We start from the raw sequence: 43047 nt of genomic DNA, 5'->3' as shown, positions 1-43047 counted from the left end.
GCGCGCGGGCGCTGGGTGATGGCCGGGCTGTGGCTCGGCGGCGTGGTGCTCGCCTGGAGCTGGGGCGCGCTGGTGCGGGCGCGCGGCGCGCGCCGGCTCGCCGAGCGGCGACAGGCCGTGCTCGAGGAGCGGGCCCGGATCGCGCGCGAGCTGCACGACGTGCTCTCCCACACCGTGTCGGTCATGGTCGTGCAGGCGGCCGCCGCCGATGACGTGTTCGACGCCGACCCGGCGCGGGCCCGCGAGGCGCTGCGACGCACCGAGCAGGCCGGGCGGCAGGCCCTCGCCGAGCTGCGCTGGTTTCTGCGCACCGTGCGGGCCGACGACGAGGGCGACACCGGGTCGCAGGCGCCACCGCAGCCGGGCCTCGGCGACGTCGAGCGGCTCGCCGAGACGGTGAGCGCCGCCGGGCTGCCCGTGACGGTGCGCCGGGAAGACGACGACGCCGCGGACGTGCCGCTGGCCGTGCAGCTGTCGGCGTACCGGATCGTCCAGGAGGCCCTCACCAACACGCTGCGGCACGCCGGCGCGGGCAAGGCCGAAGTGGTGATCCGCAGCGGGCCTTCCGAGATGTACGTCCAGGTGCGCGACGACGGCCGCGGCGGCTCCGCCGCCGGCTCCGGGCAGGGCATCCCCGGCATGCGGGAGCGCGCCGCGCTGCTCGGCGGCATGCTGCGTGCCGGGCCGGCGCCCGGCGGCGGGTTCGAGGTGGCGGCGTGGCTGCCGACGAGGGAGCGAGCCCAATGAGAAGCGAAGGTGACGGCATGACGATCAGGGTGCTGATCGCCGACGACCAGGCGCTGGTGCGCTCCGGCTTCCGAATGATCCTCGAGGCACGCGACGACCTCGAGGTGGTCGGCGAAGCCTCCGACGGCGCGCACACGATCCGGCTGGTCGAGCAGGCCCGGCCCGACGTGGTCCTCATGGACGTGCGGATGCCCGGCCTCGACGGCGTCGAAGCCACCGCGCGGCTGACCGGGCGGCCCGGCGCCCCGCGGGTCATCATTCTAACGACGTACGACCTCGACGAGGCGCTCTACGCGGCGCTGCGGGCCGGCGCCAGCGGGTTCCTGCTCAAGGACGTCCGCCCGGCCGACCTCGTCGAGGCGATCCGGGTCGTGGCCCGCGGCGACGCCCTGCTCGCGCCGAGCGCGACCCGGCGGCTGCTGGACCGGTTCGCGGCCACCGACGTGACGCCGCCAGCCATGCCCGGCGCCCTGGAACAGCTCACCGAGCGGGAGCGGGAGGTGCTGATGCTGCTGGCCCGCGGCGCCGCCAACGCCGAGATCGCCGAGCGGCTGGTCGTGACCGAGGCGACGGTCAAGACCCACGTGTCGTCGATCCTGCGTAAGCTCGGCGTCCGTGACCGGGTCCAGGCCGTCGTGCTCGCCTACGACCTCGGCCTGGTCCGGCCCCGGCCCCCCTCCTGAAGTCGTAGGCGCAGGACCCGTCGCCGGTTGGAAGTGCGCGCGCCGCCGCGTTCCTAGCGTCGGTGTCATGATGACACCGCAGCAACGCCGCGCCGTTCGCGTCGTCGTCGGCCTGCTCGTCGCCGGTCTCGCGCTCGGCATGGCCTTCGCGGCGCTGACCCTGATCTTCCGCGGCAACGTCCTGGCGTACCAACAAAACCGCCACCCGCACGCCGACCCGGCCGCGCTCGCCCGCACCCTGTGGACGCGGCCGATCCCGATCCTCATCGTCGCCGGGCTGTACGTGTGGGTGGCCCGCCAGCTGCTGGCCGGCGCGCACCGGGCCTACCGCCGGGTCCGCATCGTGTCGATCCTGGGTTTCGTCGCCGTTGGCTGGCTGTTCGTGTCGGCCGAGTACCCGGCGTGGCTGCGCGTCGTACAGGGCGTCCAGCTCGCCGTCCTCGCCGCGCTCATCGCTGCCGTCAACCGGCCTGTGGTCCGCGCCGCGTTCCCGCCGGTGCCTGGCCCGCGCCTCCGCAACCGCCGCGCCGCGCTGCTGCTGGCCGTCCTCGCACCGGTCGTCGCCGAGGTCACGCTGGGCACGGTACCGCTGCGGCTGGCCTGGGCCTGGCTGCTCTTCGCCCCCGTCTACAGCGCCGGCGCTCTGTTCGTACGCGAGGTGGTCCGCCGCACGGACGGCGGCTACCCGAACCTGCTGCTCATGGGTGTCGCCTACGGCCTGCTCGAGGAGGGCCTGGCCCTGCAGAGCCTGACCAGCCCGCACCTGTACCACGCCGCCGACTGGGCGCCGCGGCTGTTCGGCGTCAACACGGCCTACGCCGAGCTCAACCTCGTCTACCACGCGGTCTTCAGCATCGCGGTCCCGATCGCGCTCACCGAGCTGTGCTTCGCCCGCCACGGCACGACGCCGTACCTGCGCCGCGGTGGCGTCATAGCGGCCGGGATCGTCGCCCTGCTCGGCTCCGCGCTGCTGCGGGGCGCCGTGCCGCCGAGCGAGGATCCGGGGTACAACATGCCACTGCCCGCCGTCCTAGGCGTCGCCGCCGCGATCGCCGTCCTGGCGGCGCTCGCCCTGCGGGTGCGCGTCCGCCCGGCCCGCCCCGCCGTGCCGCCCCGGCCCGCCGTCCTGGGCGCCCTCACGGCGGTGACGGCGCTGGTCTTCCTCGGCGCGATCTGGCCGTTCGCCGGAGCGCGGCAGCCGCTGTTCACCCACGGCGCCTGGGCGCTGCTGCCGATGGGCGGCGCCGCCGCCGTGGCCGCCGCGACGCTCGTCGCACTGCGACGCTGGACCGCGGCCGACGGCTGGACCTCCCCCCACACCCTGGCGGCGTGCACCGGGGCACTCGCGGGGCACACCGTCTTCGGCCTGATCGGCAACGCCGACAGCCTGCTGGACCGCGCGTACCTCACCGCGGTCACGGTCCTCACCGTCGTCGCCGGGGTCGTGGCGGCGAAGAGGATCCACGCTCCCGTCGCGCCGAGCGCCTCCGCGAACCGTTCGGGCATAGCCGCACGCTAACTGGACGGGCATCCGCTACGGCCTGTTTCATGACTCAGTGGAGTTGTGAGACAGCGCCCTTCTCGGGCGTCCGCGCCTCGCCCCGGGTGGGGTGGGTACGGTTCCTGCGTCATCGGGGCCGGTTTCGCCCGCGCGTGTGCGCGGGCCAGAGCCTTCCCCTCGGCCGGCGTTGGTGACCGGGCCCCCTGCGGGGAGGTCCCGGACCTGGGCGTGGTGCTGCTCGGCCCAGACAGCGAGGTTGACTGCGGCATTGTGGTCCCGATCAGCCTGATACCCGCACACCTGGCAGGTGAACGTGCGCTGGTGCAGAGGTATCGCGGGGGCCACGGCCCGGCATGCGGAACAGGTCTTGGTCGACGGGTACCAGCGGTCGACCAGGGCCAGTTGGCCGCCGCGCCACTGCTGCTTGTAGGCCAGTTGGCGGGCCAGTTCGCCCCATGCCGCGTCGGCGACCGCCGACGCCAGGCGCCCGTTGCTGAGCATGCCGGTGATGGCGAGGGTCTCGATGGCGAGCCGGTCGTGGGTATTGACCAGCTGGTTGGAGACCTGGTGCAGGAAACGGCGCCGGATCGCGGCCACCCGGGCGTGGTGGCGGCCCAGCCGGGCCGCGGCCTTGGCACGGTTGTTGGAGCCGCGCTGTTTGCGGGTGACCTTCCGGGACAGGCGGCGCTGGCGCGCCACCGTGGCCCGGGCGGGCCGTGGCCAGCCGTCGACTCGCAGGACCTGCGTGCCGTCGGCGAGCGCTGCGGCGACGAACGTCGACAGGCCCCGGTCGACACCCACCCACCCTGCGGCGCCGGTGTTCGGCGGGTGGCGGCGGGCATCGTGCAGGTCGGCGGCTTCGCAGGTCAGTGACACCGCCCACCGGCCGGCCCGGTGGCTGACCGTCGCGGACACGAGCTTCGCCCGCCCCTGGGCCAGCATGCGCCGCAGCCGGCGGGTGTCCTGCCGTACCGCCAGGGCGCCGATGCCGGGCAGGGTCACGGTACGCGGCGCGTGCTCACCGACCCGGATACCCGCCCGGCCTGCGGCAGAGGTCCTGCTGCGGATGCGAAACGACAGCGGTGCGCGTTTCTTGGACTTGAACCTCGGAAAACCGACCCGCCGACCCCGCCGATGGCCGGTGCGCGATGCCGTGTACGCGGACAGGCCGCGGCCGAGATCGACCGCGGCTTCTTCAAAGACCTGCTGACATACCTCGCCCCGCCATGCCAGACCGGTTACCTGCACCCTGACGGTCCCGTCACCGGCGGCGACCATCACCCGGCCCGCGTCACCCGACCGTTTCCACCCGTTGAACACGTTGATCAGGTCGAAGCCCGACCACGGCACCTTGCCGACCGTCCCACCTCGCTTGCCGTCCAAAGCGTCCTTGACCAGCCGCAGGCACTGGTTGTAGCCGAACCGGGCCGCACCCGCATGCCGACGCAGCACAATGTCCTGCTCGGCGGTCGGGTTCAGACAGAACCGGAACGTGGTGAAACGGGCCACGGCAGCACACCATGCCACACACCACCGACAAACAGCTCACTACTCACACAGACCCAGAAACCCCACGGGCCGACCGACAACAATGGCTCACAACGCCCAGCACCAGCCGCTCACTTATGAAACACGCCGTAGGCCACTCGCGACCGACTCGCGTCCGTGTCGCGCGGCAAACGGCTTGGCGATGCTGGCGAGTGCGCCGGGCGGGAGCACGTGGCGTAGCAGCGCGTTTGGGCTTGCCTCGGTCTTTCGCGATCAGTCGATCATGGTGGTTGAGGCGGGCTGTTGATCTTTGGTGGGGGCCGGTCGGGTGGGTATGTTGACGGACCGACGCGCTGGTCGGGGTCCTCCGTGCGGTGCGTTGGATGGTGGCGCAACGGCGGGCCTCCAACAGCGGCTCATCATGGTCGCCGGCCAGAAGGTCGCCCTCGGACGGCTGCACCGGCACCAGACCGTCACCGTGACCGTGTCCGAGACGACCCTGGCCATCGAACTCACTGACGGCGACACCAAGGTCATCCGACGCACGAACACCCAGCCAGTCCGTAGCATCAAAGGCCAGCGACCGCGGATCGCTACCTCAGTTTCCTAGACCATCCGTCGCACATCACCTGACGGAGCTACGTCGCACATCAGCTGTCGGATCACAGTGGCCCACAGTCGCCACCACACCGAGCGCCACCGACCGCATCGATCCACCGGCGACCCGCTGCCGTATGGTCTGCGAGTGCGTGGACGCATCGAGCAGCGGGCGTGCCGGACTCCGGTGGTTGTCGCGGCCGAGCTGACGCTGGCATGGCACGTCGTGCTGTTCGCCTTGGCGGAGCTTGTCGGTGGCCTTTCCGCCTCCTGGTTTCCGGACCTGGGCTCCGCACTGGTCAACGTTGGCGCCGCAGCTGCGACGCTCGCGTTCGCCGCATCGATGGGCTGGTGGCGCGATGCCGCCTTGGGCTGGCCGCGTCCCAATCGTTCGTGGTGGTACTGCCTGCCGGTCATAGCCGTCACCGTGTCCTACGCCACTCCAGGCCTCACCGGGCCGACGAACGCATTCATCAGTACCGCCGTGACCATGCTGGCCGTCGGCGTCGCCGAAGAGTCGCTCAGCCGGGGTATCAACCAGCATGTGCTGGCCTCGCTCGGCGCAATGCGCGCGGCTGTCTGGGTGGGCGTGCTGTTCGGACTCGGGCACGCCCTGAGCGGCCTGTGGTTCGAACGTCCTTGGGACGACACGGTCGCACAGGTGATCAGCACCACCGCGTACGGGTTCGGGCTGGCAGCCTTGCGCTGGCACCTCGGCACGATATGGCCGCTGGTCGTGCTGCACGCCTCCGACAATCTCGTCCAGCTCCGCAGCCCGGGCGCAGCCCCACTGTGGTGGCAGACAGCCGTTGCGCTGTTCTTCGTCGGATACGGCTGGTGGCTGATCCGGCGCCTGCCCCGACGGCCTGCCGATCCAGTGCCGAGCGGCGACGACTCACGGTAGAAAGCATCGTGCACCGCTGACGGCTCCCCACCCGTCTCCACGGGCGGAGCCGGCGTTGCCGCCACGCAGCCGGGTCGCCGCGATCACCGGCGCTGCCGTGGTGGCCCAGGCGTAGTTCTCAGCCCGGAATCAACGATAACGCTGGTCAACTGGTCGTCGGCACGAGCGGCTCCGCCATCCTGCGGGACCAGCTCTGACCAGCGTTGCCGTTGGGCACGTGCACGTTGGCGTGGGTGTCCACGCCGACGCTGACTCGCACCTCGGCCAGCTCGATCGTCGTTGCCATACCCACCAGGACCTCCGTCGCGTCGCCTCATTCGGTGCGGCACCGCCGCCCAGCGGAAACGCGGGCAGAACTCCAGTGAGACGCTTCGGGCTCCTATCAGGCCACATCGCCCCAGGCGGGCGGCAGCACGGCGACGCCCTCCCGCCGGCCGACGTATCGCTAACAAGGCACCGCGGCCCGTTGTTTTTCGGGTCAGACCGCCGAGAGGACGTCGGCGATCATGATGCCTGGAGTTGTTCTTGGTCTGGAAACTACAACCGCCGCGTATTCGATCTGATGCGAATACAAGACAGTTCGCGTGCGAACTGCGGCTGAGGTTTGCGCTGCTGGTCGCGTGAGTAGCGGTTTCGCCGGCTGTAGACCTCGTGGATGCGGTTCCTTGCTGCAAGGGGTGCGAATCCGCCCCTCCTGACCTGCACGTTTGACAAGCGTGTCGCATTGGATGCGAAGATCTCGCATCCAATGCGAGTGGCGGGAGGTCACTGTCGGTGGACGTGGAACGCGCCGCGCCGGGATCGGCGGCCCTGCAACTGGCCGACGGTGTGCGACTGCTACGACCGGACGAGCAGGTCTTCACCGCGATGCTCGACGGGTGGCGTAACCAGCAACTCGCGCGGAACCTGTCGTTCGGCACCGTGGAGAGCCGGCAGCGGGCGGTGCGGGCGTTCGCCGCGCACGCGCAGGCGTTGCCGTGGCGGTGGACTCCGCAGCTGGTCGACGAGTGGTGCACCGATCTGCGGGCTGTGCGCCGGGTGCGCCGCTCGACACTGCGTGGCTATCAGGAGGCGGTCCGGCTGTTCTGCGCGTACCTGACTGATCCGGCCTACGGCTGGGTCGGTGAGTGCGAGAAGCGCTTCGGTACGCACCCGGTGCAGGTGGTCCACGAGTGGAACGCCGCCGTTCACGTCGCCGCGGCCGAGGGCGACCCGGCCAAGCGCGCGTTCACGCTCGACGAGATGCAGGCCCTGCTGGACTACGCCGACGAGCAGGTCACCCGGATCCGGGCGGCCGGGCGCAAGGGCTGGCTGCCGGCCTACCGCGATGCCGCCCTGTTCAAGGTCGCCTACGGGTACGGGCTGCGGCGCAACGAGACCCGGATGCTCGACGTCGCCGACTTCGGCCGCAACCCGCACGCCGACGAGTTCGGCGAGTACGGCGTGCTCTACGTGCGCCATGGCAAGGCGATGAAAGGCTCGCCGCCGAAACGACGCAGCGTGCTGACTGTCTGGGCATGGGTGCCGGAGGTCCTCGCCGAGTGGGTCGAGGAGATCCGGCCGCTGCTGGCGGTCGAGGGCAACCCGGCGCTGTGGCCCTCGGAACGGGCGCCGCGGGTCGGACTGGCTCAGCTCAACGCGCGGCTGTCGGCCTACCGCGACGCCCTCGGCCTGGACGCCGCGCTGGACTCCCACTCCCTGCGCCGCTCGTATGTCACTCACCTGATCGAGGCCGGTTGGGATCCGTTGTTCCTGCAGCAGCAGGTCGGTCACGAACACGCCTCCACCACGGCGATCTACACCTGCGTGTCGTCGGACTTCCGCACCCGCACGCTGCGGCAGGCTCTCGACGCGACCATGGACGCGGCACTACGACCGGCACGGAGGGCCCGATGAGTATGAAACGCCAGGTCAGCTACCGGTGGCGACTGCGAGAGATGATGGCCGCCCGCGGCGTGTTCACCGCCACCGAACTGGTGCCGCTGCTGCGCGAACGCGGCATCGACCTGTCCTCCTCCCAGGTTCACCGTCTCGTCACCGGCACCCCGGAGCGGCTGTCGCTGCCGGTGCTGGCCGCGCTGTGCGACATCTTGGAGGTCACCCCCGCCGACCTGGTCGTCACGACGGCGGCCAACGTCGCGCCGCGCAAGGCGGTCGCTGGCGCCGCCCCGGCGCCGGTGGACCTGGCCACGGTCCGGCCCCGCCGGGCCCGCGTGCGACCCGACTGATGGACCGCCCTACGCCACCGCCGAGCAGTACGAACGCTGGTTCGTCCGCGACTGCGCCCGCTGCGGACGCCGAAGCAGTTCCACCGCCCGGTGGCCCGACGGGCAGGTCTGCCGCACCTGCCAAGACCGGGCGTTCCGCGCCCACGGTCGCTGCCCCGGCTGCGGCGACGACCGGGTCCTGGCCGGACGGCGCACCGAGGACCAGGCTCCGATCTGCACCAGCTGCGCCGGATTCTCCATCTCGTATGCCTGCGCCGAGTGCGGGCAGGAGGGAAAGCTGCACGCCGGCCGCCGGTGCACCCGCTGCACGTTCACCCGGCGCGTCGCCGAACTCCTCGACGACGGCACCGGCCGCATCCGCCTTGAGCTGGCACCGCTGGCCGAGCTGCTGACCAGCATGAACAACCCGCTCACCGGCCTGGCCTGGATCTCTTCCCGGCACGGCCGCTCCGCCCCGGCCGCTGATCTGCTACGAGGTCTGGGCTGCGGTGACATCGAACTGAGCCACGACGCGTTCCACCGTCTGCAACCATGGCGGGCCGCCGCTCACCTGCGGGAACTGCTCATGCAGTGCGGTGTCCTGCCCCTGATCGACAAGCAGATCCTGCTGTTCGAGAGATGGTTGCTCGAGCACCTGGACACCATCACCGACGCCGAACAGCGCCGGCTGCTGCGCCAGTACACCACCTGGCATCTACTGCCCTGGCTGCGCCGCCGCGCCGAACGCGGGCCCGTGAGCCGCCACACCCGCAGCGAACTCGGGCAGCAAGTCTTGCGGGTTGGTGACTTCCTCGCCGGGATCCAGGAGCAGGGACTCACCCTTGCCCGGCTCCGGCAGGACGACCTGGACCACTGGATCGTCACCCACCAGCCGCGTCAGCGGCAGCTCCTCAAACCGTTCCTCACGTGGGCCGCCAACGCTGGACACATGCCGCGGCTACACGTTGCTCCGCACCGGTCCGGCCAGCGATCCCCGATCACGCAGCACCGACGCATCGGACGACTGCGCAAGCTGATCACCGACGACACCGGCGAGCTCCGCGCCCGCGTCGCCGCGATCCTTCTCCTGCTCTACGCCCAACCGCTCGGCCGCATCCTGCGCCTGACCATCGACGACATCGACACCACCGGCTCCGACGTCCTGCTCCGGTTGGGCGACCCGCCGACGCCGGTCCCGGAACCTGTCGCCGAACTATTGCTGGCGCTACGTGACCAGCGCACCAACATGCGCACCGCCACGAACCGCGACGCCCGCTGGTTGTTCCCCGGCCGCCGCGCCGGCCAACCGTTGACCACCCGCACGATCGCCCCACTCATCCGCGACCTCGGCGTCCCGACCGTTCCCGGCCGCCTGGCCGCACTGCACCAACTCGTCCTCCAATCCCCGGCACCGGTCGTCGCCCAGGCCCTCGGCTTCCACCACACCACCACCCAACGCCACCACGCCGCTGCCGGTGGAACCTGGAACCGCTACAGCCCTAGCCGCAACACACTGTGATCAGCGGACAGGGAATACAGGACAGTCGGGCTACCGCACCCTGCCAGTCGGGCGGGCGCCTCGGGCAGCTGGTCCGCATCATCGACCGCCGCTTTTGCCCCGCTTTGCCGGCGGCGGTTCCACAAGGCCAGCCGGCCCAAGCGCCTTGGTGGAAGTACATCCGTCAGCCCGTCTCAGTCAGGCGCCTCAGTGAACAGCGAAAAGGCCATTTTATTGCCCTTTGACTGGCATCTCGGTCGCACTCTTGATTCGCCGAGCCTGTTTGACCAGCTGTGACGGGCCAGAGCGCGCCGCCAGCTCGTTGATCTCCGGGATCGTCCCACGGGCTCCGCACCGTTCCGCGCATTCGGCCGCGATCGTGAGTACGGCGGGGAGCCCGTGTGGCGCTTCGCCCGCCAGCAGAAGGGGAAGTGCGGCCGAGAGCACCGCCCACACCGTGGCGTACGCGCTGGTGCGCGCCACTCCCTGCAGCGCCACCACGATGCGCTGGAGCTTGAGCCGGCGCAGGCCGGCCAGCTCGGCGATGTCCCGGCCGAGCCGAGCCGCGTCGAGCTGACCGCGAGCGGCCAGGATGAGCATCGCGTCCACGGCGAACAGCTGTTCCTCCACGCGCCGTGCCCCGAGGCCGTACGCCAGGAGGAGGTGGGTCGCGGGGCCGGCCGGTCCGCCCGACTCGGCCAACGCGAGCAGTACGGGAGCGACCTCGCCGACGTTGTCGAACTCGGCCAGGTTCGCGAAGGACACCAGCATCCGCCCCGCGATGATCTCCCGGTGCTGGGGCAGGAGCGCCAACGCCTGCGGGGAGCACTCCCCACCGCTTCCGCACTTGCACGGGCTCCCGATGGGGTCATGCACACCGAGCAGAGAGCGGAACGGCTCGGGATAGTCCTCGTGCCCGGGAACGGCCTCGGTGCGAACCAGCACCCCGGGGCGGGGGGCCCTCCGGCTCAGCGGCTCGGTGTCGCGGGAGACGGCGGGATCGGGCAGCCCGCCCGAGGCGAGCCGGGCGGCGAGCCGCCGCCCCGCCGGAGACGTGAGCTTCGCAGCGGCCGCCACCGCCTCGGGCGGTACCTCCCGGTCGAGGCGCAGCAGGGCCTGGTCGAGGTCGGCGTGGCCGGGTTCGGTGCCAGAGCGCTCGTATGCGGCGAGCCGCGCCACCAGCTCCGACGCTTCGATGGTCCCCGTCGACCAGGTGGGCGTGGCCAGCAGGAACGGCAAAGGGCTATCGCTCAGCCGCGCCCCGATTTCGGCCGCGCGGATGAGGGGAACGGAACGGATCGCCGAGTGCGGACACTGGTGATCGAGGGCCCGGTAGCGGATGAAGGTCAGATCCTTCTCCGAGGCCGTACCCATGACGGACATGACGACGCAATAGAGCCAATTCCAGCCGCCGACGACGGCGGCACCGTACCCACCGTCCCCGCTCGCCGGTTGCCGCAGCTGTGCCACGACCGGTTCCAGAGCAGCCCGGAGGCCCGCCAGGTCAGCGTGGGCGTGCACCACGAGACCGTTCAGCGCTCGCTCCCACTGCGCTGGTGTGCCGCCGCCGCGCAGCAGGACGCCGACCTCCTCCGCAAGTTCTGCAGAGGTGAGCGGTGCCGGGTCAAGGCGCTCGGCGCTCGGCACGGGCGGCAGCGCGTCACCCTCGACGGCCAGGGCACCGGCACCCTCATCGGCGAAGGCGTGGCCGAATACCTCAGCCGCGCGTTTGCGCAGGTCAGGGCTGAGCTGCTCGGCGCTAGCCGCGAGCCCGGCCAGGACGGCGCCGGTCGCGTGCTCACGGTGGCGGACGACCAGAGCGAGAGCCTGCTCCTGGAGGCTGTGCTCCGCATGGCTGAAGGCTACGGCGGCTGCGGGAAGCAACTCGTCCGTGCGTGCCCCGCCACGCTTCATCGCCTTGTCGAGCATGGTCAGCTGGGCCCGCACGATCTTCTTCTCCGGCCGGAACAGGGCGGCCCGCGATGCCTCGACCAGGTGCTCGCTCTCCAGGCAGCCCGCCTCATCGAGCCCGGCGAGCACCTCCTGGGCACGTGCCACCGCCAGCGCGTGGGCGTCGGGCACCATCCGCACCCAGGTGAGCGTGTGCGCCGCCCGCTCGTCCTCGGTCAGGTCCAGGGCGGTCAGCAGGGCGAGGAAGCCCTTCACAAGGCCGAGTCGGCCACCGCGCAGCAGCCGCGAAAGGCAGCCGTCGATCAGCATCTCGCGGCTGAGCCGTCCCTCCTCGGCAAGCCCGGCGAGCGCCTCCGGCCATCCGGGGTCGTCCGCCCGGCTGTACTGGAAGTCCGAGCCGGCCTCCGGTACCTCGAAGAGCCGGGGGACCATCACCGCCAGGAACGGGTCGTCCCGGAGTCTGTCCTTGACCGTCATGCCACGGACCGGAATGCTGCGCTCCCAGCCGAGGACGAAGCCGTCCGTCGTGGGAGGCTCACAGCCCGCGGCGTGCACCAACTGCGCGATCAGCGGGTACTCCTCCTCTGCGACGGTGCGGCGCTCCGCCAGCCGGTGCGCCAGCTGGCCCAGCCATTCGGGGTCGCGGTCACCCAGCGCTTCGAGGACCGGTGAGGGATCTCTGCTGGCCCACCGCAGATCGCCGCTGGCGAGCCACTGGGCCGCCGCCGCCGTACCGGTACAGCACCCCGCCCCGGCCAACAGCAGCGCCGCGCGTATGGCCCAGTGCCCGTCGTCCCGATTGTTCCGCGTGGTCGCGCGCCACGACTTGAGCACCGGCAGGCACGTGCGCCGCTCGGCGGCGGTGAGCGTGCCGACTAGCTCGGGGACCGCCTCGGCACGGCCCTCGCGCACGACGTGCAGCAGCTCGCGCATGCCCTCGGTAGCCCCATGGGGGATGTCGTAGGTGAGGGGTCCGCTCATCAGGTGGCTCCGGTGGAAGTGGCAGTCGTGTTCTGGGCAGCGTCGGTCGTACGGTGTGACGCCGCCCGGCGGACGATGCGGACGGCGAGGGCGTGCTTGCACGGTCCGCGGCCGCCGCGGTATTCGGCCCACCAGCGGCAGGTACAGGTCAGGTGCCCATCGGCGGCCCTGACCCGGTGGACGTGGTCGTCGAGGGTGACCGTGGCGAGCTCACCGTCGAGGCGTACCGCGCCCGCCTCGACCAGGGCGTGGGCGGCGCGAAGCCGGGGGTTGTGGCGCTCGGCACGCCCGGTGTCGTACGGCAGCTCCCGGTGGAAGTACGCCGCCTCCGCCACGTCGTAGCCGATGCGCCCGGACGTGCCGAGGCGGGTGAGCGCCGACCGTACCCGCCGCGGGGTGAGCCCGCACTGCGCGGCCAGGTCGGCGATGTCGACGACGGGATCCCAGGCGAGCAGCACCGACACCAGCTCGGCGTCCTCGGCCGACTCCTCCGCCGCTAGGGCGTCCAGGACGCTGCCCTCGCCGGAGAAGCCCCGTGACGCGTCCGGGGACAGGGTGAGGGTGAGGCGCATCCCGGGGAGCCCCACCTCCCACGCGCTCGCCACGGGGCTGCTGCCCGCTGTGACGGTCGGACCGTGGAGCCGCAGGCCCGTCGCATGGCGCAGCACCCGGGTCAGCACGGCGAGCCGTTCCGGACCCGGCAGGCAGACCGCGCCGGGGACCGGCCGGGCGGTGGCGCGCAGCGATCGGCCCGCGGGGACGACCCAGCGCGCTGCCCGCGACGCGCCGCGGGAGGCTCCGGCACGTGGCAGCGATCGGAGGAAGCTTGCGGCCTCGGCCGCGGAGAGCTCGGCGCGCAGGTCGAAGCCGGAGGCGATCACCTGTGTCTCGGCGAGGCCGCGCAGCCAGCGGTCGGGCAGCGGCACCTTCTTCTCGACCACCGGCCCGTCGAAGGTGGTGACGGCCAGTTCGTCGGGCCCGACTTCCAGAAGGAGCGGATCGGTCGGGCCCACGCGGGTCAGGGCTTGCCGGAGCGGGATGTTCACATCGACGTTGGTCGTGCCGTGTCCAATGTCGTCGCCGTCGAGGGCGTCGCCCAGCAGGTCGAGCCGCGCGTACACGCCGCAGCAGCCGGAGAACGACTCGAACCGTAGCCGGTCCCCGTTCCCGGTGACCACCGGGTCAAGCCATGCGGGGCGCAGCGGCTGGTGGTAGCGGGCGGCGGCGACGTCCGCGACGCACAGCAGGCCGGCCGCGGCGACCTGTGGAGAGGTTAGGAAGCCGTGAAAGAAAGTCGGATGGGCTTCCTGCCCCGCCGGTGTGGCGCCGCCGGAGGTCTGGAGACTGAGTGTGCCCCCCTCCGCGGTGCGGTGCACCGCGGAGGGGCGTAGATAGGCATACGTCTGCGCGGCCTGCGTCATGCCCCAAAGGCTAGACGCCACCGCTGACAACGCTTGAGCTGCGCATCTCATCGCCAGGCCCTGCACCCTGCTACCCCCACCCGGCCGTACCTGGCCGAGTAGGAATGACCCAGGAACCGCCGCTGCCGGTGGAACCTGGAACCGCTACAGCCCTAGCCGCAACACACTCTCAGCGGACAGGGAATACAGGACAGTCGGATTACCGCACACTGCCAGTCGGCTGGGCCTACGGGCAGGGCGGCGTTCGGAACTGCACGCCGTCCAGGAAGTTGCCGAGCGCAGGGTTGTTACCCGCCGCCGACACGGATTGGAAGGCGAATCGCGTGGTGGTCTGTCCCGGTGGGACGACGTATACGCCGGTGTAGTAGCCCCAGGCGGTGTTGTCGTCGGAGATGTCCGGGGAGGTGGCCCCGATCGGGGTTTGCGGCGCGGTCGCGCCTGGTGCGCCGATGAGCACGTGCATCACGTCGGTGCCCAGGCGGCCTCGGTGGTATAGCGACCAGGTCATCACTGTGCCCGGAACGGTGGGCAGGTCCTGGTAGAGCGTGGAGGGCTGGGTGGCGTTGAGTTCGGCGAACTGTTGCCCGTGGGCCGATGGAATACCAGAAGCACCGCCGCGCCAGAACTCCAGCAGCCCGTCGCTGGCGGTGGTGTGCCAGCCGACGCTCGGGTTGGTGGAGGCGTCGGGGATGTTCCAGTCGACCGTGGCTACGGGTGGCGTTTCGAAGCTGCCGTTGACCAGGTTGACGGGTGTGGGGTCACAGGCGACGGTGACGGTGACCGTGGCGGTGCTGGTTCCGCAGGCGGTGGTGATGGTGTAGGCGAAGGTGTCGGTGCCAGCGAAGCCTGGGGCGGGCGTGTAGACGATGTTGCCGCCGGAGACCGTCGCGGTGCCGTTGCTGGGCGTGGTGACGTTGCTGAGCGTCGGTGAGGTCGCGACGTCGTTGGCCAGGACGGGCACGCTGACGGCCTTGTTCTGGATGGTGGTGGCAGTGTCGTTGACAGCTCTGGTGGGTGAGATGGACTGCCCGTCGACGATCCGGATCGGGGGGGCGGTTGTGTTGTTTCCGAGCTCGCCAGGAGCGGAGATGACGCTGCTGATCCCGGTTGGCCGGATGGTCATGCTGCCCCCGATGGTGCCTTGCCTGACTCGGAAGGTGATGACCTTCGTGGACGGGTCGGTCTTGACGCCAGGTGAGGTGATCGACAGGGTGTTGCCGCTGATGGTGCCGGCTCCCGACTGGCTGACGACATCAGCGTAGGCCAGCAGTGAGGACACGTCCCAGGTCGTGGTGTACGTGCTGACCAGCAACGGCCACTGGGTCGTACGGTGGGTCAGCGTGACGGTGAAGGTGCTGCCCGGCGCGATCTGCCCGCCCCACAAGGGTGGGACGGTATCGACTGAGACCGACCCGCTGCCCAGCCGCATCCCCAGTATGTTCTTCCAGTAGTAGCTGACGGGGTAGGTTGCCTGCCCCTGCTGGACACAGAGCGGTTCGGCAGCTTTCGGGGCAGCGGCGTGCGCACCGGTATTGACCAGCACCTGCATCCCCAGTGCGGCCAGCACGGTCAACACGGCGCAAGCGAGCCGCCGCGTAGCCAGCCGGGTTTTGGATCGATGTGACATCAACGATGACCTCCATAGAAAGGTGTGAGTGGATCGATTGTCAGGTTGCCACTGACAACGAAGTCATCTGTTAACGCTGTGTGTCGGTGCATGTCCGGAAAGTGACGGACGGGGTGGGTGTGCCCGTCGTCGAGGTGCACGCCCCGGCCGCCGACGCCTCGCCAAGTGGGGCAGAGCGGCGCAGCGACTGGATCGCCTACGCGGTGTGCGATTGGGCCGTCCGCCGGCGCCGTTGCCGCCCTCGGCCGCCCGGGCGGCGCAGCTGCGGGGTGAGGGACTGTCGCTGGCCGCGATCGCCACGGCGTTGAACGCTGAGCAGGTCCCGACCCCGTCGGGGGAGGGGCAGTGGCCAAGAGCAGCGCCAAGCACGTACTCGACCGGTACGACGCGGCGCAGGGATCGACGTAGGCCTTTGGGCTGGGGTTGCGGGCTTGCCCGCGCGCGGTGCCGGGGGTGGGGTGGGATCTCCTCGTGTCGGCCGATCTCCGATCGACCGGGCCGGCTCTGGGGCGGCCAGGCTCGGCGTAGCCGACCGCGAAGCGGCTTGGCCTGGCCGTCCCGGAGACGGTCTGGTAGCCCTCTGGGCGGCCGGCGCGGGGAGGTCCCACCCCTGGGTGACCACTCACCCACCTGGCACCTGTGGTTCCCGCCGGATCTCCGAGAGAGGCCCCGCCGGAGGCGTGGATATTGGAGACCGCGACCACGACGGCCGGGCACCGGTCGGCGCCTCCTGCCCCGGTTCGCTGCCCCCGGTTGTGATTCCGCGGCATCAACCCCTCGGGCGCGCGTCGGCGGTAGCGGCCCCGGATCTACCTCGACGTAGCGTGCCGGGGCTGACTACCGTAGGCGGGGAGTCGATCACTACGGGGGCACGATGACCGACGAAGCTGCGCAGCCTGCACCGTCGCGAACTGTGGACAGCACGATCGCGGGTTTGCAGGACCAGATCGACCAGCTCACGTCCACGCTGGAGCACCCATCAACGGCTGTTCGAGCGGTTGCGCGCGCAGGGGTTGCTGGCTGCGGGTGAGCCCGACGACGAGCGGGCTTCATGACGATGCCTGACCGCAGCGACGACCAGGTCGCGGCTGAGGTCGCCGAGCGGGTCGACGCGGCCCGCGACCGGGCCGCGGCCTTGGCGCTGCGCGCGCGCACGTAACCAGACCGCCTTCAGCGCGACGTTCGCCGCCGCGATCACCACCGCCATCGCGCAGCTCGACGACCCCGCTGACGTGGTCCGCCTCGCCGACCTCCACGGCGATCAGGCGTTCCGCGAAGGCCTGACCAACCTGGTCTGGGACAAGCTCACCCCCCGGCCAGCAGATCCGCAGAGTGGCACCGGCACGCGGCCCGTCCACGCGGCTGCGGTCGCAGCCACGGCATTCGTACCTGGGGCCCGCGCCGGGGCGGCAGCGCCAGTCTCACCCGCTCCCGCCACGACCCAGCGGGTCGCCCACCACGACCACGCCCACGTACCCGAGCGGTGACCCCGCACCGACGCCGGCTAGCGATGTCACGCTGTCCCAGCCCGCCAATCTTTGATCTTTGAGGTCAGGGGGACGTGGAACGGCCTGCCGAGCCGACCAGGCCGTTTCCTCGACCGCCTACCGACTGACGCCCCCTGCGCCCTGTTCAAGAACAGCCGCGATACTGCAACGACGCATCTTTCATGTACGCCCACAGTGGCAGGCCGTTCCACCAGTCATAAGTCAGAGTCCATCCGTTGGCGGTGTTCCCTGTCGGGCCCGTCACAACCTGCCCATAACGACGGGTGCCGTACAGGGTTGACTCCTTGGGCTCGGTATACATCCCCGCGTAGTCCCAAACCACGGTGAAACTGCTGGTCGTGCATGCAGCCTGCGCGGGAGCAGAGGACCCGACCACCGCCAACACCGCCGCCAGCATCGTCGCCGCGACGCATCCAGCCGTGACCCGCAGACTTCGCCGCCGAATCGCCATCCCATCCTCCACGAAATCGTCGATTTCGATGCCTTGGGTAGACTACCGCCCGGCTGGATCGAACCCAGCCGGGCGGTAGCGTGTGAAGCGAGGGGGTCGTCAAGGCCGCGCGTCGGGCTCCATGGGCACGCGGCGGGTGCGGGTGGCGTTGGCGCAGGCAGACAGACTCGGCGGCTACCGGCGCACGCCCCGGCCGCCGTCATCCGTGACTGAACCTCGGCCAGGGCGTCCGGTCACCGGGCCCGCCCTGGCAGGCCGGCGCCGGGCTGCGCGGTCTCGGGCCAGTCCTTGGCCTCCGCGGCGATGGCACGGGCGGCGGCGTGGTCGCGTCGTCCCACCCAGCCCGAGTCGCGGCCAGCTCGGCGGCCGTCGTGGCGGCCCGGTCGACGACGTCGCGCCGGCGGGCGGCCGCCAGTTGGCCTGTCCGACTGGCAGGGTGCGGTAATCGGAGCGTCGCGTATTCGGCCGAGTTCGGTCTTAATCGTCACGCACAGTCATCACCGAGGTGGGCGCAGCATCAGGCGGGAGGGGCATCCTGCGTCAGGAGGATCTGGACGGCGTCGGTCACGGTGGCTGTGGTGAAGTCGGGCGAGGGGCCCACGAACTCCTGAGGTGCTTGGGTCGGGTGCAACCAGATTGTGTGTAGGCCGGCGCCGTGGCCGCCGGTGATATCGAGTGTCAGGTCGTCGCCGACCATCCATCCACCGTGCTGCGTGGAGGCTCCGCATCGTTGAGCGATGATCTGAAGATTTTTGGGTCAGGCTTGCGGATGCCTACCTCGTCGGAGATGCACCAGGCATCGATGAGAGCGTCCAACCCCGTGCGGCGGATCTTTCCCTGTTGGTTGTCGGTCATGCCGTTGGTCACGATCCCGATGCGCCAGCCTGCCGAGCGCAGCTGCTGGAGCGCGTCGAGGTCCTCGGCTCGGCAGGAGACCAGCTCGGGCATGCGCCGGCGGTACTGCTGCCAGAGATCCTCGGCGGCTTGCGTGAGTGTGAATGCGTCGCGGACTGCGGCGAAGAAGGGGCCTCTGGGGCCTGACGTGTGTGCGTCGGTGACGATCAGCCAGGTCAGGGCTTTGTCGTCAAGCCCGCGATCGGTCACGAACTCTTCGGCCCATGCGTGGAACGCCGCCTGGCGATCGATGAGTGTGTTATCCAGGTCGAACAACGCCAGTCGCTGCATGATGGCACGGTAATTGATCGCTGTCCGCCTGCTTCGACCGCGCTTATCAGCCGCCGGCTTGATCAGCTGTCATCGGCTGCGTATCGGTTCCAGGTTCCGCCGACGGCGGCGTGGTGGCGTTGGGTGGTGGTGTGGTGGTGTGGTGGAAATTAAGGGCTTGGGCGACGACCGGTGCCGGGGATTGGAGGACGAGTTGGCGTAGTGCGCCCATGCGGCCGGGGACGGTGGGGACGCCGAGGTCACGGACAAGCGGGGCGATCAACTCGCGGATCCGCTGCTCGGCCTCCTCGGTACGGGCGTGAGGCAAGGGTTGAACCCGAAGGGGTTCGGTGCCGTAGAAGGAGTGTTGCTGCGGTGTTCCTCCTTCGCAGCGGCTGGTGGTGGCAGCGGCTGACCTCTCTCCGGGCACAGACCGTAGCCACCACCCTCATGCCGGTCGGGGTCGCGGTCGCGGGGCATAGCGGTGGTGTCGTCGTGGGTACCGCCGTTGCTTCGAGGGGACGCAGCGACCGCGATCCCGACCTCGGAGACCGTTCGCGCTTGCCAGGGCCGGTGGCCGCCACCGGACTCGTCGCCGCTCGGCTCGTCACCAAGCGTTCGTGGGGGCGCGGGCGTGGCGCAACTCTGGCTTCGGGCCGTCCGCGGCGAAGATGAGGTTCTTCATCTCCCCGGCGACGCCGGTGCCGCCGGCTCCGGCCAGCAGACCCGCCAGTTCGGCCGCGGCAGGCCCGTCGTCGCATTCGTCCAGGACCTGCAGCGCGATCTGGACCAGTTCCGGCTGCGTTTTGCCGCCCAGGCACCGGACCACGTAGGCACGTTTGCTGGTCGAGGCGACGTCGTCCGGCGGATCGGGTGGAGCGAGCCCGATGCCGGTGCAGAACTGCTCGACTTCCCTGGCGGTCATCGCCTCGCGCAACGCCTTACCGGGTCGCTTCACGCAGCTTGCGCGGGCGTCACCGTCCCCATCGCTCGACCTTACGACCGGGGCCCGACAGCTCTGTCGGCGCGGGCCGGCGGGCGCGCCTACGAGGGTCACCGGCTGGGCGTTGTCCTGGGGGGCTGATCAGCAGCTGGCGGCCATCTGCACGATGATTTACGTGCCGGGCAGGCATTGGTAGCGAGCCTTCACCGGCTCTTCGGTCCTGGCGGCGGCGCGCATCTCGTCGGCGTTGATCAGGGTGACCTGCGGCGCCCGGATCGCGACCTGGCCCAGCTCCATCCGGTGCTCGCCGCAGGTGACGGCATACCCAGCACCCAAGGCGGTGAGCTCGCCGGGCCGGCCTTCGTGCTGGTCTCGCAGGAAGGCCTCGATCGCTTCGGGTTTGACGGTGATGGTGAGCACGTCGTCGGTGAGCGTGATTTCCTTGCCGTCAAGCAGCCGCGCGGCCAGCAGCAGGTCGGCACCCTCCGCAGCGGTGATCCTTTCGGGGACCGGGAACCGCTGCCCCGTGTGGGCCTGGATCCGGTCAAGGGCGGCGATCAGTTCGCCGTCGTAGCGGAACGCCAACAGGATCTGGCCCATCTGTTCGGCGTCGACGTCAACCGACGGGCCGAGCGGGCGGTCGTTGAGGCGCACCTCGAGCCGGTCGGTGGGTTCGGCGTGGCGGAACAGCTGGAGGGCGGCCAGCAGATGGTAAGGGTAGCGCCCGGCGAGGCTCTCGCTGGTGAGGTGAGTGGTAATCGAGCCACCGTGGTCCGGGTGTTCGGCCTGCAGGTAGGCGGTGAACAGGCCGGACCCGTCGCGCAGGATCATCCGGACGCCGCGCTGGCCGGACGCGACCGAGCGGCGTGCATCGGGAGGCGGGCGCGCACTGCGCCGCTGGCGGTAACCAGGGCGAGGTGGAAGGTGGTGGCCGGGTCGAGCTGCGTGCCCACGGCGGCGATCAGGACTTGGTCGTCAGGGCCAGTCAGCCCCAGCATCTCCGCGATCGAGGGAGTGCTGCTGTCGTCCGGGGGGATCAGGTACCGCCGTCGACGACCACCGCACCGCCGTAGTCGCGGACCTCGGTGAGGCCACGCTCGACCTGGGCTGTCGCAGCGTCTCCGGCGGACAGGTCGAACAGCAGCGGCAGTCCAGGCTCCTGGCCGGAGGTCTTGGGGGTGTAGAGCAGGCCGATGCCATCCGCTGTGGTGGTGATGTCCTGGCGCCAGGTGTCGGAGAACGCCTGGACCCGTTCGGTGAGCATCCGGACCCGGGCGAGGACCTCGGCCGGCGAGCGCAGCGCCTGGTCGGCCGCCACCGCCTGGGCCGCGCGCTGGTTGGCGGCGGCGAAGGCCAGCACCCGGCGGATCACCCGCTTCTGCTTCTTGGCGGCCTTGGCGAGTTTGCCGGTCACCAGGGTGCCGGGGAACCTGTTGTTACTCTTCTCGCGGTTACAGGGTCCGCAGATCGGCGCCAGATTGGCCGGTGCGTGTACGTCGAAGTCGGCGGGCAGACCGTGCTGACGGATCAGATCGGCCAGATGATCGTCGGTGGCCGTGTGCGGCAGGATGTGGTCGATCTCGACGGTGGCGAACAGCACCGGTGTCTCGCACCAGTAGCAGCGGGACTGCCATTCCTCGAACAGCACATGCCGCAAGATCCCGTTGTCGCCGCCCGGCCGGTATCGGACGTCGTCCATGGTGCTGTAGGTGGCCACCAATGCTCCCCCCGGCGCCTTGAGTTTCGGCGTCGCTGCTCAGGCCCGCGGTGAGCCACTGCTGCTGCTTGGTCAGTGGCAGGCTGAGGAAGCGCGCCTTCGCCTGCTGCTCGGCGGGGTCGCTTGGCACGAATAGTTTTTCGTTGCCGACGGTCCAGGCGACGAGGAGCTGCTGAGGATGTTCTTGCCGCGATGCGCGACGGCCACCACAGGCCGGCGCAGGCGCTGGCGATGAACGTGGCGGACCTGCCCTACGCGGCGTCCGCTTCGATGACGTCACCGGGTTCAAGTTCTGCGGACCGGTGATGAAGAGGGTAGAGAAGACCCGTGACTGCCATATGGAGGACTTCCGGCGCTCGGCGACACTGTGGCCGCTGCTCCGGTTGTTCAAGCACTTCAGCCCCGGTAAGGATGGAGTGCCTGACAGGCCGAACCGGCATGCGAGGGCGCACACGGTCGATGGTGTCCAGTACACGCCGGTGAACGCGTTGATCGCGACGATGTTCGCTGCATCGGTGCTTCGCGAGGTCCACGAGTCGCTTATCCTTGACAACGGCACACCCGGACCCGGCGAGCTGGAGGCCGGCACGGACGGCAACGTGCCCGACGTCGAGTAGACGCGTCGCGCGCGCCGTCCGGGCGCTGGCACGATAGATCCATGCCGAAGCCGATTCCCACGTACGCCGGCCCCGCTATGGACATGCGCGAGGCGGCGTTCGAGCTGGCGGCCTGCCTCCGGGGTGATGTGCAGGTCGACCAACCCGACGTGCTGCTCGCGCTGATCCGCGCCACGGCGGTTGCTCTCGGCAACAGCATCTCGGAGATGGCCGACGCCGCCGATTCGGCGGGGCAGGACGCCGCGGCGGCTCTGCTGCGGAAGGCGCTGGCCGATCAGCACGGGTCGGCGCAGGCCCTGGCTGAGGCGGTGCAGGCGCTGACCCGGCCGCGGATGCTCCGCGGCTGACTGCCGTGGTGGTCCGGCTTTATGCAGCCCTCGGTACCCCGTCGGCGGGCGCGCCATCCCGCGCGGGCGGCTGTGCTGTGTTGTGATGTCGCATGATCAATCCCACTCCTCTCATGCAACTCGTCGCCGGCGTCTGGGGATTCAAGACTCTCGCGGTCGGCGTTGATCTCGGGCTCTTCACGCGGCTGGCCGACGGGCGGGCCCTCACAGTCGAGGAGGTCGCCGCCGAGTTCGGGCTGGCCGAGCGCCCGGCGGACCTGCTGCTGGCGGCGTGCGCTTCCCTCGGCCTGTTGGAGCGGGCCGGCGCCGGCTACCGCAACTCCGAACTCGCTGAGCAGTTCCTGGTCGAGGGCCGCCCCTACTACTTCGGTGCGCAGGTGCGCTATTCCGACTTGCGAACCTACCTGCCCTGGCACCGCATCGGTGAGGCGCTGCGCACCGACCGGCCCCTCACCTGGGACCCCCAGTCCCAGCAGTCGATGTTCGACACGACGGACCCGGAGATGCTGGCGCAGTTCTGGGACGCCATGTACTCCACCTCCAGCTTCACCGCCCGGGCGTTGGCCGACGCGTACGACTTCGGCGCACACACCCGGCTGCTCGACGTCGGCGGCGGCGCCGGTGCGTTCCCGATTGAGTTCTGCGGCCGTCTGCCCGACCTGCGGGCGACCATCCTTGACCTGCCACACGTCTGCGTCCGGGCCGAGGAGCGGATCGCGGCGGCGGGCCTGACCGGGCGGATCTGCCCGGTCGCTGGCGACTTCCTCGCCGACTCAGCGCTGCCGGACGGGCATGACGTCATCCTGCTCAGCATGATCCTGCACGACTGGGACGAGCCGACGAACCGGGCGCTGCTGACTAAATGCCACGCGGCGCTGCCACCCGGCGGGGCGATTGTCATCTGCGAACTGCTGCTCAACGACGAGCGCACCGGCCCGCCGGAGGCGGCACTGATGGGTATGAACATGCTGGTCGAGACCGAGGGCGGGAGGAACTACTCCGGGGCCGAGTACAGTGCCTGGCTCGCCGACGCCGGCTTCGTCGACATCCGCACGGTGCCGTTCGACGCCCCGGGAGCGAACGGCGCGGTGGTGGCGCGACGGGCCTGACCGACGGGACCGGGGTGACCTCCCACATTCTGAGAGGTGGGTGTCTTTGAGGCACCCCACCTTGCCGCAGCCGTAACCCGGCGGTGACATCAGCCGATGTGGTGGGTAAGGGGTATCGCGCTGCCGAACGAGAGGGCTCTTCGGGGAGTGCGAGGAGAGCCGGCGCCTGGCAGCGGACGCCGGCTCTTCCCTGGATGCGGGGTCAGCTGCCGGAGGTGGCGGCGGCGACCAGCCATGCCGGGTCGCGGTCGAGGGTACGCGCCGCCGGCAGCCGGACCCTGCCGATCGAGGTCGACATGGCCGACCACGAGCAGGCATCGCTCGCTACTACGCCACGGTGGTGCAAGGGCTCTCCGTACAAGCCCGCGACGGCGCGACCCGCACCGAGATGGAAGCGGTCATCACCTGCGCGATGGCCGGATGGGATGCCCTCACCTCCGCGCAATCAAGCATCGACAGCTGAGCCACTGGTCGCTGGCAGGGCCACCAGATGCGGGCCCAGGCGGTGTGAGATCGATCGCCGGTGGGAAGGCCTGGGACAGCCGGAGGTGTTGTGCGGCACATGCCGAAGACGGATGTAGTGGTTGTCGGGGCCGGGCAGGCGGGGCTGTCCAGCGCGTACCACCTGCGCTCCTCCGGTCTCGACTTCGCCGTCCTGGACGCCGACCGGGCACCCGGAGGTGCCTGGCAGCACCGCTGGCCGACCCTGCGCATGGCGACCGTGCACGGGATCTTCGACCTGCCCGGAATGCACTTCACGCCACCACCGCCGGACGAACCAGCGGCCGACGCGGTGCCGGCCTATTTCGCCGACTTCGAAAGTGCTTTCAACATCAACGTGCAGCGGCCGGTCGCCGTCACGGCCGTCCGGGACGCCGGCGACGGACAACTCCTCGTCGAAACCGACAAAGGCACCTGGACCACCCGGGCCCTGATCAACGCAACGGGAACATGGACCAGACCGTTCGTGCCGTACTACCCCGGACAGGAGACGTTCCGCGGGCGGCAGCTGCACACCGCCCACTACCGTGGCCCCGCGGAATTCGCCGGGAAGCGGGTGATCGTCGTCGGGGGCGGAACGTCGGCCGTGCAGCTCCTGATCGAGATCGCCGACGTCGCGGCGACGACGACCTGGGTCACCCGACGCCCGCCGGTGTTCCGGACCGGGCCGTTCACGCCCGACTACGGACGCGAGGTGGTCGCCAAGGTCGACGCACGCGTACGCGCCGGCCTGCCCCCGGGAAGCATCGCCAGCGCGAGCGACCTGGCGTGGACACCGCAGCTGCTCGAAGCCCGGGAACGCGGTCTCCTCGTACGCCGGCCGATGTTCGACCGGATCGTCGCCGACGGCGTCCGGTGGCCCGACGGCGCGGCACAGGACGCGGACGTCATCCTCTGGTGCACCGGTTTCCGGCCGGCGCTCGACCACCTGGCCCCGCTGCGGCTGCGCGGGCCCCGCGGCGGCATCGTCGTGGACGGCACCCGGGTGGTCGCCGATCCCCGGATTCACCTGGTCGGCTACGGGCCGTCCGCGAGCACGGTCGGCGCGAACCGCGCCGGGCGGGCAGCCGTCCGGGAGCTGCGTGCGCTTCTGACGGCGCCGGTGAACCCGCACGGCATCGCCGCGTAGCTCGGGCAGAGCCCCAGACCGGACCGCCGTCTCCGGCACGCCGCTCGCCGCCCGCGGCACCGTCGTTCCCGCTCCGTCACGGACCCGCTCATCGCCGCACCGCCCCTTTCGTGCCGGTTCTCGGCGCCGTGCCGCGCTGTCGACAGCCCGGACTCGGGAGAGGTCGCGCAGGCCGAGCGCGGAGTGCGCGGCGAGCGTCACCCAGGGTGTCGGCGCGGGGAAACGCCCGGCTCGGCGTGTCGTGCCTCGCAGTGGGGCCCGGCGGCGGGGCGTGGCTACCGGAATGCGGGCCAGTGCTCCACCGTTAGGGCCCGCGCTGGAGGGCCGCCAAGGCTCGAGCAGTGTCTTTAGCGGGACGGTTCTGCTGCTCGATGTGCTGCTTGACGATGCTCAGCGGTGCCCGCCGGTGGAGACCCCTCGTCGCCGAAGGCGTCCCTGGGTGCGCCACGTCGTGCCAGGCCACCGTCACCATCGCCGCGCTGTTGCAATGGTCGCCATCCTTTGAGGGCACGGCCTGACGCAGGTGCTTGTCATGCATGCGGCAAAGGCCGTCTCCGCACGGGATGACGGCCTTTGCGGTGCACCTGCGGCTCAGCCGGGGATCTCCCGGGGGTCACGGCTGCGGGGGTAGGTGTTCTTCTCGCCGATGGTGCCGTCCTGCTTCTTGATCACGTGCTCGGCGTCGCGCTGCTTGGCCATTTCCCGGCCGGCGGCCTCCGCTTCCTCCTTCGTGCCGTGAACGCTGCTCGCCCGCTGGTTGCCCTCCGGGCGGTTCTTCCACTGGTCGTCCTGCGGATACGTCTCGATGTCGCCTTTAGCCATGGTCGTGGCCTCCCTGGTCTTCATGGTCGGTCACAAATATCTGCCCCGCCTGAGTGCACTTTGAAACGTGGGGGAGGGGGCTGCGCCGGAGCCCGCCTCTGCCCGGCCGGCGACGGTGAGGTAGCTGTCGGCTTGCCGCACACCGCCGAGATGAAGGCCCGGCGTCGGCCTGCGTATCGTGGCCGAGGGAAAGGGCGGTGGCACGGTGCGGACCAGTCGACTTGAGGCGTTCAGTGACGGAGTGCTCGCCATCATCATCACGATCATGGTGTTGGAGCTGAGAACGCCGGAGGGCCACCGGCTCTCCGACCTGCTGCACACGACCGGCGTAGGGCTACTGACATACCTGCTCAGCTTCGTCTACGTGGGCATCTACTGGAACAACCACCACCACATGTTCCACCTGGTAGGCAGGGTCAGCGGCCGGGTGCTGTGGGCCAACCTCGGGCTGCTGTTCTGCCTGTCGCTGTTCCCGTTCACGACGGGCTGGATGGACGAGTCGAGGTTTGCGCAGACCCCGGTCGTCATCTACGGACTGAACCTGCTCGGTGCCGCCATCGCCTACTTCGTGCTGCAAACGGTCATCATCCGACAAGAGGGACCGAACTCGCCGCTGCAGCAGGCGATCGGCAGGGACGTCAAGGGCAAGATCTCCCCGGCGTTCTACACCGCCGGAATCCTCAGCGCCCTGCTGGTCGACCGCGGCGGGCAGGTCGGCGTGTGGATCGCCCTGGCGTGCTTCGTCGCCGCCGCGATCCTGTGGATCGTGCCGGACCGGCGCATCGACCGGGCAGCCCGCCAGCACGAGACCCCGGCCTGAGCCTGCGAGGCCGGCCGCGGCGACGCCTGGTGCGCAAGATGGCGAGGCCATCGCCGCCGAGATCATCGCCCAGGCCCGGGGAGGCTCGGGCCGTACGCTGACCGGCCTTGTGGTCCCGATGCACCAGCCGCTGCACTCGGAGTGATCCGCTCGTGCCGCAGCCTGATCCGGTCCGGCGAGACCTGTGCGGTCACCCCACTAGCCTCGGCCGCGGATCATCGACATCAGCAGCCCCGTGGGTCTCGGCGTCGCCGGCCACTTCCGCACCGCGATCGACCGCGACAACGACGGCGTCGTGGTCAACGCCTTCTACCGCCACTCACGGATCAAGTACTACCTCAAAGATCGCCGAGCGCTACGCATCGAAACCGTCATCAACGACACCTACGACATCGGCGTGCTACGCCGCCTGGAACACCTCGACGAGGTCATTGCCAAAGCCCGTGACGCCAACCGCCGGCTGCTGGACACTATCCGTGCCGGTCAGAGCTGCGTCCTTGCGAGCCCAGTCATCGAACGGGTCGCACAGCCCACCCTCACCGAGGATGGCAGGAGGGCCCCAGCGCTACGCTTCGCCGACCCTCGGGTCATGGCCCTGACCGGCGCCCTATGCCTGAGCCTGTTCGCCGTCACCGGCGTCACCAACAACAGCCTTCGCGCCTTGACCGCCCGGATGCTCGGCACCGGCTACACCACCAGCCAAATGACCTACGACCTACGCCGTCTCCGGTTCAACGGCCTGATCCGACGCATCGAACACACCCACACCTACGTCCTGACCCCCGACGGCCAACGCCTCGCGATCTTCTACACCAAACTCAACGACCGCCTCCTACGCCCACTCCTCGCCGCCGATCAGCCCCAAGCACCACCAAACCTCCGCCAAGCCCTCACCACCATCGACCACCACGTCGACGACTACATCGCCCAAGCACGACTCAAAACCGCAGCCTGAAAACCTGACCCACGTGTTCAGATTCTCGAACCCAAGGATCTAGCGGCGGTCAGGGCGGCACCGCGCCGCCCCCGCCGCCGCGACGCACTAGACGTGCGTGATCACGTTCTTGCCGTACGCGGTGAGGGTCTTCTCCTTGTCGTCATGCATGAGGTAGAGGGCGAAGTTGTGAACCCCGATCTCCTTGAGCTCCTGCAGCCGGTCGACATGGGCCGACTCGGGGCCGAGCAGGCAGAATCGGTCGACGATGGCGTCGGGTACGAAGTCGGTGGACGGATTGCCGGCGCGGCCGTGGTGTGCGTAGTCGTAGCCCTCGCGGCCTGTGATGTAGTCGGTCAGCGCCTTCGGCACCACGCCGGAGTCGCCGTAGCGGGCGACCAGGTCGGCCACGTGGTTGCCGACCATGCCGCCGAACCAGCGCAGCTGGTCCCGTTGGTGTACGAGGTTCGTACCCACGTAGGCGGGGGCGGCCACGCATATCGTGATCGAGTCCGGATCCCGGCCGGCGGCGCTGGCCGCGTCGCGTACCGTGCCGATCGTCCAGCGGGCGATGTCCGGGTCGGCGGTCTGCAGGATGAAGCCGTCGGCCTGCTCGCCGACCAGCCGCAGCGCCTTCGGGCCGTAGGCGGCCATCCAGATCTCCAGCTTGCCGTCACGCACCCACGGGATGCGCACCGGCGTGCCGTGGTGTTCGACGTCGCGTCCCTCGGCCAGTTCCTTGATCACCCGCATGGCGCTGCTGAGGGTGGCCAGGCTCGCCGGCGGTTGGCCGATGACTCGGCGGGCCGAGTCACCGCGGCCGATCCCGCAGACGGTTCGGTTGCCGAACATGTCGTTGAGGGTGGCGAAGAGTGACGCGGTGACCGACCAGTCGCGGGTGCTCGGGTTGGTCACCATCGGTCCGACGATCAGGTGCTTGGTCGCGGCGAGGACCTGCGAGTAGATGACGAACGGCTCCTGCCACAGCACGCAGGAGTCGAACGTCCACCCGTAGCGGAATCCGTTGTCCTCGGCGGCGGCGAGGCCCGCCACGACGTCGCGAGCGGGCGGGTCGGTCTGCAGTACGACACCGAAGTCCACGGTCAACTCCTTGTCAGACCAGGTACTGGCTGAGGTCGCGCTTCAGGAACGTGCCGTGCCCGGCGGCGCCGTGGAAGGCGTTGTCGTCGACGACGATCCGGCCGCGGGACAGCACGGTGGAGACCTTCCCGGTCAGCCGCATGCCCTCGTACGCGGAATAGTCCACGTTCATGTGGTGGCTGCCGGCGGAGATGGTCTGCTCGGCCGTCGGGTCGTACACCGTGATGTCCGCGTCCGCGCCCGGGGCGATGACGCCCTTGCGAGGGTAGAGACCGAACATCCGGGCGGGCGTGGTCGAGCTGATCTCGACCCAGCGCGGCAGGGTGATCTCGCCCTTCACGACGCCCTGGTAGAGCAGGTCCATCCGGTGCTCGACGCCTGGCATCCCGTTGGGAATCTTCGAGAAGTCTCCCCGGCCTAGCTCCTTCTGGTCCTTGAAGCAGAAGGGGCAGTGGTCGGTGGACACCAGCGACAGGTCGTTGGTGCGCAGGCCCCGCCACAGTTCCGCCTGGTGCTCCTTGGGGCGTAGCGGGGGAGAGGCGACGTACTTCGCGCCCTCGAAGTCAGGCCTGGCCAGGTCGTCCAGCGACAGGAACAGGTACTGCGGGCAGGTCTCGGCGAACACGTTCTGCCCGGTGTCGCGGGCCTGGGTGACCGCGTCGAGGGCGTGCGCGGCGGACAGGTGCACGATGTACAGCGGTGCGCCGGTGACCTTCGCCAGGGTGATCGCCCGGGAGGTTGCCTCGCCTTCCAGCTCGGGCGGCCGGGTCAGCCCGTGCTGTACCGGGTCGGTCCGCCCACTCGCCACTGCCTGCGCGACGAGCTGGTCGATGGCGATGCCGTTCTCGGCATGCATCATGACCATCGATCCGGTGTCCCGGGCCTTCTGCATCGCCCGCAGGATCTCCCCGTCCGTGGCGTAGAAGACACCCGGGTAGGCCATGAACATCTTGAAGGTGTTCACGCCCGCGTCGATGCAGGCCTCCATCTCTTTGAGCGACGTGTCGTTGACGTCCGAGACGATCATGTGGAACCCGTAGTCGATCGCGCAGTTACCGTCGGCCTTGCCGTGCCACTTGTCCAGCGCGGACAGCAGCGACGTTCCCTTGCCCTGCACGGCGAAGTCGATGATCGTGGTCGTGCCGCCCCAGGCCGCCGCGATCGTCCCGCTCTCGAAGGTGTCGGCCGAGAAGGTGCCCCCGAACGGCATCTCCATGTGGGTGTGGCCGTCGATGCCGCCTGGCACCACGTACTTCCCGGCGGCGTCGATCACTCGCTCGGCGCCGGACGCCCACTGCCGGGCCAGACCCGAGTCCGGCGCGGCGAGCGCGGCGATCCGCTCGCCCTCCACCAGCACGTCCGCCGGGTACTCCCCGGTGGCGTTGACGACTGTTCCGTTGCGGATGACGATGCTCACGGCGTCACCAGCGATTCGTAGGTGTCCGGCCGGCGGTCGCGGTAGAACGCCCACAGGTCGCGCACCTCGGCCAGCCTGTCCATGTCGAGATCGCGGATGACGACCTCTTCTTCGGTGTCGGACGCGGCGTCGCCGACCAGTTGCCCCCGCGGGTCCACGAAGTAGGACTGGCCGTAGAAGTCGTTGTCGCCCAACGGTTCCACGCCGACCCGGTTGATCGTGCCGACGTAGTACTCGTTGGCGACCGCGGCGGCCGGCTGCTCGAGGCGCCAGAGGTACTCCGACAGGCCCCGGCTCGTGGCGGAGGGGTTGAAGACGATCTTCGCGCCGGCCAGCCCCAGCGCCCGCCAGCCTTCGGGGAAGTGCCGTTCGTAGCAGATGTAGACGCCGATGCGGCCCACCGCGGTGTCGAACACCGGATAGCCGAGGTTTCCCGGCCGGAAGTAGAACTTCTCCCAGAACCCCTTCACCTGCGGGATGTGGTTCTTGCGGTGCTTGCCGAGGTAGGTGCCGTCGGCGTCGATCACCGCCGCCGTGTTGTAGTAGACGCCTGGTTGTTCCTGCTCGTACATCGGCACGATCAGCACCACACCGTGCTGCTCGGCGATCTCACGCATCAGCGCGGTCGTCGGCCCGTCGGGGATCGCCTCGGTGTACGAGTAGTAGTCGGCGTCCTGCACCTGGCAGAAGTACGGACCGTAGAACAACTCCTGCAGGCAGACGACCTGTGCGCCCTGTGACGCGGCGCTGCGGATCGCCTCCACCGCGTTCGCGATCATCGACTCCTTGTCGCCGGTCCACTTCTGCTGCACCAGCCCGGCTCGGATGATGGTGCTCATCGGTTGTCCTCCTTGGCGTGAGCGGTGCGCGGCAGCGACAGCGCCAGGTAGACGACGAACGCGCCGACCAGACCGGCGACCCAGCTGTAGTCGTAGAGCGGCTTGAGCCACGGGATGAACCCGTCCTCGGGGAACGGCCCCTTGCCTGGGGCGGAGTAGGCGCCACCCACCGCGAGGACCGCGCCGACGACGGTGGCGACGATGGCCGCCCAGTTCCAGCCACCGGAGAACCAGTACCGGCCCTCGGGACGGTAGAGGCCGGGCAACTGGAGGCGCGTGCGGCTGCGGACCCAGTATCCGGCGATGAGCACCCCGGCGACGGCGCCGAGCAGGCCGCCGTAGAACCCGAGCCACACGAAGATGTAGATGTTGGGGTCCTGCACCAGCCGCCACGGCTGGATCAGGATGCCGAGCACGCCGGTGATCAGCCCTCCGGTCCGGAAGTTGACCAGTCGGGGTGCGGCGTTGGAGAAGTCGTACGCCGGGCTGACCGTGTTCGCAGCGACGTTCACCGACAGCGTCGCGACCACGACCGTGAACAGGCCCAGCGCGACGACCAGGGGGTTCTCGAACTTGGCGGCGAGCTGGATGGGGTCCCAGATCGCCTCGCCGTAGATCACGGCCGTGCCGGAGGTGATCATGATCGACAGGATGGCGAAGAACGACATCGTGGTGGGTAGGCCGAGGACCTGGCCGTACGCCTGCTGCCGCTGGCTGCCGCCGAACCGGGTGAAGTCGGGGATGTTGAGCGACAGGGTCGCCCAGAACGCGATCATCGCCATCAGGGATGGTGCGAACAGCTTCCAGAAGTCGGCGCCCCAGCCCAGCTTCGACGGCTCGGACAGGATCGGGCCCAGCCCGCCGGCCTCGACGATGACCCAGATCAGCAGGGCGACGGCCACCACGATGACGAACGGCGCTGCCCAGTTCTCGAAGCGTCGCAGGGTGTCCATGCCCCGCCAGATGATCGCCATCTCGATCGCCCAGAACAGGAAGAAGGAGGCCCACAGCGTCCACGGGTGGTCCATGAACCGCGCCGCGTCGACCCACCAGGAGCCCAGCAGTTTCCCGGCGATCGCGTAGATCGCCTCACCGCCGATCCAGGTCTGGATGCCGAACCAGCCGCACGCGATGAACGCGCGCAGCAGAGCCGCGAGGTTGGCGCCGCGAACTCCGTAGAACGCGCGGGCGAAGACCGGGAACGGAATTCCGTACTTGGTGCCCGCATGGCTGTTCAACAGCATCGGGATCAGGACGAGCAGGTTGCCCAGCGTGATCGTGAGGAACGCCTGCACCCAGTTCATGCCGAGCTGGATGAGCCCGGCGGCAAGCAGGTAGGTGGGGATGTTGTGCGCCATGCCGATCCACAGCGCCGCGAAGTTGTACGTGTTCCAGGTGCGCTTCTCGATCGGTACCGGGGCGAGCTCCTCGTTGAAGTAGCGGCTGTCGGCGATCGTGGAGAAGTCGCGCAACTCGACTCGGCCGTCCGGATGGGTGATCTGCGTGCCGGGTTCGACCGCGGTGGTTTCGGCCGGGGGCAGGGGCTCGACGGTCATCGGTCACCTCCTGATACGGTGCCGCAACACTGGCCGACCAACCCGGCTCACGCGCTCCTGGTGGGCGGTTCAGCGCGATCTTTATCTGGGAATGGTGGGTGTCGCGAGCCCGCCACGGGCAGCGGCAAAGTGTCCACGCTTGCCATGATCGGGGCACACTCTGTCCACGGCATGCCCGCACCGAGCTGTCAATCCGCACGGTGGGTGGATTAGCGCTGCGAGGGGTCCTACGCGTCGAGTTCGTGCACCAGGAGCGCGACGTACAGCGACAGCACCGACTCCGGGTCCTCCAGCGACACCCCGAGCACCTGCGCGATCCGCGACAGCTGCTGGTAGTAGGCCGTACGCGACAGGTGCGCCGCGGCGGCCGCCGCCGACTTGTTCCCGCCCTGCTCGCAGTAGCAGCGCAGCAGCTCCACCAGCCGGCTGCGCTGGTGGGCGTCCCGCGCCAGCAGCGGGCCCAACTCCCGGTCTGCGAACGCCTGGACCCGCTCGTCCTCCCGCAACAGGTGCAACAGGCCGCGCAGGCGCACGTTGTCCAGCTTGTGGTAGAGCTGCGCGCCGGGGGTGCGGAGGGCCGCCCCCGCGACGTGGGCCGCCTCGCCGAGGCTGCGGCGCACCTCGGCGGCGTGTGACACGGTGGTGCCGACCGCCACCAGCACCGGGCCGGCTGTCGAGCGGTGTACCTCCTCGGCCAGCCGACGTAGGACCGCCTCGATCCTGGCGTGGGCGGGTAGCGACAACAGCGCCCGTACGCTCGTGTCGTCCACGACGCCCACCAGGGCGGGCACCGACACCCGCCGTGCGGCCGACGCGGTCACCTCGGCGAGGTCGCGCAGCACCTCCTGAGTGGCCAGCGCAGGCGCGCGTGGCGTCACGTGCCCGGGCCGGATCGCCACCCCGACGAGCTGCCGTCGTTCGAGGCCGACGCCCAGAGCGGCCGCCCGGGCGGCCAGATCCGGCGGCGGTACCGACTGACCGAGCAGTTGCGCGAGCAACATCCGATGCGTCTGCCGTTCCAGACTCTCCCGATCACGTGCCACGAGCCGATGCACCGCCAGCGCCGACGCGGCCCGCTCCGCGACCACCATGTGCCGGTGCGGCGGAGGGCCCGGCGAGAGCAGCACCAGGCGTCCCCAGTCGGCGCCCTGCGCGCCGACCACCGTGACCAGCCAGCCGGCCTCCTCGTCGTAGGCCGTTCGCTCGGGCACGGCCACGGACCGGGACCGCTGACTCCAGTCCGCGAGCAGCTCGGTGGGATCCTGCCCAGCCGCGTCGTACGCGAGCACCTCGTGCCCCAGCGTCTCCAGCACGACGGGCAGCCCGGAGATCCTGGCCACCTCGCGCAGCACCTCGGCCGGCTCGGCCCCGGCCACGGTGAGCGAGGTGAACGTCTCGTGCACCTGCTCGGCGGCCCGCAGCTCGGCGAGCTGGGCGTCGACGATCAGCGCCACCACCGCCTCGGTGACGGACACGAACCGCGTCTCCTCCGCGAGCGTGATCAGGGGGAGTCGGTGCCGGTCGGCCGCTGTCACGAGCGCCTCGGGTACGTGATCGTTCCACCGGCGGACCAACTCGATGACCAGTCCCGCCGCGTGGACCGCGGCTAGGTCGTCCACGTAGCCCGTGAGCGCCGCCGGCTCCTCCGGCAGCGCGATGCCGGTGGTCAGGACCAGTTCCCCACCGCGGAGCAGGTGCGCGATGTCGGCGACCTCCGCCACGTGGACCCAGCGGACCCGGCCCTGCATCCCGGCCGACCCGGCCACCACCTGCGGCCTCGCCCGCCGGATGACCGGCAGCGCGACGGCATCTGCGACGGAGGGATACATCGCGACCTCCCTACTAGCGGGATTGCACACAACGTAATGGCAGCGGCCGCAGAGCGGTACAGGTTGCACATAGCGGTTGGACAACGAATGCCGCCACACTCGCCCTACCGGCGGAGATACGGAGGACGCGATGGCGCACCGCGAGCTGCTGACCAGACACCGGTCCGTGATGCCGAAGTGGCTGGCGCTGTACTACGAACAGCCGATCGAGTTCGCCAGCGCGTCCGGTCGCCGGGTGACCGACCGGGAGGGACGCACCTACCTCGACTTCTTTGCCGGCATCCTCACCAACGCGATCGGCTACGACGTGGCCGAGATCAGCGACGCGGTCCGGTCGCAGATCGACACCGGCGTGCTGCACTCCTCCACGCTCTACCTGATCCGGTCGCAGGTCGAGCTCGCGGAGAAGATCGCGGAGCTCTCCGGGATCCCGGACGCCAAGGTGTTCTTCACCAACTCGGGCACCGAAGCGAACGAGACCGCGCTGATGCTCGCCACGCAGCACCGGCGCAGCGAGCAGGTGCTCGCCCTGCGCAACTCCTACCACGGCCGCGCCTTCGCCACCGTCGGCATCACCGGTATCCGCGGCTGGTCGGCCAGCGCGCTCAGCCCCGTCAAGGTGAGCTGGGTGCACGGCGGCTACCGCTACCGCAGCCCCTTCCGGGACCTGTCCGACGCGGACTACGTCCGCGCCTGCGTCGCCGACCTGCGCGAGATCATCGAGACGACGACCGCGGGTGACGTCGCGTGCATGATCGTCGAACCGATCCAGGGCGTCGGCGGCTTCGCCACCCCACCGGACGGGCTGTTCGGCGAGTTCAAGAAGGTGCTCGACGAGTACGGGATCCTCCTCGTCTCCGACGAGGTGCAGACCGGCTGGGGCCGCACCGGCGAGCACTTCTGGGGCATCCAGGCGCACGGCGTCGTACCCGACGCAATCACCTTCGCCAAGGGCCTGGGCAACGGCCTGGCGATCGGCGGAGTCATCGCCCGGGCGGACCTCATGGACTGCCTCGGCGCCAACTCGATCTCCACCTTCGGCGGCAACCCGCTCGCCACCACCGGCGCTCTGGCCTCGCTCAACTATCTCCTGGAACACGACCTCCAGGCCAACGCCGCAGACCTGGGTGCCCGGCTGCTCGACGGCCTCCGTGCGGTCGCGCAGGCACATCCCGTGGTCGGCGACGTCCGCGGCAAGGGCCTGATGATCGCGCTGGAACTCGTCGGACCCGACGGCGCGCCCCACCCGGCGGCCGCCGCCGCACTGCTGGAGGAGTCCCGGGAACGTGGACTGCTCGTCGGCAAGGGCGGCCTGTACGGCAACGTCATCCGCCTGGCACCACCGATGACGCTGACCCGGGCCGAGGCGGACGAGGCGCTTGAGATCCTCACCCAGTCGATCGAGGCCGTGGCCAAGGAGGTGCAGCAGCGATGAGGACCACCCACTGGATCGGCGGCAAGCCGTGGAACGGCGTCGCCGAACGCGCCGGCGACATCTACGACCCCGCCACCGGACAGATCGCAGGGCACGTCGACTTCGCGACCGCCGCGGTCGTCGACCAGGCCGTCGCCGCCGCCGGCGAGGCCTTCACCCGCTGGCGTACGGCTTCCCTCACCCAGCGGTCAAACGTGATGTTCGCTTTCCGGGAACTGCTGAACGCCCGCCGGCCCGAACTAGCCAAGATCATCACTGCCGAGCACGGCAAGGTGCTGTCCGACGCCGCGGGGGAGATCCAACGCGGGCTGGAGAACGTGGAGTTCGCCTGTGGCATCCCGCAGCTGCTCAAGGGCGGATTCAGCGAGAACGCCTCCACCCAGGTCGACGTGTACTCCCTCCGGCAGCCGCTCGGCGTGGTCGGCGTGATCACCCCGTTCAACTTCCCCGCCATGGTGCCGTTGTGGTTCGCGCCGAACGCGATCGCGTGCGGCAACAGCGTGGTCCTCAAGCCGAGCGAGAAGGACCCGTCCGCGGCGAACTTCCTCGCCGAACTGTTCGCCGAGGCCGGGCTACCGGACGGAGTGTTCAACGTCGTGCACGGCGACAAGGAGGCAGTCGACCGTATCCTCGAACACCCGGCGGTGAAGGCGATCTCCTTCGTCGGCTCCACCCCGATCGCCCGCTACGTCTACGAGACCGGCACCCGCAACGGCAAGCGGGTGCAGGCGCTCGGCGGCGCGAAGAACCACATGGTCGTCCTGCCCGACGCCGACCTCGACCTCGCCGCCGACGCCGCCGTCTCGGCCGGCTTCGGCTCGGCCGGCGAACGCTGCATGGCCATCTCCGTCGTCGTGGCCGTCGACCCGGTCGGCGACGCGCTGGTCGGCAAGATCAGCGAGCGGATCGCCGCGCTCCAGGTCGGCGACGGCCGTCGGCCGGGCTGCGAGATGGGACCGCTGGTCACCGGTGCCCACCGCGACCGGGTGGTGTCGTACCTGGACGCTGGACGGGCCGCGGGGGCAGAGTTGGTGGTCGACGGGCGAAACCACCTTATCGACGGTGACCGAGCCGGCTTCTGGCTCGGGCCGACCCTCTTCGATCACGTCGACACCGACATGACCATCTACACCGACGAGATCTTCGGACCGGTGCTCTCGGTGCTGCGCGTGCCCAGCTACGACGACGCCGTCGAGGTGGTCAACACCAACCGCTACGGCAACGGCACCGCCATCTTCACCAACGACGGCGGCGCGGCCCGGCGCTACCAGAACGAGATCGAGATCGGCATGGTCGGAGTGAACGTCCCGATCCCGGTCCCGGTTTCGTACTACTCATTCGGCGGGTGGAAGGACTCCCTGTTCGGTGACGCGCACGCGTACGGGCCGGAAGGAGTGAACTTCTTCGTCAGATCCAAGGTGGTCACCAGCCGGTGGCTCGACCCCTCCCACGGTGGAGTGAACCTCGGCTTCCCACAGAACAGCTGAGCACCAGAACCTGAGGTCGGGAGCCGGCGTAGAACAACGGAGGGCGGAAGCGCCTCCCGCCCTCCGTTCGGTTACTGGGTGAGTTCGGCGACCTGATCGGCCGTCAACCGAAGCACCTCAGCAGGTGCCTCCGCGCGCGCCCTGGCCGCGACGGGTGGGTCGGCGGGCCGTCGCAGATGCCAGTCCGTCGTCGCCTGGTACGCCGCCACCACCGACAACAGCCGGTCCTCGGCGTACGGCAGGCCGCCGAGGATCGTGCCGATCGGCACGCCGGCGGCGGTGAGCCCGATCGGGAAGGCGATTTCCGGTAGGCCGAGGATGTCGAACGGCACCGGGTCGGTCTGCACCACCACGTCGCAGACGTCGAACAGGTCGTTGAGCACCCGTTCCATCAGCAGCAGCTTGGCTCGCTGGCCGGTGAGGAACTCGTTGCCTCCCAGTAGCGCTCCCTGCAGCCAACTGGTCACCGACACGCCGAAGCCGCGCAGGTCAGTCCGCAGGTACGGCATGAACGGCTCGCTGCGCTCCGGCAGCCGGATGTTGTTGAAGGTGCCGCCGGTCAGTTGGCTCCACCCGTCCGGCAGGGGAACGTCCACGAGCGTGGCGCCGGGTATCTCGGCGAGCTGGGCCAGGTACGCCTGGCGGGCCGCCGCAGTGGCCGAGGTGCCGTTGGTGAACCCGGGCAGCACCCCGATCCTGGTGGGCCAGCGCAGCTTGATCCGGTTCCTCTGGTACACCGGCGTGGCCGCGCCGATCAGATCGGGCACGTCGGGCAGCCCCTGGCTGCGCGGGTCCGCCGGGTCCTCGCCGGCCATCGCGGTGAGCATGATGGCGGCATCCTTGGCGTCCCGCGCCAGCGGGCCCGGATGGTCGCGGGTGTAGCTGAGCGGGATGACGCCGGCCGCTGACACCCGCCCCATGGTCGGCTTGAGCCCGGTCAGGTTCTGCGCGTTCGAGGGGGCGGTGATCGAGCCACCGGTCTGGGTGCCGATGCCCGAGGTGGCCATGCGACCGGCGACTGCCGTGGCGGTGCCGGTGGATGATCCACCGGGATCGGTGTTGCGGTTGGTGGGCGTCCAGGCGTTCACGGTGGTGACCACGCCGGCGGGGGTGGTGGCACGGGTGGTGGCCAACGGGCCCATCTGCGTCTTGCCGAGGACGATGGCACCGCCCGCCTTGAGCCGGCCTACCGCCGTCGCGTCGTACGGCGGCACGAAGTCCTTGAACAGGAAGGAGTTCGCGGTGGTGAGGACGCCTTCGGTGTAGTAGTTGTCCTTGATCGCCAATGGTATGCCGTGGAGTGCACCGGCCCGCGGCCCGTGGGCGGCGTCGCGGGCCGCCGCGATGGCCGCCTCGGCGAGCACCAGGTTGAAGGCCTGGTAGGTGCCGTCGTACGTGGAGATGCGCGCCAGGTACGCCTCGAGCAGTTGCTCGGGGGTCAGCTTGTCGGCGCGGATGAGCCAGGCCGCCTCAGCGATGGTCAGCTCGGTCGGATCGGCGACGGCCTCCGGCCGGGGCCGGGTGTAGGCGTTGGGCTGGTCCAGGGCACGGCTCCTGGTCCCCGGGTTCACGGTCAGGGCGCTGTTCGCCAGCGCCATCGAGGGCGCGGCGACGGTTGCGCCTGCGGCAGAGGCGACGGCCAGCGCGGCAGCGCGGGCCAGGAACGCCCGGCGGTCGATCGAGCGGTCGAGTGGTTCGACAGTCATGCCTTCCGCCATTCTGCGCTGTTCGAGGGGTACAGGACCGGCACATGTTGCTGCGACAGCGCCTTCCCGACCGCGGGGTCCGTCCCGGCGGGGGCGGGCATCTGGTACGCGGCCAGCGCCGCCACGGTGCCGCGCAGGAACGAGCGCAGCGAGGCGAGCACCGACTCCTGGCCGGGCGAGCCGGTCTCCGGGTCGGGGGCGCTGCCGGGCGGGAGTTGGTCGAGATCGATACCGAGGGCGGCGAGCCGAGCCCGGATCAGGACGTTCAGCTCGGCGTCGGTGGGCGGATTAAGGGCCATGGGTGCTCCTCTGGTGCTGCACGTCGCCGTGTTCCATCGAAGTGAGCTGAACCTAGGCAGGTCACCGCACGCGGGCGTATGTCGGTCGGGCAAATTGAGGAACTCTTGAGTGCGGCGGTCCGACGTGGACGGCAGCGAACCGCACCGAGCAAAGGTCACGGGGAGATAACTGGGGGGTCCATGACCGTCGAAGATCACTAGCCTCGATGGCTGACCAGGCGACCTCGTCTGGAGTTGGGTGGAGGATGGATGAACCTTCGAAGGAGGGCAGTCTCGCCCGTCGCGGCGGTCGGTGCCCTGGCCATCATCACGAGCCTCACCACGGGCGCCCTGCCGTCGGTGGCACAGGCGGCTCCGGCGTCCGCGGCAGCTGACGCCCCGATCACCCATGACGAGAACCCACGGGTTCCCGAGGGGGCCGCGTGGACGGAGACGTACTTCCCGTCCTCGGACGGCAGTGGGGTCGAGTTGCATGCCGACGTGCTGCGCCCGGCACACCTGTCGCCGGATGTGAAGACGCCGGTGATCCTCTCGGTGGGGCCGTATTTCTCGCACGCGGGGGAGACCTCTCCCGCCGGGTGGGATCGGGTCGGGCCGTCGGCGCGCTTTCAGGACCTGGTCGACGGCGCACGGCTCATGGAGCGCGGATACACCTTCGTGATGGTCGACCTGCGCGGCTTCGGCGGCAGCACGGGGTGCCTGGACTTCCTCGGCCCGGGGGAGCAGGCCGACATCACGGCGGCCGTCGAGTGGGCGGCGAGCCAGCCGTGGTCGACCGGCAAGGTGGGCATGTACGGCAAGTCGTACGACGCCAACACCGGGCTGGCGGCCAACGTCCTCAAGCTCCAGCCCCTGCGGGCGATCGTTGCCCAGGAACCGACGTGGAACAGGTACAACTATCTGTTCAGCAACGGAGTGCCGCGTTCCAACGCGACCAGTAGCCCCCGGAGCTACTACTCGATCGCGACGATGCGGCCGCTGGCCGATGACAGCGACCACTACAAGGCGAACGCGGAGTACGAGAAGAATCACCCCGAGTGCGAGAGCGCCAACCGCACCAACACCCAGAACCCTGACCCGAAGTCGGCGTTCTGGCGTGCCCGTGACTTCGCTTCCCGTGCCGCCGGTTCCCAGACGCCGCTGTTCGTCACGTCAGGCTTCATCGAGGACAACACCAAGCCCGAGGAGATGCAGAAGTACCTGGCCAACCACCAGGGTCCGGAGCGCGGTTGGCTCGGCCAGTGGGAACACGTGCGCGGCAACGAGACCAACGGCAAGGGCCAGCTCAAGATGGGGCGAGCGGGCTGGTTCGACGAGGTGATGCGGTTCTACGACCAGCACCTGCGCGGCATCGAACCGTCGATGGCCGACCCGGCGTTCTCCGTCGAGGACAGTCTCGGGAACTGGCGCGCCCAGCCGACCTGGCCGGTGACCAACGACGCGTACAAGGTGAAGCTGTCGTCCGGGCAGTACGTCGACGACGGCGGCCAGGCGCAGAGGACGGCCCAGCCGATGACCGCGCCGGAGGCCTCGGGCTCGGACATCGAGTACACGCCGGAACCCGGTTCGCCGGCGACCGACCAGACGGCTCTGTTCAGCGCCGACGCACCCGGCAACAGCTACTGGACCTTCTCCACGTCCGCCTCGGAGCAGGTGCGGATCACGGGCACGCCGGAGATCACGCTGAAGACCCGGGGACAGGGCAACGTCTGGGTACGGCTGTGGGACGTCGCTCCGGACGGCAAGGCGACGATGTTCAACGAGAACGTCGCAGTGCTGGACCACAGCGGATCGACCTCGTTGGCCCTGAAGGCGACGGACTGGACCTTCCAGCCGGAACATCAGCTGGGGGTCCAGATTGGGACCATCACCTCAAGGGGCTGGCGCGGCACTCCCTCCGGTCAGACGATCACGGTCACCGACGCACGGCTCGCCCTGGAGGTGCAGGACCCGCGGTTCGACACGCCCACCCAGGGTGACCGATCGCCGTACCTGGACCAATATGTGGTGGCGAACAGCATCACGCTCGACAACGTCGGCGCCCCCACCTTCCCGCTGAGCGTTTCGAAGCAGGGCTGACCAAGCACCGGCTGCCTGGCACTCGCCTGGCGGGTGCCAGGCAGCCCGTTGCGTCCCTTGACCCCGGCGGGGCGCTGTAGTTGTCGGCACCTGTCGGAGGCATGGGAGCAGCGTGGTCGTCAGGGGCCGGTTCATCCGAGTCGGACCTGCTCGGTTGGGTGACCAGCGACCCAGACCCAGAGCGCCGGCCATACCCAGCGCCCGACTGCGGTACAGACTGGCGATGCGCCGCATCGCTGCGATCTGGTTGTACTACTTCCTCAACCGGGTGATCTTGATGGCATCGCGGGTCTGGGACGGTGTGCTTCGTAGCAGGCCCGACGGCGGGCGTGGCTACGATGGGCCGGTCGACGCCGGGGCGTCATCGGCACGAAGGAGGCCACGTTGACCCCGAGCACCGCGTCGCGGACCGTGGCGGACGCCCGGCGCGCCGACCGGGACTGGCGACGCCAGGTGCCCCGGGCCTTCGCCACGCTGCTCTGGGTGATCGCGGTCGTCTGCGCGCTGGCCGCGCTGAGCAGCGCCGTCCGCTCCGACATCCAGCCGGTCCGCACCGCCATCGACGCCCTGCTGCTGCCCGCCCCCGCGAACCTGGCGTACGCGGTCTTCCTCGGCACCCTCGCCTCGGCGGTGCTGCGCCGCAAGCGGCTGGCGTACTGGGTGCTGGTCGGCTACTTCACCCTCAGCCTGGCCGTCGGCGTGCTGGCCGGCGTGCTGCTCCTGATGGTCGGCGGCAACGACCTCACCGATGACGCCGGGGAACGGCTGTTCAACTCGCTGGAGACGGTCGGGGTGTGGGTCGGCATCGTCTTCGCCGCCGCGGCCCTGGCCCTGCTGCTGGCCGCCCGCGGGGTCTTCTACGCCCGGGTACGCAGCGGCAGCGTCCGGCGGGCCCTCGGAGTCTTCCTCGGGCTGGCGGCGGTCGCGGTCGGGCTCGGCTACCTGCTGCTCCTCGTCGAGCCGGGCAGCCTGCGAACCTGGGTGGACCGGCTCGGCTACGCCGTCGAGAAGGTGTTCGGCGGCGCCATTACCCTGGACGTCACCCGGCAGGGGCAGGCGCCCGGATGGGTCAACCTGCTGCTCGGCGGCTTCGGCGGGATCGCCTTCATCGCCGGCCTCTTCACCCTGCTCCGGTCGCAGCGGGCCGCCGCCGTGCTGCACCCCGACGAGGAGGAGCGGATCCGGGAACTGCTCGCCCGGCACGGCGGGCGCGACTCGCTCGGCTACTTCGCCACCCGCCGGGACAAGGCGGCGATCTTCTCGCCCAGCGGCAAGGCGGCGATCACCTACCGGGTGGTCAATGGAGTCAGCCTGGCCAGCGGGGACCCGGTGGGGGACCCGGAGGCGTGGGGGCCGGCCATCGAGGCGTGGCTCGAACAGGCCAGCGCGTACGCCTGGACCCCGGCGGTGATGGGCACCAGCGAGGCGGGCGCCAAGGCGTACCACCGGCACGGGCTGAAGGTGCTGCACCTGGGGGACGAGGCGATCCTGCTGGCCCGCGAGTTCGACCTGGACGGGCGGGACATGCGCCCGGTCCGCCAGGCCGTGCACCGGGTGGAGCGGGCCGGCTACACGGCCCGGGTGCGCCGGCACGCGGAGATCCCGGCGGTGGAGCTGTCCGGGCTGGCCAGCCTGGCCACCGCCTGGCGGGACACCGAACACGAGCGGGGCT

37 protein-coding genes (1 of these 37 only partly in view) are annotated in these 43047 nt (G+C 70.0%); 17 read left to right on the top strand and 20 right to left on the bottom strand.

The features are described from left to right. From B0E53_RS01475 to B0E53_RS01465, 3 genes are all read left to right on the top strand, one after another. The coding region (locus tag B0E53_RS01475) for a histidine kinase (RefSeq protein WP_107074277.1) at nt 1-747 on the top strand (747 nt) is incomplete at its 5' end. Nucleotides 748-764: 17 nt separating this feature from the next. Further along, nucleotides 765-1430, top strand: coding sequence for a response regulator transcription factor (locus B0E53_RS01470; protein ID WP_107074263.1), 666 nt, complete (start codon nt 765-767; stop codon nt 1428-1430). Nucleotides 1431-1497: 67 nt separating this feature from the next. Continuing rightward, complete coding sequence (locus tag B0E53_RS01465; RefSeq protein ID WP_107074262.1) at nt 1498-2949, top strand: hypothetical protein; 1452 nt, start codon at nt 1498-1500, stop codon at nt 2947-2949. A gap of 27 nt (nt 2950-2976) precedes the next feature. Here the strand turns inward: B0E53_RS01465 and B0E53_RS01460 are convergent, their stop codons facing one another. Beyond that, nucleotides 2977-4440, bottom strand: a complete 1464-nt coding sequence (locus B0E53_RS01460) for an RNA-guided endonuclease TnpB family protein (RefSeq protein ID WP_168215171.1) — start codon at nt 4438-4440, stop codon at nt 2977-2979. A gap of 724 nt (nt 4441-5164) precedes the next feature. Here B0E53_RS01460 and B0E53_RS01450 point away from each other — a divergent pair. Beyond that, on the top strand, nt 5165-5920 hold the full coding sequence (locus B0E53_RS01450) for a CPBP family intramembrane glutamic endopeptidase (protein ID WP_146167543.1): 756 nt from the start codon (nt 5165-5167) through the stop codon (nt 5918-5920). 145 nt (nt 5921-6065) lie between these two features. Here the strand turns inward: B0E53_RS01450 and B0E53_RS37260 are convergent, their stop codons facing one another. Continuing rightward, complete coding sequence (locus tag B0E53_RS37260) at nt 6066-6212, bottom strand: hypothetical protein (protein WP_168215170.1); 147 nt, start codon at nt 6210-6212, stop codon at nt 6066-6068. 482 nt (nt 6213-6694) lie between these two features. On the opposite strand from B0E53_RS37260, the gene B0E53_RS01445 reads away from it, so the two are divergent. The 3 genes from B0E53_RS01445 to B0E53_RS38935 all read left to right on the top strand — a co-directional run bounded on the left by B0E53_RS01445 (nt 6695) and on the right by B0E53_RS38935 (nt 9646). After that, the gene (locus B0E53_RS01445; protein WP_168215169.1) at nt 6695-7816 is read left to right on the top strand and encodes a site-specific integrase; all 1122 of its coding nucleotides are present in this window, start codon (nt 6695-6697) and stop codon (nt 7814-7816) included. Then, on the top strand, nt 7813-8148 hold the full coding sequence (locus tag B0E53_RS01440; protein ID WP_107074258.1) for a helix-turn-helix transcriptional regulator: 336 nt from the start codon (nt 7813-7815) through the stop codon (nt 8146-8148). Before B0E53_RS01445 ends, B0E53_RS01440 begins: the two co-directional genes overlap by 4 nt. Before the next feature lie 397 nt (nt 8149-8545). Then, nucleotides 8546-9646 (top strand): hypothetical protein, encoded by a 1101-nt coding sequence (locus B0E53_RS38935; RefSeq protein WP_246835161.1) that lies wholly within the window; start codon nt 8546-8548, stop codon nt 9644-9646. A 210-nt stretch (nt 9647-9856) separates the two neighbouring features. Here the strand turns inward: B0E53_RS38935 and B0E53_RS01420 are convergent, their stop codons facing one another. The 10 genes from B0E53_RS01420 to B0E53_RS01385 form a co-directional block, all read right to left on the bottom strand. Beyond that, nucleotides 9857-12517, bottom strand: a complete 2661-nt coding sequence (locus B0E53_RS01420) for a DUF6493 family protein (RefSeq protein ID WP_107074255.1) — start codon at nt 12515-12517, stop codon at nt 9857-9859. Continuing rightward, entirely contained in the window at nt 12517-13938 is a 1422-nt protein-coding gene (locus B0E53_RS01415; protein ID WP_107074254.1) for an SWIM zinc finger family protein, read from the bottom strand. Before B0E53_RS01415 ends, B0E53_RS01420 begins: the two co-directional genes overlap by 1 nt. A gap of 226 nt (nt 13939-14164) precedes the next feature. Further along, on the bottom strand, nt 14165-15514 hold the full coding sequence (locus B0E53_RS01410) for an Ig-like domain-containing protein (RefSeq protein ID WP_146167541.1): 1350 nt from the start codon (nt 15512-15514) through the stop codon (nt 14165-14167). A gap of 1030 nt (nt 15515-16544) precedes the next feature. Further along, nucleotides 16545-16772, bottom strand: a complete 228-nt coding sequence (locus tag B0E53_RS36810) for a hypothetical protein (RefSeq protein ID WP_146167540.1) — start codon at nt 16770-16772, stop codon at nt 16545-16547. Between the two features lie 425 nt (nt 16773-17197). Further along, nucleotides 17198-17524: a hypothetical protein gene (locus B0E53_RS36805; protein WP_145772492.1), complete on the bottom strand. Its 327-nt coding sequence runs from the start codon at nt 17522-17524 to the stop codon at nt 17198-17200. 517 nt (nt 17525-18041) lie between these two features. Further along, complete coding sequence (locus B0E53_RS38930; protein WP_246835160.1) at nt 18042-18221, bottom strand: HAD hydrolase-like protein; 180 nt, start codon at nt 18219-18221, stop codon at nt 18042-18044. Further along, entirely contained in the window at nt 18203-18709 is a 507-nt protein-coding gene (locus tag B0E53_RS01400) for an HAD-IA family hydrolase (RefSeq protein WP_246835159.1), read from the bottom strand. Before B0E53_RS01400 ends, B0E53_RS38930 begins: the two co-directional genes overlap by 19 nt. 586 nt (nt 18710-19295) lie before the next feature. Then, entirely contained in the window at nt 19296-19625 is a 330-nt protein-coding gene (locus tag B0E53_RS01395) for a hypothetical protein (RefSeq protein WP_146167539.1), read from the bottom strand. Between the two features lie 177 nt (nt 19626-19802). After that, the gene (locus B0E53_RS01390; protein ID WP_107074251.1) at nt 19803-20462 is read right to left on the bottom strand and encodes a hypothetical protein; all 660 of its coding nucleotides are present in this window, start codon (nt 20460-20462) and stop codon (nt 19803-19805) included. A gap of 205 nt (nt 20463-20667) precedes the next feature. Continuing rightward, nucleotides 20668-21348 carry an HNH endonuclease signature motif containing protein gene (locus B0E53_RS01385; protein ID WP_107074250.1) on the bottom strand — a complete coding sequence of 227 codons (681 nt, stop codon included), beginning with the start codon at nt 21346-21348 and terminating at the stop codon, nt 20668-20670. A 305-nt stretch (nt 21349-21653) separates the two neighbouring features. On the opposite strand from B0E53_RS01385, the gene B0E53_RS01380 reads away from it, so the two are divergent. The 4 genes from B0E53_RS01380 to B0E53_RS01360 all read left to right on the top strand — a co-directional run bounded on the left by B0E53_RS01380 (nt 21654) and on the right by B0E53_RS01360 (nt 25051). Continuing rightward, nucleotides 21654-21965, top strand: coding sequence for a hypothetical protein (locus tag B0E53_RS01380; RefSeq protein ID WP_146167538.1), 312 nt, complete (start codon nt 21654-21656; stop codon nt 21963-21965). 41 nt (nt 21966-22006) lie between these two features. Then, the gene (locus B0E53_RS01375; protein ID WP_107074248.1) at nt 22007-22312 is read left to right on the top strand and encodes a hypothetical protein; all 306 of its coding nucleotides are present in this window, start codon (nt 22007-22009) and stop codon (nt 22310-22312) included. 92 nt (nt 22313-22404) lie between these two features. After that, nucleotides 22405-23421: a methyltransferase gene (locus tag B0E53_RS01370; RefSeq protein ID WP_107074247.1), complete on the top strand. Its 1017-nt coding sequence runs from the start codon at nt 22405-22407 to the stop codon at nt 23419-23421. Nucleotides 23422-23983: 562 nt separating this feature from the next. Beyond that, the gene (locus B0E53_RS01360) at nt 23984-25051 is read left to right on the top strand and encodes an FAD-dependent oxidoreductase (protein ID WP_210405852.1); all 1068 of its coding nucleotides are present in this window, start codon (nt 23984-23986) and stop codon (nt 25049-25051) included. Between the two features lie 591 nt (nt 25052-25642). Here the strand turns inward: B0E53_RS01360 and B0E53_RS01355 are convergent. Continuing rightward, nucleotides 25643-25873: a DUF2188 domain-containing protein gene (locus tag B0E53_RS01355; protein WP_107074274.1), complete on the bottom strand. Its 231-nt coding sequence runs from the start codon at nt 25871-25873 to the stop codon at nt 25643-25645. A gap of 178 nt (nt 25874-26051) precedes the next feature. Here B0E53_RS01355 and B0E53_RS01350 point away from each other — a divergent pair, with 178 nt between their 5' ends. Together B0E53_RS01350 and B0E53_RS01345 are read left to right on the top strand one after the other, a co-directional pair. Further along, nucleotides 26052-26693, top strand: a complete 642-nt coding sequence (locus B0E53_RS01350; protein ID WP_246835158.1) for a TMEM175 family protein — start codon at nt 26052-26054, stop codon at nt 26691-26693. A 235-nt stretch (nt 26694-26928) separates the two neighbouring features. After that, complete coding sequence (locus B0E53_RS01345; RefSeq protein WP_107074245.1) at nt 26929-27648, top strand: hypothetical protein; 720 nt, start codon at nt 26929-26931, stop codon at nt 27646-27648. Nucleotides 27649-27735: 87 nt separating this feature from the next. On the opposite strand, the gene B0E53_RS01340 is transcribed toward B0E53_RS01345, so the two are convergent. The 5 genes from B0E53_RS01340 to B0E53_RS01320 all read right to left on the bottom strand — a co-directional run bounded on the left by B0E53_RS01340 (nt 27736) and on the right by B0E53_RS01320 (nt 34369). Beyond that, nucleotides 27736-28728 (bottom strand): TIGR03842 family LLM class F420-dependent oxidoreductase, encoded by a 993-nt coding sequence (locus B0E53_RS01340; protein ID WP_107074244.1) that lies wholly within the window; start codon nt 28726-28728, stop codon nt 27736-27738. Between the two features lie 13 nt (nt 28729-28741). Further along, on the bottom strand, nt 28742-30145 hold the full coding sequence (gene hydA / locus B0E53_RS01335; protein WP_107074243.1) for a dihydropyrimidinase: 1404 nt from the start codon (nt 30143-30145) through the stop codon (nt 28742-28744). Next, nucleotides 30142-30984, bottom strand: a complete 843-nt coding sequence (locus tag B0E53_RS01330) for a nitrilase-related carbon-nitrogen hydrolase (RefSeq protein WP_107074242.1) — start codon at nt 30982-30984, stop codon at nt 30142-30144. Before B0E53_RS01330 ends, hydA begins: the two co-directional genes overlap by 4 nt. Further along, nucleotides 30981-32540, bottom strand: a complete 1560-nt coding sequence (locus B0E53_RS01325; RefSeq protein WP_107074241.1) for an NCS1 family nucleobase:cation symporter-1 — start codon at nt 32538-32540, stop codon at nt 30981-30983. The genes B0E53_RS01330 and B0E53_RS01325 overlap by 4 nt, the downstream gene beginning before the upstream one ends. A gap of 227 nt (nt 32541-32767) precedes the next feature. Then, on the bottom strand, nt 32768-34369 hold the full coding sequence (locus tag B0E53_RS01320) for a PucR family transcriptional regulator (protein ID WP_107074240.1): 1602 nt from the start codon (nt 34367-34369) through the stop codon (nt 32768-32770). Nucleotides 34370-34499: 130 nt separating this feature from the next. On the opposite strand from B0E53_RS01320, the gene B0E53_RS01315 reads away from it, so the two are divergent. Further along, nucleotides 34500-35804 carry an aspartate aminotransferase family protein gene (locus tag B0E53_RS01315; RefSeq protein ID WP_107074239.1) on the top strand — a complete coding sequence of 435 codons (1305 nt, stop codon included), beginning with the start codon at nt 34500-34502 and terminating at the stop codon, nt 35802-35804. Further along, entirely contained in the window at nt 35801-37291 is a 1491-nt protein-coding gene (locus B0E53_RS01310) for a CoA-acylating methylmalonate-semialdehyde dehydrogenase (RefSeq protein WP_107074238.1), read from the top strand. Before B0E53_RS01315 ends, B0E53_RS01310 begins: the two co-directional genes overlap by 4 nt. Nucleotides 37292-37362: 71 nt before the next feature. On the opposite strand, the gene B0E53_RS01305 is transcribed toward B0E53_RS01310, so the two are convergent. Together B0E53_RS01305 and B0E53_RS01300 are read right to left on the bottom strand one after the other, a co-directional pair. Continuing rightward, on the bottom strand, nt 37363-38997 hold the full coding sequence (locus B0E53_RS01305) for an amidase (protein WP_210405851.1): 1635 nt from the start codon (nt 38995-38997) through the stop codon (nt 37363-37365). Then, complete coding sequence (locus B0E53_RS01300; protein ID WP_107074236.1) at nt 38994-39296, bottom strand: hypothetical protein; 303 nt, start codon at nt 39294-39296, stop codon at nt 38994-38996. The genes B0E53_RS01305 and B0E53_RS01300 overlap by 4 nt, the downstream gene beginning before the upstream one ends. A 249-nt stretch (nt 39297-39545) precedes the next feature. Here B0E53_RS01300 and B0E53_RS01295 point away from each other — a divergent pair, with 249 nt between their 5' ends. Together B0E53_RS01295 and lysX are read left to right on the top strand one after the other, a co-directional pair. After that, nucleotides 39546-41375 carry a CocE/NonD family hydrolase gene (locus B0E53_RS01295; protein ID WP_107074235.1) on the top strand — a complete coding sequence of 610 codons (1830 nt, stop codon included), beginning with the start codon at nt 39546-39548 and terminating at the stop codon, nt 41373-41375. A gap of 384 nt (nt 41376-41759) precedes the next feature. Then, nucleotides 41760-43047: the beginning of a bifunctional lysylphosphatidylglycerol synthetase/lysine--tRNA ligase LysX gene (lysX, locus tag B0E53_RS01290; RefSeq protein ID WP_281492821.1), read on the top strand. It continues 2048 nt past the right edge of the window; the window shows 1288 of its 3336 coding nt (coding positions 1-1288); its start codon is at nt 41760-41762; its stop codon lies off the right edge, out of view.

It is taken from the genome of Micromonospora sp. MH33 (assembly GCF_003013775.1).
GTDB classification, from domain to species: domain Bacteria; phylum Actinomycetota; class Actinomycetes; order Mycobacteriales; family Micromonosporaceae; genus Micromonospora; species Micromonospora fulviviridis.
The sequence above is the reverse complement of the archived record's forward strand: the minus strand, read 5'-3'. Positions and strand labels throughout refer to the sequence as shown.

What these genes read in the sequence shown, in the direction of transcription:
- B0E53_RS01470 (WP_107074263.1), top strand. Translation starts at nt 765, where the DNA reads ATGACGATCAGGGTGCTGATCGCCGACGACCAGGCGCTGGTGCGCTCC.
- B0E53_RS01465 (WP_107074262.1), top strand. Translation starts at nt 1,498, where the DNA reads ATGATGACACCGCAGCAACGCCGCGCCGTTCGCGTCGTCGTCGGCCTG.
- B0E53_RS01440 (WP_107074258.1), top strand. Translation starts at nt 7,813, where the DNA reads ATGAGTATGAAACGCCAGGTCAGCTACCGGTGGCGACTGCGAGAGATG.
- B0E53_RS38935 (WP_246835161.1), top strand. Translation starts at nt 8,546, where the DNA reads ATGAACAACCCGCTCACCGGCCTGGCCTGGATCTCTTCCCGGCACGGC.
- B0E53_RS01420 (WP_107074255.1), bottom strand. Translation starts at nt 12,517, where the DNA reads ATGAGCGGACCCCTCACCTACGACATCCCCCATGGGGCTACCGAGGGC.
- B0E53_RS01415 (WP_107074254.1), bottom strand. Translation starts at nt 13,938, where the DNA reads ATGACGCAGGCCGCGCAGACGTATGCCTATCTACGCCCCTCCGCGGTG.
- B0E53_RS36810 (WP_146167540.1), bottom strand. Translation starts at nt 16,772, where the DNA reads ATGGCGGTGGTGATCGCGGCGGCGAACGTCGCGCTGAAGGCGGTCTGG.
- B0E53_RS36805 (WP_145772492.1), bottom strand. Translation starts at nt 17,524, where the DNA reads ATGGCGATTCGGCGGCGAAGTCTGCGGGTCACGGCTGGATGCGTCGCG.
- B0E53_RS38930 (WP_246835160.1), bottom strand. Translation starts at nt 18,221, where the DNA reads ATGGTCGGCGACGACCTGACACTCGATATCACCGGCGGCCACGGCGCC.
- B0E53_RS01400 (WP_246835159.1), bottom strand. Translation starts at nt 18,709, where the DNA reads ATGCAGCGACTGGCGTTGTTCGACCTGGATAACACACTCATCGATCGC.
- B0E53_RS01390 (WP_107074251.1), bottom strand. Translation starts at nt 20,462, where the DNA reads ATGATCCTGCGCGACGGGTCCGGCCTGTTCACCGCCTACCTGCAGGCC.
- B0E53_RS01380 (WP_146167538.1), top strand. Translation starts at nt 21,654, where the DNA reads ATGAAGAGGGTAGAGAAGACCCGTGACTGCCATATGGAGGACTTCCGG.
- B0E53_RS01375 (WP_107074248.1), top strand. Translation starts at nt 22,007, where the DNA reads ATGCCGAAGCCGATTCCCACGTACGCCGGCCCCGCTATGGACATGCGC.
- B0E53_RS01370 (WP_107074247.1), top strand. Translation starts at nt 22,405, where the DNA reads ATGATCAATCCCACTCCTCTCATGCAACTCGTCGCCGGCGTCTGGGGA.
- B0E53_RS01360 (WP_210405852.1), top strand. Translation starts at nt 23,984, where the DNA reads ATGCCGAAGACGGATGTAGTGGTTGTCGGGGCCGGGCAGGCGGGGCTG.
- B0E53_RS01355 (WP_107074274.1), bottom strand. Translation starts at nt 25,873, where the DNA reads ATGGCTAAAGGCGACATCGAGACGTATCCGCAGGACGACCAGTGGAAG.
- B0E53_RS01330 (WP_107074242.1), bottom strand. Translation starts at nt 30,984, where the DNA reads ATGAGCACCATCATCCGAGCCGGGCTGGTGCAGCAGAAGTGGACCGGC.
- B0E53_RS01325 (WP_107074241.1), bottom strand. Translation starts at nt 32,540, where the DNA reads ATGACCGTCGAGCCCCTGCCCCCGGCCGAAACCACCGCGGTCGAACCC.
- B0E53_RS01320 (WP_107074240.1), bottom strand. Translation starts at nt 34,369, where the DNA reads ATGTATCCCTCCGTCGCAGATGCCGTCGCGCTGCCGGTCATCCGGCGG.
- B0E53_RS01315 (WP_107074239.1), top strand. Translation starts at nt 34,500, where the DNA reads ATGGCGCACCGCGAGCTGCTGACCAGACACCGGTCCGTGATGCCGAAG.
- B0E53_RS01310 (WP_107074238.1), top strand. Translation starts at nt 35,801, where the DNA reads ATGAGGACCACCCACTGGATCGGCGGCAAGCCGTGGAACGGCGTCGCC.
- B0E53_RS01305 (WP_210405851.1), bottom strand. Translation starts at nt 38,997, where the DNA reads ATGACTGTCGAACCACTCGACCGCTCGATCGACCGCCGGGCGTTCCTG.
- B0E53_RS01300 (WP_107074236.1), bottom strand. Translation starts at nt 39,296, where the DNA reads ATGGCCCTTAATCCGCCCACCGACGCCGAGCTGAACGTCCTGATCCGG.
- B0E53_RS01295 (WP_107074235.1), top strand. Translation starts at nt 39,546, where the DNA reads ATGAACCTTCGAAGGAGGGCAGTCTCGCCCGTCGCGGCGGTCGGTGCC.